This window comes from Capnocytophaga sp. HP1101 (assembly GCF_054772415.1).
In genome coordinates this window covers 115344-173014 of record NZ_BPUU01000003.1, presented here as the reverse complement: position 1 = coordinate 173014, position 57671 = coordinate 115344, and the positions used below count along the sequence as shown (strand labels likewise).

Here is a 57671-nt window from a genome sequence, read left to right as displayed (position 1 = left end):
CATAACATAATACAACAAGGCTAAAAATGGTAAAAATGGGGTTTCGAGGCGAAAGAAAGAGGAAGAGGCGCTAGGCCTTAGTCCATAGGCACTAGGAGATAACCTCCCCCTTTACACATACCCAGCTGTCGCTGGCTACCTCCAAAGGGGGAATGTGGTGACGGGGAAGCGAAAGAAACCTCCCCCTTTTACACATACTCCGCTCTTGCGGACTTCCTCCCCAAGGGGGAGCGTAGTGAAGGAAAAGTGTGACCCACACAGGCAGGTGTCAGTCGTACGGGCAATGAGGAATGAACGACAAATGACGAGGGTGAGACGGTGAAAAAGTTTTATGAGGTAGGTTAAAAAAGAGGGTGCTATCGGAGAGACTTAGGGGAGGGAAAAGAGAGACGTGGTAGAATAGGTGTTTATAAAGAAGCTTTTGAGAGAAATCGTATTTAATATAAGTTCGTTGTAAAGTAGCCAGAGAATAGTTGGAGCTGATATATGACACCTTTTGACTTTTGACTACTGTGTGAAATTAGTAGGGTTTGTACCATTCTTGTCCGGTGAGGTCGTATATCTTTTGGATTTTATGAAGGAAGGCTTCGAAGTCGAGATTAAGGTCTATGAGTTCGCCGGTGTGAATATCGAATACCCAACCGTGAACAGCAGGGTATTGGTGTTTGAGATAACTTTCTTGCACAACTGCCATTTTGGTAACATTGAAACACTGTTCTTCTACATTCAGTTCTACCAAACGGCGGTAACGGTGGTCGGCATCAGTAATGGCATCGAGTTCTGCTTGATGCAAGCGGTATACATCGCGAATAGTACGCAACCAAGGGTTTAACAAACCAAAGTCTTTGGCTTGCATAGCAGCTTTTACACCTCCGCAATCGTAATGACCACATACGACAATATGCTTTACTTGCAGGTGTTCCACGGCGTATTGTATCACGGCGGTAGAACTCATATCGAGGGTGTTTACTACATTGGCAATATTGCGGTGTACAAACACTTTACCAGGACCTACACCCATTAACTCTTCGGCAGCTACACGACTATCGGAGCAACCTATATAAAGATAGTCGGGATTCTGGTCTTCGGCGAGTTTCTCGAAGAAATGAGGGTCGCCCTCTTTGCGGTGTTTTACCCATTGACGATTGTTTTCGAATATTTTATTGTATGTAGACATAAATATAAATGATTAATGGTTGGTGGTTAATGATTAATGAGAAGGCAAAGATAGGAGTTTTTGGGGAAATGACAAGTTTTTAATTAGGGTTAGCTTATTTTATTGAGGGGGGAATTAGTGACCAAAAAAGTGAAAGAAACATCCCCCCTACCCCCCTTCAAAGGGGGAATTAGTGACGGTCATCATAACTTACTATAAAACAAATGTTACCAATTTTAACCCTTGATTCGTATATATAAGCGAAGTGAAAAGTGAAAAAGAGGTCGCTTGTGGTTAAAAACGACCTCTTTTAAATATAATGAAAGAAAATATGAGCTTACCAACCTCCTGGGCGACCGCCTCTGCCACCAAAACCTGAGCTAACGCCTGAGGTGGTTACTTGTGAGCTTACGGTGAATTGAGTGCCAGATGTACCGCCTGAGTAAGTACCCGAAGTGTACAAGCCGTTGAAATCTTCGCCTCCGCTTACACTACCACCTGTATACACGTTGTAAGTACCATTAGCGAGTTTAGAGTTGGATACCATCAAGTGAGTATAGGCTACTGGCGCTTTAAACGTTACCACTTCAGTACCCGAGGTAGAAGTGATGTTCACTATTTGTGAAGCTGCACCTGAGAGACCACCCAATACCACGGTTTTTTGGGTGGAGCTTGTAAGTGGCGTATCAGGAGTGTTGCCTACGCCTATGGCTACCAAATAACCACCTGTGATAGTAAATCCTGTAGACCAAGTGCTATCTTCGGCAGTAGCGTCTAGACTGGTTTCAGGAGCGATTGCGGTGCCTATGGCGATCACGATACCGCCTGTGATGCCTAACTTACCGTTAGTATCAATCGCATCATTACCTGTAGCGTACGCATAGGTTTTACCACCGTTGAAATAAAGAGCTTCGCCTGCGTTGATAGCGTCGTCGGTAGTTTTGAGGTTGATAGTACCACCATTGACAGTAAGAATATTCTTAGCTTCCAACCCTTCGCCAGTGGCTGTTACGTTGATCGTACCACCGTTGATGGTCAAATTAGCTACTCCTGAGGTAGTACTCTCGTAAGCAGCTGTAATACCATCATCTCCAGCGTTGATAGTAATGCTACCATCATTAATAAAAATCTTGCCTTCTTCGCATTGAATACCGTCCTTAGTACAAGTAAGGTTGAGCGTACCACCATCTACATACACAGCTGATGTACCTTGAATAGCGTGAGAAGCAGTGGCTGTTACGGTGATATTACCTTCGGTTACGCGCACATAGCTGGCGGCAATACCGTGTTTGGCTGTACTACTCAAATTCAAACTACCTGAGCCTTCAAAGAGCAAAGCACCTGAGCTAATAAAAGCTGAAGCCGAAGAACTGCTAAGGGTATTGGTAGTACCCGCTACCAATTCAACAAAGCCTTTTGCGGTTGAATTGATGAGAATAGCTGCCCCGCTACTATTGGTGATGTTCGCACCATTTAGCGTAAGTTTGAACTGACTGCTACTACTATTGATGAGTAACTGACTGCTACTTGCCGTACCTGATACTTGATAATTTACGCCTGAAGCGGTAGAATTTACGGTTACCACACCGTTGCTATTGTTTACCGTTACGCCTGATACGTTATTACTTACGGTAGCTGAAGTGCCATTAAAAGCAATGGTTACTGTATTAGCGAAGCTGTTGTTAGCAAGCAAATCGGTATTGTCTTTACCTGTGGTAGTAGTGCCTAAGGCGCTACTTGAGGTAGTATTAGCTGTACCGATGGTCACACTGCCAGAGGAAGAACCTCCGCTATCGTCGTCGTCTTTGGAGCAAGCCGTCGTCATAGCGACAAGTCCTGCCATTAAAAGAATTATTTTTTTCATAGATATATGGGTTTAAGTTATTTTACAGTGCAAAGATATTTTAAACAGTCTTTGAATTGCAACAAATATAGATAAAAAGGAGGATTGTATCGATGAAAAGAGAGATTGTATCGACGAAGTGCAACCTACACTGGCAAAAAAAGGAGTTACAGAGCTACTTTTAGAAGAAGAATGTGGTGATATTAAGGTATAGAAAACTTCCTCTGCAGTAGTTGCAGGAGAAACTATGAAGAAGTAATGAATTAATTGCCAAAATTTCTTAAATAGCTACTTTTTATTCAAAATAATATTGTTATATCTTATTTGTTGCTTAAAAATACAAAACTTTGATAACCAGCAATATCATTTTCTTTTCATCTTATACCTTCGACCTACTTTGACCGAAGGAAAGACGAACCTAAAGCGAACCTAAGGCGAACCTAAGACGAAGGAAAGGTGTTAGTAAACTGAATTTCAACAGCTAAAAAGTGCCTTTTAGTTTATTGAGAAAAAAATGTTAAAAACGCGAAATCACTGAGAAAAATGTATTTGGTTGTGATTTTGACGGAAAGCAATTTTGATTATTGGCACACTTGCTAATTTGCTAATTATTCGTACCTTTGCACTTTGTTAGTAATTAATGGTTAGTGATTAATGATTAACTATAATAACTAACGACTAAAATTAGAAGAGAATAAAGAAGAAATTTAAATTTTATCAAAGTTTGATACAAACCTGTAAGGAAGATAAAAGTGCTAATCATCAGGGAATATTACCTTGATTCAGTGGCTCGGCAATTGCTAAAAAACTCTTCAGAGGGGAGATGTAAAGCAAAAGCGATTGAGAAATAATTGGTTATTAGTATTCTTTACAGCTTTATTTTTAGACCTAAACAAAGAGCATCACCTCTCATTGCCCCTTAATTGTTTATCATTAATCATTGAAAAAAGATGTCAGAAGAATTAAAAGAACAACGCTCTAACAACTTTATAGAAAATATTATTGAGGAAGACCTCGCGGCAGGTTTTCCTGCTAACGCTTTGCGTTTCCGGTTTCCGCCTGAGCCTAACGGCTATTTGCACTTGGGGCACGCGAGCTCTATTTGTCTGAACTTCGGCTTAGGTTTGCGCTACAACGCCCCTGTGAACCTTCGTTTTGACGATACAAACCCTTCTAAAGAAGAACAAGAGTATGTGGATGCGATACGCCGTGATGTGGAATGGTTAGGCTACAAATGGGATAAAGAGTGCTATGCTTCTGATTACTTCCAAGAGCTTTATGACTGGGCGGTAATGCTCATCAAGCAAGGCAAAGCCTATGTTGATAAACAAACTTCCGAAGAGATTGCCGCTCAAAAAGGTACACCTACCGTAGCAGGTACCGAAAGCCCTTATCGCAACACTTCGCCCGAGGAAAACCTCGACCTCTTTGAGCGTATGAAAAACGGCGAGTTCGAGAACGGTACTTACGTATTGCGCGCCAAGATTGATATGGCATCACCCAATATGCTGATGCGCGACCCTATCATCTACCGGATTATGAACGCTTCGCACCACCGCACCGGCGACAAGTGGCACATTTACCCTATGTACGACTGGGCGCACGGCGAAAGCGACTACCTCGAACAAATATCACACTCTCTCTGTACGTTAGAGTTTTTGCCACATAGAGAACTATATGATTGGTTTTTGGATCAAGTTAAAAACCTCCCCCTAACCCCGTCCAAAGGGGGAACAACGCGACCCAAACAGAGAGAGTTTGCGAGAAGAAACTTGAGTCACACCATTGTGAGCAAGCGCAAGCTCTTGCAATTGGTGAACGAGCACTATGTAGCAGGCTGGGACGACCCTCGTATGCCTACCATTTCGGGCTTGCGACGTCGTGGTTATACTCCTGAGGCGATTCGCAAATTCGCCGATACCATCGGGATTGCCAAACGCGAAAACCTTATTGATGTGTCGCTCTTGGAGTTTTGCGTACGCGAAGACCTCAACAAAAAAGCTAACCGCGTAATGGCAGTGCTCGACCCTGTGAAAGTGGTGATTACCAACTATCCCGAAGGAAAAGAGGAGTGGCTCGACGCTGAAAACAATCCTGAGGTTACCCCTATGACATTCCGCCAAGTGCCTTTCAGCAGAGAGCTCTACATAGAGCGCGACGATTTTAGAGAAGAAGCGGATAAGAAGTATTTTAGACTGAAATTAGGAGGTGAAGTGCGCCTGAAAAATGCGTATATCATTAAAGCGGAAAGCGTAGTGAAAGATGCCGAGGGCAATATCACTGAAATACACTGTACGTACGACCCCGAAAGCAAGAGCGGTAGTGGCACTGAAGCGAGTATGCGCAAGGTAAAAGGTACGCTCCACTGGGTGTCTATCCCACACGCTGTGGAAGCGGAAGCACGCCTTTACGACCGCCTTTTCACCGTTCCTGAACCTGACCGCCAAGAGGACAGCTTTTTGAATTACATCAACCCTAATTCGCTAAAAGTAGTAACCGCATACGTAGAGCCCAGCCTCAAAACGGCTAAAGCAGGCGAAACGGTACAGTTCCAACGCCTTGGCTATTTCAGCGTAGACCCCGATACTACCCCTGAGAAATTAGTATTTAACAAAACCGTAGGACTCAAAGATACGTGGGCTAAGATTAGCGAATAAGATAGTATACATTAATAAAATAAAAAGGATTGCCCGAGAAGAGCAATCCTTTTTGCGTATAATGAAAGGAAAAATCTACTTCAGTTCAAAGTCTTTTTCATTGCTATTATCGGCAGAATGCTGGGCAATCCAGAGTTTGAAAGCACCAGGTTCGGCGACTTTTTCTAAGTTGGCATTGTAAAAAGACAATAGCTCTTCAGTAATTTCAAACTGCACTTGCTTGCTCTCACCTGCTTTGAGAGCAATTTTTTGGAAGCCTTTGAGTTCTTTCACCGGACGGGTAACGCTGCCTACCAAATCGCGAATATAGAGTTGTACTACCATTTCACCATCGCGGTTGCCTGTATTGGTTACTTCGGCGGTAGCCGTAAGTTTGCCTCCTTTGCTGAGGGTCGCACTGCTGAGTTGCACCTTATTAATAGTAAAGGTAGTGTAGCTCAAGCCGTAACCGAAAGGATACAAGGGCGTAATGGGTGCATCCTCGTACTTAGAGCGATAATCGCCCATAGGGTTGTTAGGGTCGACAGGGCGACCGGTGCTCTTGTGATTGTAATAGATAGGCACTTGTCCTACATTACGCGGGAAGGTCATCACTAAGCGACCTGAAGGATTGTATTTACCTGCTAACACATCGGCGATACCGTAACCCGATTGCGTACCGGGGAACCACACTTGAAGAATGGTGTCGGCTAATTCACTTTCTTCACTGAGATCGAGCGGACGACCGCTGTACACCAATAACACTATAGGTTTGCCCGTTTGCTTGAGCGCACGGAGGAGTTCACGTTGTGGGGCACGCAAACGTATATCGGTAAGGCAAGCTGCTTCACCCGACCAGTTATAGTCCTCACCCAATGCTACTACCACCACATCAGCAGTGCGTGCTGTAGCTACGGCTTTGGCAATATTGGCAGAGCTTGTAGCAGTGAGGGTAGCCCCTTGTGCGTAGCTAAATTGCACTTTGCTATCCTTATACACCTCTTGTAATCCTTTGAAGAGAGAAGCGCTGAGCTCACGATCACCACGACCTTGCCATTCACCATTCTGGTTTATAGAGTCTTTCACCATAGGACCGATGAGGGCAACGCGTTTGGTGGCGTCAGGAACAATAGGCAATACATTTCCCTCATTCTTAAGCAATACCACCGATTTGGCAACAGCCGTGCGAGCTACTTGCAAGAATTCAGGTTTCATAAGGGTGTTCTTAGCGCGGTCTTCGTCGAGGAACTTATAAGGGTCGTCAAACAAGCCGAGTACGAACTTCATTTCCAAGATACGGCGCACGGCAGTATCGATAGCTTCTTCTTTTACTTTACCCTCTTCCACTAATTTCTTGAGGTGCTTAATAAAAGTAGAGCCTGTCATATCCATATCAATACCCGCATTGATAGCCAACTCAGCAGCGTGCTTCTCATCGGCAGCAATGCCGTGAGGCACGAGTTCATTGATACCCGTATAATCGGTAACTACAAAGCCTTTAAAGCCCCATTGCTTGCGCAATATATCGGTCATTAGATAGCGATTGGCGGTAGCAGGGATGCCGTTTATTTCGTTAAACGAAGCCATTACAGTACCCACGCCTGCATCAATAGCGGCTTTATAAGGAGGAAGATAGAAATTCCAAAGCGTATGCTGAGAGAGCTCAGCTGTGTTATAGTCGCGACCTGCTTCGGCAGCCCCATAAGCTGCAAAGTGTTTCACGCAAGCTAAGAGCGTATTGGTTTGGCTGAGTGAATGCCAATCACTACCGCCTTGAAAGCCCTGTACTCGCGCTTTGGCAATTTCACTCCCCAAGAAAGGGTCTTCGCCAGCACCTTCCATCACGCGTCCCCAGCGAGGGTCGCGGGCAATATCCACCATAGGAGCGAATGTCCATTTAAGACCATCGGCAGAAGCCTCTTCAGCGGCAATGGCAGCGGTTTGGCGCATCAGGTCTAAATCCCAAGAGCAAGCCTCGGCTAGCGACATCGGGAAAATGGTTTTATAACCGTGGATCACGTCGTAGCCAAAGAGGATAGGGATGCCTAAACGACTTTTCTTCACCGCTGTTTCCTGCATTTTGCGCACGCCAGGCACTGTAACGGCGTTGAACACACTGCCCACGAGACCTTTTTCGAGGTAAGGCTGAAAGTCGTCAGGCATTACAGGTCCTGTGATATCCCAATTAGCTGAGAACTGCGAAAGCTGACCTATTTTCTCTTCTAAGGTCATTAAGGCGAGGAGCGAATCGACTTTGCGTTCGATATTCTTGTCGCCACTAAACGACTCCCATTTCACGGGCGTGTTGTCATCGGTTTTAGAAGGGTTGTTACAAGCTACCACAGCGAATAAGGCTATGACAGCACAGATTAATTTCTTCATAATACTTTATTTATTGATAAATTCTCACATAATCGATTTCAAGACTATCTTCAGTGAAGTTAGCAGCGACATTACCTCCTAAAGAACCTCCCATCGCGATGTTGAAGATGAGGAAGAACTTTTGATTGAAAGGTAATTTGGCGTTGTTATCCATCTCAAAATAGTTCTTGTTATCGACTGCAAAGATAATCTTTTTTTCCGTCCACGTCATCGTATAGATATGAAAATCTGCTGAAGCGTTCGAAAATTCGATTGTTTTATCATAATCTCCTTGATGATTATTATCGGTATCGTACCAATGGCAAGCACCAAGTATATGGTTTTTATCTTGTCCTTTTTGTTCTAAAAGATCTATTTCACCACATCTAGGCCAGCCGTCGGTAGCAAAGTTGTTACCCAAGAACCACATTGCAGGCCAAGTGCCTTGAGCGGCAGGCAATTTAGCTTTGATTTCTACCTTACCGTACTTGAACCCATAGAGTCCTTCGGTTTTGAGTCGGGCAGAGGTATAGCCCCCGTTACCATCAGCTTTAGCGGTGATTTTGAGTACTCCATTAGTTACTTTTACATTTTCAGGGTCTTTAGTATAGGTTTGTAACTCACCATTGCCCCAACCGTTATTCTTACCTAAATCGTAAGTCCATTTGGTAGCATCGGGCGTACCTTCTTTGTTAAACTCATCACTCCACACAAGATTGGTAAAGCTACCTTCAGAAGGTTTAGTAGTGGTGAAGATGTGATACCACGCATACTGACTGTTAGGTTGCATCACACGCACAATGAGTTGGCTATCGGTAAGGCTGATAATATCATAGCTACTTGCTCCTACCCACCAACCAAGCATACCGCCGTTGGAAAGTTCGATAGCCGTGCCGCGATAAGCTTTGTTGTCGTACTTGCCTTGAGTAGCCGCTTTAGAAGTAGAAGGTACAAATGACACTTGTTTTACCCCTGTAATAGATGGTATTACGCTCGTTCCTTGACATTGGTCATCAGCTACGCCTAACACACTAGCATAAGCCCCTGGTACAAACACGTGGTCGGCGGTTTGCTGATAGGTAATGCCATTAGCTGTGCGAGTGAAGATAAAAGAGTTTTCGAACATACAGGTACGCGTAGGATCAAAAGGCGCTGCTTGCCACCACGCAGGATAGCCGTATTCGCCATTGTCGCCACTTTCTTGAGGTCCTAAGCCTGCATAGCCCGCCACATTAGCAGCCCAGTACCACGTTTTGCTCTCGCCTACATTCTTGCCAGCGAGCATATTTTCGGCTTCTACATCAGAGAAAGAGCTGTATACTTCCACTTCTAAGGGTACAGAGCTCATATTACCTCCTACGCCCACGGCACTTACTACTACTGTAAACTTATTAGTCCCTACTTTGGTATAACGGTGCTGAATAATACCAGAAGTACTCACTTCTGTCTTACCATCTCCAAAATCAAAACGGAAAGTTATTGCATTATTAGCTGTAACTGAAAAATCTACTAACCCTGTCCCATCGCCATTAGGGTGTTGAGCATCTACCCCTACTATTTTATAGGTGGCTTTTACATCGCTCGGAGCTATTAAATCTCCCAATACATTTTTGTCTTTACAAGAAACAAAGACTGTTAATACTAACAAGCCTAAAAGTTTTAAAGTTCTCATATCGTTTAATTTTATTTATCTGTTAAAGTAATTTCATCGTAATAATAGGTCGTGTCGTCGCCAGTTTCGCCAAAGTCAAAGAATACTACTACTTTGGTGTAGGTTTCGGTGGCATCGATATCGCTAAAGTCAAACGAAAGTTCTTGCCATACGTCTTTTTGGAGTAAACGCACATTTACTTCTTTAGCTACATCACCTGCAGCGTTTTCTAATTTGGCTTTTACGGTAATACCTGCTTTAGGTGAGAGCGCTTTGAGCTTCAACACCTTGTACGTGTTCATATCCAAAGCATCGGAAGCAAAGAACGCTCCTGCCCAAGTTTCGCAGCCTGCGGTGCGCACCATTTTCACCACTTTATTAGTAGTGTTGCCCACTTTATTAGGGTTGGCTACCACTTCCACCTTTGCCATATTGCCAAAGGTAGTAAACTCAGGAGCAGTGCCTTCAAAATCTTCAATCATCACGGTGTTCGTAGCCGATTTTTTGTAGAAATACAAGTTGTCGATAAACACGGTGCCACTACCTACCAATTTGATTTGGTGTACATCGGTAATCACGAAACCTTGCTTGGTGTAATCGGTGAGCGGAATGTCGAGGCTTGTCCACTTATCGGCAGTGAGGGTCTTTTTGACGAATTTTTCACCATCAGCGCCTGTGCTATTGCTAATCAAATAGATTTCTAAGGCAGTAGCATCGGCAGTCCACACGTCTAAATGCAAGTATTCCATCGCACTGAGGTCGATAGGTTGAGCGAACTGAATGCCTTGGTAATTGAGATCAGCGTATTGCAACATTTCGTCAGTGCCGAGTTTAAAGAGGTTGAAAGCCGTTGCTTGTCCCCAATTAGGATTGAAATCGCTGTTTGCTACATTGGTATAGCCACCACTGAAGAGCGACACTACTTCGTTTGCTTTGCGGATAGGCTGTTTAGGGGCTGAAGTGGTAGGCTGTTGCAAGGCGATGACCTGTACTTGTTTTTGCACTTTGGTAGTTTGCTTGCCCGCACCTTTCACTTCCACGGTAATGGTGTAAGTGCCCGTTTGTTTGTAAATGTGCGAAACTTCTTCACCTATATTGCCAGATACTGGTTTTTCATCGGTGCTTTCGCCGAAATACACATCGTAGATAATGGCAAAATCGGCTTTAGCGGTTACGTTCACTTTTTTGGAAACCGCTTGGTCGTTGGCTACTGTGAGGACTACGTTCTCAGGAGCGCGGAACGACACTTCTAAAGGCAAAGTCGCTTCAGCTTCCTTGCCCGCGATATTCACGGCTACTACTTTCACTTGGTAGCTCCCTTCGGCGTAAATGTGCGTTACCGAAGCACCCGCTTTCACCACCGTAGGCGTAGCAGTGCTGTCGCCAAAGTACACTTTGTAAGAAGCCACCCCCGTAGCTATGGGCGTGATAGTTACCGCTCCTGTGTTATCGGTGCTCACCTGAAATTTGGCAGAGACATCGGTAGGAGCTGTCGCATTTTGGACGAAATCAATATCGCCCTCGTCTTTCTCGCAAGCTACCATTCCAATGAGGAACAGTAGTGCTATTAGGGTTTTGAGTGTTTTCATTTCAATTTAGATAAGAGATAAGAGGTAAGAATGTGTGACGCAAAAGCGACTTACTTCGTCATTCGTAACTCGTAATTCGTCATTAGTAATTAGGGTTTTGTTGCCAGTTGCCGTTAGCAAAGCGTATTTCTTCGTAAGGCACGGGGAATACTTCGTTTTTACCCGCGGTAAAGCCTTGTATTTCGGTGCCTTTGCCGGTGCGCACTAAGTCAAAAAAGCGCAAGCCTTCGCCTAAGAACTCTACACGGCGTTCTTTCCATATCGCCTCAGTAAGAGCAGTGCCTGAAGAGGTAATATTGTGATTTTCATCACCAAAAGCGCGTTTGCGCACTTGGTTCAGGTAATCGCGAGCGCGTTCATCGCTGATATTACCGCGGTTGAGCGCTTCGGCAGCCATCAAAAGCACATCGGCATAGCGGATAGCGCGGTAGTTATTAGGGTTAGTAAGGTTCTGGTCGGGGCTGTTGAGGTCGCCTTTGCGGGCGATGTATTTTCTGTTGAAATAGCCCGTATGTTTGTAGCCTTCGGCATAAGTAGCGTTATTAGCCGCTGCCCACGCTACAATGTCTAAGATAGCCACATCCTTACGGAGGTCGCCACTTTCAAAAGCATCAACAGCTTCTTGTACAGGCACGTTAAAACTATAACCAGAGTCGAATACAGGCCCGTTGTAGTTGCGGATACTGTTAAAGCCCACCGCTACATTCCCCTCACTACACTGCAAACACTCAAAGCCCGCGCCTTCAGCATCGGAGTACTGCACTTCAAATACTGATTCAGCGCCGTTTTCGCCTTCTTTTTCAAACATAGAGGCATAGTCGGTTACAAGTGAATAGGTATTACTGCGTATCACGGTTTCCAATACCTCAGCAGCTTCGGCAAACTTGTTTTGGTACAAATACACCTTGCCAAGGAGCGCTTGAGCAGCGCCTTTGGTGGCACGCCCCACTTGTCCGTCGGGGGGTGTAGTAGGCAAGTTAGGTATCGCTGCCAAAAGGTCTTTTTCAATAGAAGCGTATACTTCGCTCACAGGCGAACGCGGTATTTTTTGTTCATCACCACGTTCAAAACGTTTGTTTTCTTTGAGCGGAATAGCTCCAAACCACTTCACCAGTTCAAAATTGTAATAAGCGTGGAGGAAGTGCGCTTCGGCAATAATCACATTTTTGCCCTCAAAGTCGGTTTTGTTCTGGAACTCTAAAATATAAGCCGAACGGTTCACACCCGCGAACATCCAATCCCACAAGTTTTTGAGCTGAGCGTTGATAGGAGTGTGAATCATTTGGTCTACTTGCTGGAAGCCAGGCACATCAGAGGCACTTTCGCCTCCGCAAAGGGTATTGTCGGACGCTATTTCACCCATAAGCACATTTATATACGTAGAATGTAACAAATCGTAGGCTGCAATTAGTGCATTCTGGTAATCGTCTTTTGAGTTGAAATAGGTTTCCGAATTGATTTCGTACTGCTTGGTCTTGTCAAGAAAATCGTCCGAACAAGCAAGAGTAAAGCAGAGGAGGATGCCTGCTATCGCCCATTTCTGTATGTGGTGTATCGTTTTCATCTATTTGTGTTTTTTATATTATTAAAATCAATCAAGAGTTAAAAAAACAATTTTTACTGATATTTAGTATATTGTCGCTTTTATGTCACATCTCCCCCCTTGAGGGAAGTCCGCGAAAGCGGAGTATGTGAGAGGGGGATGTTTATATTCAGCTACTTAATTCAACCCTTGATTCGTATTATGAATTAAAATCTATTCGCCGAAAATCCGTGAAATCTGTGGAATCCGTGCGAGACTTTAACATAGCAAAGCTACATAAACAAGCTCTTAGAATGAGGTATTAAATCCTAAGATAAATTGTCGGGCTTGTGGATAGAAACCGTAGTCTATACCGCCTCCTATCGCATCCCCTGAAGTAGCTGAAGGGTCATAGCCTTTATACTTAGTAAATGTAAAGGCATTGTTCACTGAAAAATACACACGGAAGGTCTTCATCTTCACGCTTTCTAATACCGAGGCAGGAAGCGAATAGCCCAACTGTATGTTCTGCACGCGCAAGAACGATGCGTCTTCTACAAAGAAATCAGAGAATATATTGTTGGCTGTGGCGCCTGTGGTAACGCGTGGCACGCTATTGCTGGTGCCTTCACCGCGCCAACGATCGAGGTACAAACGCTGGCGGTTCACGTTCGGTTGTGAACGCTCATAGTTGCGCACCATCTCCTTGTCGAGCTCGGCATACATATAGGTCGAGAAATCAAAGTTTTTGTACTTCGCGTTAAGGTTCAAGCCCATATAATAAGTGGCGGTAGGTTTGCCCAAATAAGTGCGGTCTTTAAAGTCAATCACCCCGTCGCCATTCACATCTTTATAGCGAATGTCGCCTATATGAGCAGGGGCACCTAAAGCGATTTGTGAAGGGTGTGCATCCACCTCAGCTTGGTTCTGGAAGATCCCATCGGTTTGCAAACCGTAGAAATAGCCAATAGGCTGACCCACCTCCATACGGGCAGGCGCTAATTGCCCAACACTGAAAGCCCCTCCTTCAGGAATTACATCACCGTTGATAGACGTTACTTCGCCATCCAAGCGGGTAATATTGTAGTTAAAGCCCCAAGAAAAAGGTTTGGTCACATCGCTTTTATAGCCCAACGCCACCTCAAAACCTTTGTTGCGCGTGTTACCAGCATTCACCGTAGGGTTTGATGCCCCTGGTGCCGCTGTTCCTACAATTCCTGACACAGGGAAATCGGCAATGAGCAAATCGTTGCGGTTCTCTATAAAGTAATCAAATACTAACGATAGACGGTTGTTCAAGGTGTTGAAGTCAAAACCTACGTCCAACTTTTCGGCTACTTCCCATTTAGCGCTGGGGTTCGGCAATTTGCCCACTGCCGTACCGCGCACTATCTGTCCGTTAAACACGTACACCGCTTCGCCGTTCAAAATGGCTTTATAAAGGTTTTTACCCGCGTTGTTACCCAGCGTACCATAGCTGCCGCGCAATTTGAAGAAATCAATCCATTTGCTGTCTTTCAAGAAGCCTTCATCTGAGATTTTCCAACCTGCCGTTACTGATGAAAAAAGGTCGGCGCGGTTGTCCTTGGGAAAGTCAGACGAAGCATCACGTCGCAACATCGCCGATAGCAGGTATTTGCTCTTATAGTCGTATTGTAATCGTCCAAAGAAAGAAGTAAGGCGCGAATCGTTCACATAAGAGTTGTTGGTTTTACTGTCGTTCGTACCTGTGGTAAGCCCAATATCGGCAAAATCCCAAGAGTTGTTAGGCACGTCGTAACCCGTAGCGCTCAAGCCACTGCCCCAGTTGCGTTGGGCACTGGTTCCCACGGTGAGCGAAGTGTTGTGGTGTTGCCACAAGGTTTTGTTGTAGGTCGCAAAAGTTTCCCACGTATAAGCGTGCGTTTCGTTCTTGTCTTGGGTTACCGTACTGCGACTGCGGTTGAAGATTTTACCCGTACCAAAGAAGCTGAGGGGCTGAAATACTTTATTCTCATCGCTGTAGGTCTTAAACCCGATGCGCGAAGTGAGGTCTAAGCCCTCAATAAGGTTGTAACTCAATTGGAAATTGCCCTCTAAGCCATTACCGTCGTACTGATTATAGGTATTGTCGATTTGCGCCAAAGGATTGATGACCTCGTTGCCCAAAAAGCCCGTTAAATCTTCATCGTGTAAGCCGTAGGTAGGAGCGAAGTTCAAAGCGTTGAACAACACTGCACCCAAGCCGTTTTCCTCAATGGTCTTGCGCTTGTTGTTGTAATAGTTGGCGGTGAAGTTCATTTTGAGTTTGGGGGATATATCGGCTCCCAAGCTCACTTTTACGTTGTTGCGTTTGAAGTTCGACTTTTCGGGCGCTACGATACCATCTTGAGTAAGATGTGAAGCCCCTAAGTAATAACTGAACTTCTCACCACCACCCGATAGACTCGCCGTCATATCCGAAATAATCGTGTTCTTAAACACCTCATCTTGCCAATTGATGCCCCTGCCTAAAGAAGCCAAATTGTCAAAAGGCAACGCCTGACCGTTAGCCGCATAACTCTCGTTGAGCAACGCTGCATACTCGGTAGCGTTCATATAGTCCAACTTCTTAGTAGTTTGCTGAATACCGGTGTACGAGCTGATTTTCACTTCCAAAGGCGTATTCTTGCGTCCACCTTTAGTAGTTACAAGCACTACCCCATTCGCCCCTTTAATACCGTAAATCGCTGCTTGTGCGTCTTTCAATACGGTAAGACTCTCAATGTCCTCAGGGTTGATACTGTTCAGCGACCCTTCGTAACCGTCGATAATCACCAAAGGCTCGTTGCTACCGTTGGAACTCACCCCACGAATGAGAATGTTAATCTTTCCACCAGGGGAGCCCGAAGCCTTGTTTACACTCACCCCTGAGGTAGTACCTTGTAAGGCAGTGGCAGCATCCACAGGTTTCAAATCGTCAATGGTTTTGGCATCTACAATTGATACCGACCCTGTAACGTCCTTTGCCTTTTGAGTACCATACCCAATCACAACCACTTCTCCAAGGGTTTGGGTATCTTCTTTTAAGGTAACGTTCACCGCATTGCCATTGTTTACAGTGATTTCTTGGGTTACGTAACCCACATACGAAAACACTAAAACCTGACCTTTTCTCACGTTGTCTAAGGCAAAATTCCCCTCAAAATCGGTAGACGCTCCGTGGGTAGTGCCTTTAACAACCACCGAAACCCCCATCATTGGCGTGTTAGGAGCTTCCTTCACATTTCCTTTTATGTTATAAGTTTGTGCTATAGCCAAACTCGTACATAAAAACAGCAGTGTTGATAAAATAAATACTTTCATCTGAATTGCTTTTTTTTAATGGTATGTTAATGTATTATATTAGGTTTAACTTGTTTCTATCTTTTTCTTTTCTTCCCTTTATTTTCGCTCAACCTCCTGTTATCAGTATTTTTGGCATTGTTGCATTGTGCTATTAATCAACTATTTATATAGCCTTTGTATAACAATCGTCCAAGATTCGTATAAGCTTCCTATAAGCTTTGTATAAGCTCGGACTATCATTTGTTCAGACAAAAAGCCTCATTTTTTTGGGATAAAGTTAACAATAATTTTTGAGTACTTTCTCTTTTTCTCTTCCTGCAGTAACTTTTGATAAGTTTTATATCAAAATTGATAAATTACAGCGTAATTTTCAAATAACCTATACCCTTTTTTAATCATATTTGCGTCCTAACTTTGACAAAGCTTGAGACTTTGTCAAAGTCTTTAAACTACAATACTTATCCTCTCACACTTAGCCAAAGTTCCCAACTTTAGCTAAGCTAAAAATCTCTCAATTAGTATTGTTGGCATTTCCAGTATTATTGGCATTATTGGCATTTCTAGTATTAATATAGTATTATCTTCTCTTTCTTTTATTTCTCTTTTAATCACGCAACAAAGATAAACGCAATATTTCAATACGCAAAATATTTCACCTATACAAAAAATATACAAGTGCTATTTTTAACGTAAATGTATAGTTGTCATTAATAAGAATTGCAAAACAAAACATTGTAAATCTTATATTTAAACTAATATCTAAAAAACATATGTAAAGGTAATGATAAATAAAAAACACCCCTTGAAAAGAGGTGTTGTATAGGTAATGTATAGGTGAAGATATTAAGATTCTATTTCGTGTTGTTCATTATGTCCTTTATGAGTAACGGATATTTTACCACCCACAGCACATTGGCAAGTACTTTTCTCGGTGAGAATTTTTAGGTCGTTGATAGTATCTTTCTCAGCGGTTTGCTCCCATTTTATAGGGGCAGGCACACAAGGCAAATAACCTCCTGTGGTGGGCTTTAGCTTGCACTGACCAAAAGGCATTATATTTACATTGGCTTGCTTGTCGCCCTCAGTAGCAATAGGCTTGTCTTCAATGGTTACAAAATCCTGACTTGTTACTACAAGTTTACTTTTGGTAGTACCTTGATTGCAACTGAGTTCTGCGGTATTGGTGATGATATCCATAGTGTGGTGTTTTTAAGGTTTGTCAGCCAAAGAGTTTATCCCAAAAGCCTTTCTTATTTCGCTTAGCTTGGTATTTTTCCCATTGTTCTTGCTCAAAGGCTTTCCACTCTTCTTCGGTGTAAGTTTTGCCTTGGAAAGTAGTGGTTTTCTTTTTATAGTTTTTATCCGTCTTATCTGGTACAATTACTTTTATTACTCGCAACGGAAGTGAAGGGTCTCTAAGCATTACTCTATGAGACAGTATCTCTCCTGTTTGAGCATCTAATTTAATCTCATCTCTATGTTCAAAATATTCTGACGAGTAAATAAGCCAATACTTCCAGCCTTTCTCCTTCACTTTTATGATACTCATCTTCTTAAAGGTATCTTCGTCGTACTTGTTTTGTGCAAACCTTACTGCCTGTTCATAACTAAACCCCCACCCCTCATCGTAGTTTTCCTCTTTAACGAGTTGTCCGTTTTCGTTAAAAACATATCTCTTGCCTAAATTAACAGTAGAACCGCCATTAAACTCTGCTCCTACGAATTTACCCCATATTGAAAAATTAGAGTAAAAACGTTTAAATATAAGATAGTTATAAGGAAAAGATTTTATCTTTTTCTCATAAGTAAACCCATTGGTATAATTCCCCTCTACGGTTATAGTATAGTAGGGAGTTTCTTCCTTATATATATATCTTTTATAAGAAGGTCTTGAACTACTGGGGTAATAAATAGTAAAATTCTTTTCATATTGTTTGATGTCGAGGTGTTCAACCTTGTTGTCAATACTGGGGCGTTTGGTTTCTGTTGTCATAGTCTCTGTTTGTGTTTGTGTGTAGCCATTGGCACTCGCCAATAAACTAACGAGAATTACTGCATATTTCATAACTGTTCAGGTTTATAATCATTGGGTTCAGCAAGCGCATTTTTATTAGCAATTATTGCTTGCCAATAATAGATATGATATTTAAGACGGTTATAATCCATAATGTTATGGGTCTTTAAATACTCAAACGAATATTTGCCATTGGGGGCTGTCAGGTCTTTTATATTCGCTTGTATATGGTCTTTGTGTGCCCACGTATGGGGCAGTTTTAAACTGTGGAACACCTCGTGTGCAAGGCTACCCAAAATAGCTCCTTTACTCATAATAATAAGCTGTTTATCTACCATACAATAGCCTGCGGGAGTATCTTCCGTACCGTTGCTACTTATGCTTTTCAAATTCGTTTGAGGTACAAAAAACACAGGTAAGTATTCCCCTTCCAAAGCCTGCCGGTTTAGCGCTTGTAACTTTTTGTGTAAGTAAATAGCGATATTTTCTTTTCCTGTCCTACCGCTATCGTCATAAGCAAATAGTAAATCATTTGAGAGCACATACAAGCGGTTAAACTCATCTCTTGCCTCAATATTTGGGTACTCTCCAGTACCGCTAAGGTCTAACTCATCTTCCTTAAAAATAGGGTCTATCAAGGCTTGGCGTAAAAACATTCGTAGGTTTTCTTTCTCTTCACATAGCTTGGTGGTGTCATAACCGTATTGAGCCTTGTCTCCCCCGTCGGTATTAGTCATTACATTCACCAATAGGAGTTTCACTACTTTGCGGTTGTGTTGGCTATTAGGCATTACCTGTAGCTCTCCTGCACATTTCTTTATGGGGCTATCAGGTCTCTCTCCTTCCGTGAGGGTATAAGCCCTTATCTGTTTACCATGCAAATCGTCAAAAGGCTTTCTGCAGCTTATCTTTATTCTCATTTGCCCCATATTAGGGTCTATCTTAAAAGTGGTATACCTGTGGGGAGGTTCATATTGCACCTTGGGCTTAGTCATTGGTGTTAAGCTCCCTTGCCCTGTAACAACAACTCCTTCGGGCTCTTCCATAGCTTCTTCAGTAATTTCAAAATACTCTTCTTCGTATTCCAATATAAAACCACCTAATGAGTTTCTGTTTCCGTATATTTTATAGAACACATCAAGAATAGCACTTGCCTCTACCTCTTCTCTTTCGTGTTTGTAAATAGTGAGCATAGGCACTAAATATTCATACGGGGTTCCGTCCTCTTTGCCACGGGCTTTTAAGTATTCCCCTTTTAAGCTCTCGGCAATCGAGGCTTCTTTGTGAAATGCTTTACTGTTATCATTTTCCTCATAATACCCTGCTATCTCTTTAAAACTTATATCAGTTTCAAGGTCAGTACGCCCTATTCCTGTACTGTCTTTACCCTCTCTATACCAGTCAAACCCAAAAGTAGGATTTTTAGGCCATTTTTCTGTAGGTCTAAACACTAATAATGCATTGGCGTCTAAAACAATTTCTTCTGCAGGAAACTCTTCAGCCTTGTTATTATATTTATTCCCTTGTTCTCCTTTTACTGATAAAACACCCTTACTGTTTACGGTTGCGCTTCTATCGGAGTGGACTAACAGTTTTTCTGTGCCTGCTACATTCGTTTCTCGTGCTTCTATCCTTATCTCTTGACCAGAGTTTATCAAGGCTTTGCCAGCTTGGGTGTGGAAATAGTCGGCAATGAGTTGTTTCATCAATGGGGTGGTTACCAACATTTGTTGTAATACATTGAAGAAAGCAGTGTTAGCTACGTCCATAGTGAGGTTATTGCCTGCGCTGAGATTGAGGTCTTTACCTGCACATAACGAGATACTCTCAGGCGCAGTAATCTCTATGTTCTTGCCTTGAGTATCAAACCTTAAGGTATTACCATTCTTGTCTGAAAGCAAAATACTTTCGTCTTCGGTAAAGATAAGTTTATGTCCGCTCCTTGTCTGTATCGCCTTGATATCGTTATTCTTGTTGTGGAAAGGGCTGTATTCCTTACCGTTGTAGTTACTTCCTATTACAAACGGACGTTCGGCATTTTGGTCTTCAAAATCTACCCATACTTCTTCGCCTATTTCGGGGATAAAGTAAAAACCTTTGCCGCCTCCTGCGTGAGGTTGTACTACTCGTATCCAAGGGGTTTTAGTTTGGTGTTTCTCTTGCTAAATAAATTGTACTCGCACGCGACCCCAACCTTGAGGGTCGTTGTTGTCTATCACTCGTGCAGGTTGTTGTTCGGCTTTAGGAAGGGCTTGTTCGTCGTAATAGTAAGCTACAAATACATCGGGGATGGCTACAAATTCGTTGTAATAGTCGCCTTCGCCTTGATAATGTTTTACTTCTATCACGCGATAGGTTTCCATCGGTAAATCGTTGATATCCTTTAGTTTGACAAAGCCTCCAATACATACGTGTGGGTTACGACTCTTGCCCCGCACTTGCATCAGTTGTTCGCGTTTTTCTTTTTCCCTTTGTACGGCTTCTTTTAGGTAATCGCCTCTGAACTCATCGGGCAGAGCTCCGTAGGTTTGCTCAGTGGTTTTGGCAAATACTTTTTCTGAGGCTTTGATAGCGGTAAACTGAAAGGGATTTTCTTTGTATTGTGGTTCTGTTTGGTCGCTACCTTTGACCTCTGTTCTGGTCATTTGTGAGTTGTAGGAAAGGTAGTTAAATTTCTGTGGTTTGAGTAGCAGTTCAAATTCCACTTCTGAGAGGTCTCCTCCTTCGTAGAGGGTTACAGTTTTCTGTGCCCTACTGCCAAAGATAAATTGTGTGCCGTTGTAATAGAAGAACTCACCATAACGTTTGGCAAGGCGTTGGATAAACTGATAGTCGGATTCGTTGTATTGTACAGTATAAGGGATTTTTTCTTCGTTATTGATAAGCCCTTCAATATAGATTTGTGATTCTTGTGGGTATTCTGCTGTAGCTTCAGCGATGATTTCAGGGAGGGTTTTGTTCTCGTACGACTGGCAGGTTTTGCCTCCGTCTAATACGATACTTGGGGCATAGCCTGAGATATGCAAAGTACCATAGCCTCCACCTTCGTTTTTCTTGTTGCAGATATTGGCAATAATTCCTTTAAAAGTATAAATGACGCTCCCGAACTGGTGAAAGTTAATGGCGATATTTTGTCCTAAGAGGTTTTGGGAGTTTTTCATCACTTGCCCTTTGAAGTCGTCGATGGCCGTATCGTTTACTACAATGGTAAACTCGTCGTGGGCATTGGTGCGTTGGGTGAGGAATGTTTCAAAAGTAGCATTATCTAAGAAGCCTTTACCGTCAAGGGTAAGGGTAACCATCACTACGGGATTGGTTTTGTCCACTAAAAAGTCTTGGAAACTTCTCACTGAGGCAAAGTGGGCTATATCATCGGGGTGATTGGTGCGATAGCCAGTGAAGTTGTTGTCGTTGTTTTCCATAGCGTAGTTGTTTTATTGTTTGCTGGATACAAATGTACGAAATATTTTTGAATATGCAAGTTTTTTTAAGTTATTTTTTTCACTACAATTTCAAAATATAATCCGTAAGGTTCTGATTGCGCTCTAAGTTCATTTTTTTGCGCAGGCGGTAGCGCTTGATTTCTATACTTTGGGTAGAAATATTTAGCAGAGGGGCTATTTCTTTGCTAGAAAGGTTCAAGCGCAGGTAAATACACAACTTGATGTCGTTAGGAGTAAGGTCAGGGTGGAGAGCTTTGAGGCGGTTAAGAAAATCGCGGTCAGTTTGATTGAAGATGTCTTGAAAATGCTCCCAATCGCCTTCGCTATTGATATTGTCTTCCACGATGTGCAACACCTGCTTGCTATTGCCACTGCTCAAAAGAGCTTCTTTGATGCTCATCAGCAGTTCGTTCTTGCGCACGATGTTCATAGTAGTAGCCGCCAATTCGCGGTTCTTGCTCTCCACTTCGCTCTGTAGCTTGTCGTTGTGGAGTTTCATCACGGTGCGGTCGTTTTCCAATTGCAAGAGGGCGAGTTCTTTCTCTTTCTCCTTATCTACCTTCTCCTTATGGCGTTTGTAATGCTGGCGATATGCGCGATTGATAGCGAGTAACAACAATAACAAAGAAAGCGCGTATAGTGTTATCATCAGGTTAGTAGCATACCAAGGCTTTTCAATCACAAAGCGGAAAGTGGCGGTATTGGGCGACACCGCATTGCCTACTTTGGCTCTTACCAAAAAGGTATACTCGCCCGCAGGCAGGTTGTCAAACTGCACCTCAGCCTCTTTGCTCCACTCGCTCCAATGCTCATAGAGTCCTTCTAATTTATACTGATACACGCTGGGATACATTGCACTATAAGCGGGCACACTGTAGCTAAAGCGCAGGTTGTTCAGGTTGTAAGCAAATTTCTGAACTTCACTTCCCAAAGCGATGGGTAGCCACTCCCCTTCCACTTTGCTGTTGCTTATGCGTTCCATACGCACCTCATAGGCATTGTGGTGTGAGGGATTGAAGGCAAAGTCCATAAAGCCCGTGCTCGTGCCCAACAGACAATGTACTTCGCCGTATTCGCGAAGATTCTCATAGCCTACTATATCCTTGCGGAAAGCCGCCGATAAGGGCATCTTCTTGATTTGTAGTGCCTTGTCCAACTTCCCCTGACTCACTTTCACTATATTGTACTGGGTAAAAAGCCACAGCGCATCGTCTTTGCCCTGCAACATCGTACCCGAGAGGTAAGCATCTTGATCGAACAATTCGCGGGTAAGAGGTTCGTCTTGCACGAATTGGCGTTTATTCGCATCGTATTTAAAAAGTCCTTTTTCAGTAAAATACCAAATCTCATCGCGGTACTTAGCTATCCCCGATTTGCGTCCCATTGGGGCAGTGGGGTCTTTGCGCACTTCGGTTACTCGGGTCAAATCATCGCTGAGTTTCAGGTGAAACACGCCTTTGTATTCGTGGCTCACCAAGAGCTCTTTCGCATTCACCCATTCAAAAAACCGACTTGACACGTTAAAACCTGCTATCTTGTGTCGGTATTGCCAGTGCCCGTCTTTCCGCTCTAAAATATGTAATCCCTCATAATTACCCTGCAAAAGCCAATCGGGGTGAGCTTCCACTGGCTTGATGTCCCACGTGCCTAAGAGGTTGCACACCAAATCGGCGCGGTGGTTCTCAATCACAAACGTACCCGAATTGTGCCCACAAAACAAAGTGCCTTGCAGTTCCTTCAGTTGCCATACCTGCCCTTTAGTACCTGCCACCAACTGAAATTGCTGTCCTGCGCGCAAGGGGAAAGGCGCGTAAAAAAGTCCTTGATTGGTACCTAAATACAAGTCGCCTTGATAGATGATAGACGTATAGACCGCCCCCAGCACTCCTTCATAATCCTTATACTGACGGAAGGGTGAAAAGAAATTCACCATACTGATACCGTTGTCCAAGCCCAACCACACATTGCGTTCCTGATCCTCAAAAATAGAAAGTACCGTGTTGTTCTGCAAGCCTTCTTTCTGGTGGAGGTGTTCTAAAAGTTGCCCTTCCCTCGACAATCGGTATAGCCCATTGGCAATAGTACCGAGCAAGATAGAGCCGTCGGAGAGTGGTGCGCTGCTGTAGATGTTCAGAGAAGAAGTAAGTGCTTCAGTAGGTACTTGCCAAGGTTTTACCTCAGCAGGAGTGCCTTCATAAATACCTTTGTCCTGAGTGATAAATAGATAATGCCCTTTGTGAGAGATAATGTCAATCACAATATGCTCGCGGAAAAGCGCTGCATTAGAGCGCAGTTCCTCTTTGCCATTGACGAGTGCAAAAAGCCCCTCGTTCATCTTTTGGAAGAAGAGATGTTCACCTACTTTGAAGATTTTAGGCAGGTTGTTCGGCGAATGCACGATGTGAAAACGCTTGTGCTGGCTGTCGTAAATATAGAGTTTGTGCAACGACTGGAAGAGTACCCAATGATCGACAAATACGATTTTCCATATTTCCTCGTCGGCTATATCGCTGGCGGAAAGTTGCTTGCTGAGAGAAGTGTATTGCAAACGGTTGAAAGCATCGGCTTGCCAATAGCCAAATTCGGCAAAGCCACCAGTGTAAATCGTGTTGCCTTGGGCGTTTACAGCGCGCACTATAGCACCATTGGGCAAGGGGTAGTGTTGCCACATCACCCCGTTGAACTCCAATAGTCCTATATTATTAGCAAAATACAGCTTTTGGTTTGCTGCTTGGCATATTTTCCAATTCTGACTCTCGCCCGCGTATGTCGCAGGGGCATAGTTATAGACAGGTGGCAATAGCTGAGCGTGTATCGCTTGCAGAAACCACCCCATCAAAATACATAAATACACACGCATACGCATAAGGTATTAAAGCTTAGTTGATGGCAAAGATAGCTATTTATTTTGAATAATCAAAAAAACAATTCGCCTTTCTATAAAATATCATTAAATGCATTTTCTTCGATGATTTCGCGTTTTTAACATTTTTTCTTTAATAAATTAATAAGCACTTTTTAGCTGTTGAAATTCAGTTTACTAACCTCTTTCCTTCGCCTTAGCTTCGGTTTAGGTTCGCCTTACCTTCGTCTTACCTTCGGTTGAGATAGGTAAAAGATAAAAGGTAAAAGGTAAATTCTTATACTGATTATTAAGCATTTATAGTTTTTGAAAAAATGTAAGATGCGCCAGTCGTATATTGAAGGAAAAGTAGCTATTTAAGAAAAATTAATAAATAAATCATCACATCTATAATCAATCAAACAAAGGGCGATGTTCACACATCGCCCTTTTGTTAAAGCTCAATAATCAAAACACTGTTAGTAAAAAACATTTTGACAATATTAAATATAAAATAGCTATGAAATTTTTATCTTTTCCCTTTCTCTCTACTGCACCTTAAAATTCAGTTTCTTGAGTCCCTCTTGCACTTCGGGACAACTCATAAACAGTTTCCAGATGAGACCCGTGCGGTGGTTTTCTATCATTGGGGCGATGGTGAGTTGGTCAATAGCCAAATAGCGTTTAGGATACCATACCGCTTGCTCGCTGAAAGCATCGTAAAAGCCGTATTTACCCCAAATCACATCACCCAAATCGTAATAAAAATGCTTGAGCGCTGCCATTGATTCAATAGGAGTATAGGGGAAGCTGGAAAGTGCTGCCGTAGGAACAATCACTCCCAAATCATTACTCGGTTGATGAGCCGAATAGCCTTTAGGCGAATAGCTGGCGGTGAGACCCCAGCAGTTAGCACCATAACCCTTATATTTTTTCGGGTTCTCCAAGCAATACTTATAGTCAATCAGCACCTGATTGCGATTCAAATCCCAGTAATTAGCATAATCATCGCTAAGTCCTTTGGGGTTCAACCCTATATACGAATAGTGCGCCCAAAACAGCGGACCTCCGTACTGTTCAGCGCCGTTGTGTTTCAAGATGAGTGGTAAGCCATAAGTTACCTGTGAGCTCCTAATGTCACCCCCACGCGCCCAACCGTTGTGATAAGCCGAAGCGGGAATGGTGTGGGTAGGCGAAGATGCTGCCAAGATATACGTAATCAGGCACTCGTTATAACCTTTGAGCGGAAAGTTCATCTGCCAAGCGTAATCCGGACTCCAATGCCAATACAGCACATCTTGTCCGTTGAGATACCAATCCCATTCCATTTCGCGCCATAGTTTGTCAATACGCTGAGCTAAAGCTTTTTCAGCCTCGTTGCCGTCTTTAAAATACTGACGCACACAGAGGAGCCCCTGCATCAAGAAAGCGCTCTCCACAAGGTCGCCACCGTTGTCTTTCTGCCCGAAAGGTTTGGTCTTACCCGTACGTCCGTCAATCCAGTGCGACCACACACCGTGATAACGGTCGGCTTTTTCAAGGAAAGTAACCATTTTCGTAAAACGTCCTACTGCCTCGGCGCGAGGGATAAAACCGCGCTCTACGCCCACCAACAATCCAGCTATCCCAAAGCCCGAACCTCCCGTAGTGATGATATGAGCATCATCGGAAGGGACATCTATATGAATGCGCTCAGGGGCTAAACCCGAATTAGGTTCTGCACCCTCCCACATATAGTTGAGATGCGCACGCTGGATATAATCTAAGAAAGCATCGTCGGAAGCAAATTCCATTGGGCGGTTCTTTTCGGTAGGCGGCTGAGGAGTAGGTTTTTCTACCACCTTTTTATTGTCCTTACTACAACCGCAAGAAACGAAGAGCAGAAGGAAAGCTAAAAGTGAAAAGTGAATCGTGAAAAGTTTGTTTTTGTTCATAAGTATATTATTTCTTTTTAAAAGTCCATTGCAAGAAGTCTGGGGTGTTGAAAGCGGGATGCCAAGCGTTGTGATTTGCCCCATAAAACTCTATATATTCAGCTTTTTTGCCGGTAGTTTTCAGGGCTTTATAGGCTTCACGCGAGTAGGTTACAGGAATTACATCATCTATATCACCGTGATAGAAACGGAATTGAGTTTTCCCTTTGAACTCACGCATACGCTCTATATTGGTCGCCCCACATATCGAGACAGCTTTAGCAAAGGTATCGGGGAAGCGATACACCATATCCAAAGTAGCAATCGCACCCATCGAAATACCCATAATATACACCCGTTTAGGGTCGATAGGGTATTTAGTCATTGTCTCGTCAAGCAAGTCTTTCACCAATTGTAGGTGCTTAGTAATCGGTACCTCTTTAGGCAAAGGATTACCGTTCTTGTATCCTTGTGCAGGACGCTTTTCAAGCGACCAGTACGCGTCGTCAGGACACTGAGGGAAGAGCACAAAGCAAGGATACTTCTCGCGGTGCACAGGGTTAGTAAACACCGTACCCCCATTGCGCAACTGACTCTCATTATCGTTCCCTCTTTCACCTGCTCCGTGCAAGAAGAGCACCAAAGGGTATTTCTTGCCTTTCTCCATTTTTTTAGGCTCAAGAAAACGATAAAGCATACTGTTCTTTTGTTTATCTACGTATACACCTTTCGTATAAGCCTCATTCTGAGCAAAAATAGGAAATGAAAGAAAAAATGCTATAAAGTAAACATAACAACGGCTACTCATTATACAAGGCTTTTATCTGTTCATCAGTAAGGGCTTTGTTATAGAAACCGAAGTTGTCTAACTTGCCAGGGAAGGACTGTGCCCACTCTTGGGCTTTCATAGGTGAAAGTCGGGGAGTTACATCTACTTGAAATGCAAAAGTACCGAGTACTAAGTCGCTCATATCATCAAAAGTAATACGCCCCCAACCTGTAAGGGTGGCAGTATAGACTTCTTCTCCGTTTCTCAATATATCTAACTTTTCAGTTTTACTATCATAACGGAAAGTCATATGTACCCACTCATCTATGGTTCCTGGAAATTTCTTTTCCACCCAACGGTCTTTATTACCATTACGCAAGTACACTTTAAAGCGTCCTTCGCCTGCCGTATTATTTCCATCTAAAAAAATAGAAAGGTTCCCCCAGTCTTTTTTAGTATTAGAAACAGCAAAGATACCTGTACCTTTGTTCACTTGAGGGCAGTTCATCCAGAAAGCTACAGTAAAGCTACCGAGATTGGCAATCGTATCTTTAAGGGAAATATCACCTGCAAATCGCGCAGTACGAGGAGAGATGAGCACATAGGTACCTTCACCTCCTTGGTAGGCTTTCCCTTTTTTGCCTTCAGTATAAGTAATTTCTCCTTTAGAAAGGGTAGGCACCCTGTAATTACTCACATTCTTTACATTATCTTCAAAAGTAAATGAGAGCTTTTGAGGGTTGTACTGAGGGATTACCTCTTCAGGGTAATCAAAAGGAGGGTCTTGGTCTAAGTCTTGATAACAGCTTGTAAAAGCTACGAGACTCACCATAAAACTGATATATAATATATATTTTTTCATTGTTTTAAATTTTAAGATTCTCAACTTTGCCAAAGTTTGTTATCTGCTATCTTATTGATAATTTGGGTTTTGAATAAGCACGCCATTAGAGTCATCTATTTGCTGTTGAGGTAAAGGCAATAAACGGTGCTTGATTTGATAAGCGGTTTTCCCTGCATTATGAAGGGTTTCTACATCTATACCCCAGCGAACCAAATCATAAAAACGGTCATACTCCATCGCGAGTTCTACACGGCGCTCGTGGCGAATAGCTTCGCGCAAATCAGCTTGATTGGTGGTGGTAACCGCAGGTAAGATATTATTATTGCCTGCACGAGCTCGCACACGCACTTGCTCTAAATACACCAATGCTTGGGCACTATTACCAAGTTCGTTAGCCGCTTCGGCTGCCATTAAAAGCACATCAGAATAGCGTATAAGGCGAATGTTAAACCAAAAGCCTGCTCTGCTATAGCGGTTGCGTAAATCGGGATTAGTATAGGCTTTCTTATTGTAATACTTGTTTACCACTCCTGCTTGTGCAATAGGTTTTTCACCATAAGGAGTATTGGGTTGCATTGTAGCAGCTTCGGCTTCACTCTTAGCAAAATAGAGCAGAGTTTCATCTTTACGAGGATCACCTGTTTCAAAAGCATCAGCTAAGAGCTGAGTAGGGCAATTCCAGCCCCAACCTAAGTTCCATTGACCAGCCCCACGTACGCCTTGTACTTCGGCAAACTGACTGCCTACCTTATTAGAAGCTGGAAATTGGTTATTAGCTGTACATTGGAGCTCTAAGATAGACTCTGGGCAGTTTTCTCCTTCTTCTCTAAAAACCTTATTGAAAGGCGTACTGAGGTTATACAAACCGCTATTAATCACATCGGTACTGGCGGTGTACATCTCTTGCCAATTAGAGCGCATCATATAGGTTTTAGCGTGCAACGAGCGCGCTGCGCCCCAAGTAAGACGACCTATGTATACGGCACTCCACGTACGAGGCAAAGCTGTCTCAGCAGCAGTAAGATCAGCATCAATAAGCTCATAGATTTTATCTACACTCACTTTTGGCTTATAAGCTTCCTCTTTTTTATAGATACGGAAGTCTATGAGAGGGACTTCACCAAAGGCTCGTACTAAATTAAAATATGCAAAGGCACGGAAGAAATGGGCTTCTCCCCTATTGATTTTATCGGCATCAGTAAGCGTACTTTGGTCTGCTTTAGCTATTTTATCTAAAACTGTATTAGCAAGATGTACTACATCTAAATTATCGTTATAATAACTGTTGATATTACCATTAGAAGCTATATAGTTAAAATCGTCAAACATCTGAGCTATCGCTGAACCATCGCTGGCAGTAGAACCTTTTTCGGCATCTTCACTGCGAAAGCTGTGTATAGCCATTGCGGTATTGCCTGAGCTGATAGAGAAACCGCGTAATTTAGCGTAAAGCGAGAAGATATCAGCTTCATAAGAGCCCGATACACTCCCTTGGTCACCGTCCACCCATTCGCCTTGTGGCTCTTGGTCGAACTTGTTGCAATGAGTAAAGAGGGCAATGCTTGCCATCATTACACCTATTGCTATGATATAATATATTTTCTTTTTCATAATGAATTTCTGTTAGAAACCTCCCCTTATTCTCCCCAAAAGAGGAAATAAGCGATGGTCATTATTGTTTTAATTAAAAAGTGAGATTAATTCCATAGGTAATAATCATCGGCATAGGGTAAGTACCGGTATCAATACCGAAAGCCAAAGCACTGCCTCCTATTTCGGGCACATAACCAGAGTTCTTATGCCAAGTTTTAAGATTTTGTAGATTAGCATAAAGACGCAACTTCTGTACTTTTAGCCGTTGTAATACCTCTTGTGGCAAACTGTAACCTAACTGCACGTTGCGCAAGCGGAAGAAACTACCGTCCTCAATATAGTAAGAAGAATTTTCGCGATTGATAGCACGACTGCTGTCTGAGATAGGTTCCCAGTTGGAAGTACCTTTACCGTGCCAACGATTCAAACGATGTGCTTGATAGTTGAGGGTTGCATAGCCACTTTCTCCCCAACCTCTATAAATTTCATTACCATAAGCCCCCATAAATTCAGCGTTAAGGTCGAAGCCTTTGTAACCGAGATTCACACTAAAACCATAAGTAAAATCAGGAGTAGGGTTACCTATCATCGTGCGGTCTTTATCGCTGATAACACCATCTCCGTTTACATCTTCAAACTTGAGGTCACCAGGTTTTACAGAAGCAATGTTATTCGCAGGTGAAGTATCAATATCTTCAAAGGTTTGATACACACCTTTCACTTTGTAACCAAAAAAATGCCCTATAGGATAACCTGCTAAAGTACGTGCTACATTGCTATGCTCGTATAAAGCATCTTTTTCACTTCTACCGAGCGAAAGCACCTTATTATCGATAGTAGTAAGGTTGGCACTTACACCATAGCTAAACCCACTTTCTTTGAGTTGGTCTTGCCAAGATAAAGAGAACTCCCAACCTTTGTTTTCTATTTCCCCAAGATTTTCTAATGAGTTTTGTGCTCCTGAACTACCACTGAGCAACACGATAAGATCTTTGGTCTTCTTGTGATAGTACACTGGTTCTGCACTAAGGCGATTGTTCAAGAAGCGAAACTCACCTCCTACTTCCCAAGCGTAGGTTTTTTCCCAACCTAAGTCTTGCACTAAATAGGCAGGTGCATAGCCCGTAATCACACGATCACCAAAGACGGCACTACCCGAATTAGTAAGCAATGGATAAGTAGGATAGTTCCTGCCTCCGGTATTTTGGTTACCTAAGACTCCCCAAGAACCTTTGATTTTGATGTAATCAAAGATTTTTTGGTTTTTCATAAAGGCTTCTTCACTGAGTACCCAACCAGCACCAAAGGAATAGAAATTATCCCAAGTATTACCTATACGATGAAATACTGAAGCTCCATCACGACGGAAGGAAGCATTGAGTAAATAACGGTTGCCATAGTTGTACAAACCACGTACTAAATAGGACATCGTAAAGCGACGATACTGACCGGAACCATTACTCATATTACTACCTCCAATAGATGACAACCACCATTTATCATCGTTTTCAGGAATACCAAATACGATATCATTGATATTTTGATAACGACTTCCTGAGAGCGAACTGTGTTCGATGTAATTGGTAGTAAGTCCTCCCATTAAGGTAAGATTATGATTATTTACTTGTTTTTTATAGGTAAGGATATAATCTTGCTGAGTAGCCATAGTGGTAGACTTCGATTGATTGATAGTCTCGCGTTCATTGAGGTTTTCTCTCTTTTGTGTATCGGGGTTATAGACCCAGATGATAGGGGAATATTCGCGGTTTTCGCCTATGCGATAATCCATAGAAAGGGTGGCTTTAAAAGTGAAATTCTTTAAGAAATCAACTTCACCATATACATTACCCGCTAAACGGTGATTCACCCCTTTGTTGTGATTGGCACGTGTTTCGACATCGATAAGCGGATTCCAGACCTGAGCGCGCTGGAAGTCGGGCATAATGTTGAGCGATCCAGTGCTGTTATCATAAGGTGCTGCGATAGGAGCGGCTCGTAAAGAAGCTGTTACCCCTTTGGCATCAATAGGCAAGGTGCGTGAACCGTTGGCTTGGAAGCCAAAGCGCAGATAGTCGGTTACGTTGTAATCGCTGCTGAGGTTGAGGGTGAGTTTGGAGAGCTTTTCGTGCTTGATAGAGCCTTCTTCATCGGTATAACCCGCTCCTAAGTAGAAACGACCTTTCTCACCTGAGGTAGCAATACTCACGTTATGATTCGAGACCCACGCACGACGGAAGATTTCGTCTTGCCAATCGGTATTAGCTTGCCAATGGGTATAATCAAACGGATTGGCGCCTTTATTGGCTAACTCTTCGTCATAAAGAGTTTTAAAGCCCTCGGCATCAGTCATTGAAACACGGTCGTTGATGACTTTTAATCCTACGGAAGAATTGATATTTACAACTGTTTGTCCTTTTTTGGCTTTCTTGGTGGTAATGATAATCACCCCATTGGCACCACGAACCCCGAAGATTGCGAGAGACGAGGGGTCTTTGAGGATTTCCATAGACTCGATATCCTGCGGGTTGAGGTAGTTGATATTATCGGTAAAGAGCCCATCGACTACGTACAGAGGTGTATAGCCGTTGATAGAGTTTGTACCGCGAATACGGATTTCGGGGTCTTGCCCTGCACGCCCTGTATTGACGATTTGCACCCCAGCTACCTTCCCTTGGATAGAGGCTAAGGGGTTGGTAGATGGACGGTCAGCAAATTCATCGGTTTTAAGACTGACAATAGAGCCTGTAAGGTCTCGTTTCTGAGCGGCTCCATACCCAATCACTACTACTTCTTTGAGTTCTTGGGTATTTTCTCTTAAAGTAACATTAATGCGGGAGCGTCCTGCTACTTTTACATTTTGGGTCTGCATACCTACGAAGCTGACTTCTAAGACGGCATTGGAGGGCACATTGGGAAGTGTATAGTGCCCTTCGAAGTCGGTAGAAGTACCCTGGGTAGTACCCTTTACAATTACGTTTGCTCCTGGAATGGGGTTTTTAGTCCCTTCTTCATAAACGGTACCTTGTACGGTAATTTGCTGAGCGTGCAGGGTAACGGTTAGAGAAAACATCAGGAAGAAAAACAATATTTTCTTTATTTCCATATGTTGTTAATTTTTTTCACCGCAAAATTGCTAAAAGTTTCTTTTATCTCCAAAAAAAGGACTACGTCAAAACTACTACAACGAAAATTCACAAAATGACGTACTACGTCAAAAGTACTACAAAAAAATATAATATTTTGATTGTTAAATATTTCTGAAAGCAAAAAAATAAATAAAAAGTGACGATTGGCAAATAATATTTTTTAGAGGAGAAAGAATAAAAAAGTAAATTAAGAACAGTGAGAGCAACATAGGAAATTAGAAAATTAGAAATTTTGCAAATGAAAGAAAGGTGATTCACTTTGCCAAAGTTTGAAACTTTGGCAAAGTGTGTAATGGAGTACACCTAAAGGTGCAGAAATTTGGGAAAAAATTAGTTGGAAAATTGAAAGAAAATTGGCAGCTTCGCTGCCTTGAAAATAAGTTGGATAATTTTGGGGTGTGAGCTGTATAGTTGAGGGGAGCGGAAGATAGAGAAAGGGAACGGAAGGGGATTTTTAGGTAAAAGGTAAAAGATAAGAGGTAAAATAGGTATGCTTAGCTTATACAAAGCTTATAGGAAGCTTATACGAATCTTGGACGATTGTTATACAACGGCTATGTAAGTAATTGATTCATACTGTAATACAATAATGCCAAAAAGGTTAAAAATAGGGTTTCGAGGCGAAAGAAAAAAGAACTAATGACGAATTACGAATTACAAATTACGAGAGGTGAATGACGAAGAAAACATCCCCCCTATTCACATACTCTGCTCTCGCAGTGCACATACCCAGCTGTGAGCCCTCGCTGGCTACCTTCAAAGGGGGAGATGCGACGGCAAAGATGGTGCGAGTCGTACAGGTAGATAAAGAATAAAAGAAAATAACCTCCCCCTAATACACATACTCAGCTACGCCAGCTCGCTGACTACCCTCGGAGAGGGGGAGTGTAGCGACGGAAAAAAGAGAGAAAAACATCCCCCCCTCTCACATACTCCGCTCTCGCGGACTTCCTTCAAAGGGGAGTGTGGTGATGGGAAAGAGAAAGAAACATCCCCCCTATTCACATACTCCGCTATCGCGGACTTCCTTCAAAGGGGGAGTGTAGGAACGGAAAAGGGAATAAATGACGAACAAATAATGAATGTAAAGTGATGATAAGATGATGTGAAAATCTTGTTTGGTGCTTTTTGCGATTAAGAAAAATAGTAGGGTTCTTTGTTAATTGAAAATTATGTCGTACTTTTGTACTTTGAATATCATTAAACCTAAGTATGAATCTGAAAAATATATCGTTTAAGAAGCTACTTGCGCAAGGAGGTCTTGCGCTTGCGACCCTACTATCGCGATTGTTAGAGGGGTGTATTGCTTTGGCTTCGATGGTATATAAATTACTACGTTATGCCTTGAAAGTGCTTTGGGCAGTGTGTATCTTTGCTTTGCTCATAATACCTTATGGTATCTTTAGGCTTTACCAAGGATATAAGAATAGAAAAAACGCTCCGAAAAAGGAACGGGAACAGATTGTGTATACGGGCAATATCTTCAACCGGAGTTGGCAATGGTTGAGGGCTAAGCCTTATCAGTTTTATCTGAAATGGATAGGTATCCCGATTGGATTAGGCGTAGCGGGCATATTGTTACTCATCTTGTTAGTTTACTTTGGGGCTTTTGGCAAGTTGCCTACGGAGGAGGATTTGAAAGAGTTGAGCCAATCGGAAGCGAGTCTTGTTTACGATTACGAGAACCAATTGATAGGGAAATTCTATATCTTCGACCGTACTAAAATTGAATACAAAGACTTCCCTCCTTATCTTATCAATGCGCTTATTGCTACTGAAGATGAGCGTTTTTACTCGCACAGTGGGATAGATACCAAGAGTTTGTTTAGGGTTTTCTTTAAATCACTACTCTTGCAAGACGACTCATCAGGGGGTGGAAGTACGGTTACTATGCAGTTGGCTAAAAACATCTACGGACGTGGACAGCGCTACGGGAAGCTTTCAATGCCTATACACAAGGTTAAAGAGATGATTATTGCCAAACGTATTGAAAAGGTGTATAGCAAGGAGGAAATCTTGACGCTCTACCTGAATACTGTGCCTTTTAGCGATAATACTTATGGGATAGAGAGTGCGGCACAACGATTTTTTGACAAATCAGCCAGAGACCTTACGCTTAACGAGGCGGCAACGCTTATCGGTACGCTCAAAGCGACGAATAGTTACAACCCTCGTACTTCGCCCAAGCGCAGTGAAGAGCGCCGTAATGTGGTGTTGGCACAGATGAAGAAGAACAATTTGCTGACTGAAGACGACTTTAAGGTTCATACTCGAGACACGCTTAAAACGACGGCAACTACGGCTGAAAAAGAGGGGGTTGCGCCTTATCTTGTAGAGCAAATACGCTTGTTGTTGCCTGAACTGCTAAAAGACGTGAAGAAGCCGGACGGTTCGGCTTATAACATCTACAAAGATGGCTTGCGCATCTATACGACGATTGACAAGACAATGCAGGAATATGCTGAGCAAGCGGTGGAAAAGCACTTGCCTACATTGCAAAAAGACTTTGAACAGACTTATGGCAAGCGTGCGCCTTGGAACTTGGACAGCGACTGGTTTAAGGAAGAGGTGAAGAAGTTACCTGCCTATAAGGAGCTGGAAGAGCAAAAACTTTCGGAAGCGCAGATATGGGCGAAGCTGAGTGAGAAGAAGCCGATGGATTTATCTCTCTATACTGAAGACAGTATTAAAAGCCACAGTACATTGGACAGTTTATCGCGTTTTATACGCATACTCAATACGGGATTTGTGAGTGTAGAGCCACAAACGGGGGCGATAAAGACCTATGTGGGCGGAGCAGACTTCCGTTACTTTAAATACGATCATATCCTACAGAGCCGACGCCAAGTGGGGTCAGTTTTTAAACCGATAGTGTACGCAACTGCCTTAGAGATGGGAATGCCAGTGTGCACGCATTTTTCGCCGTTGCCACTGACCTATGCTGATTACGAATATTGGTCGCCACGGAACGCTTCGAAGACTGATGATGACCCCAATATATACTATTCAGTAGGCAAGGGATTGCGGGAATCATTAAACACTGTAGCGGTACAAACGCTTTTTTACGCAGGGCTTAAAAACGTGTTAAAGAAATCGCGACAGTTAGGTATTACATCTCCGCTACCGAATGTACCTTCGATAGCATTGGGTTCGGCGGAACTACCGGTGATAGAAATGGCTAAGGTTTATACGGCTTTTGCCAACAAAGGAGTGCCGGTAGAGCCTTATTTTATCACTCGAATAGAGAACAAGAAAGGAGAAGTGATATGGGAGCACAAGCCTAAAAAGTTAGCTCCGGCATTGAGTGAACGCACTGCCCAAATAATGATACAGTTGATGCGTTCGACCGTAAACGAAGGTACGGCAGCGCGTATGCGTGGACAATACGGACTTACAAACGACCTTGCGGGTAAGACTGGTACGACCCAAGACAATAAAGACGGTTGGTTTGCGGGAATGCTACCGAACCTTGTGATGATTACGTGGGTGGGTAACGACCAACAGATAGGGTTCAAGAGTACGCGTTTGGGACAGGGAGCCAATTCGGCACTGCCTATCGCAGCTTTGTTTGTGTCGCAACTGAACCGCAACAGCAAATACAAAAACTTAACGCGTGCTACCTTTGGGGTGAGTGAAGAAGTACGCACGGAGGTAACGGAATGCGAGCCTGTTGTGCGTGAAGGTTTTATTGACCGCTTGTTGAGTAGTACGCCCAAAGACACGATAAGAGCAGGAGATGTGCATTACCGGATTTACGAGCGCAAAGGTAAGCTAAACGATGTGGAAGATGAGGAAGAGATATCGGTAGACGATGTGGTAAACCCAGCAAATACACCTGCCACAGCGCCAAGCACACAAACTGCCACACAGGAGGAAAAAGACAAGAAAAAAGGGCTTTTAAATAGGATTTTTAGTCGTAGCACGACAGGCGATTAGGGTAGCACGACAGAATAACTAAATGAGAGAATACAAATTAAGGGTTGGATTAATTTATTAATTATAAACCTCCTCCCTTCACATACTCCGCTCTGGCAGTGCACATACCCAGCTGTGAGCCCTCGCTGGCTACCTCCAAAAGGGGGAATTGTAGAGACGGGAAATGTGACAAACATCCCCCCTATTCACATACTCTGCTCTCGCAGACTACCTTCAAAGGGGGAGTGTGTGACGCAAAAGCAACAATATACTGTTGTAAAATCAAATATTACTATTTTTTAACTTTTGATTCATATTGTGAAATTAGGGAGGATAAGATGTTTAAGGGAGTTTGATAAGAGATTGTAACAACTAAAGACTAACGAATAAAAACTAATATAAATGAAAAGAATTGTATTTTTAATGGTGTCATTCATCTTGATGACGCCTTACATAAACGCACAAGAGAAAAAGAAGTTTGCTGTGAGAACCATTGCTTTTTACAATGTAGAGAACCTTTTCGACACGATTAACGACCCTCATAAGTTTGACGATGACCGTACTCCTGAGGGGGCAGACCGGTGGACGAGCAAGGTGTATAACGACCACGTGCACAAGATTGCGAAGGTAATTTCGGAGATAGGGAGTGATGTTACCAAACACGCCCCTGACATAGTAGGTCTTGTGGAAGTAGAAAACGAAGCGGTAGTGAGAGAACTTATCAATACTGGGTATTTGAAGAAATATAATTATGGCATTGTACACTATGAATCGCCTGACGCTCGTGGGGTGGACGTTGCTCTGATCTACAAAAAGAGCGTCTTTAAACCCACATCGTCTTTCCCTCACCCTTTATACCTGACTAAAGAGGACGGGAAGCCTCTTTACACACGTGACCAGCTGTTAGTGAGTGGTGAGATGGATGGTGAAGAAATACATTTTATTGTAAACCACTGGCCTTCACGTTTGGGAGGAGAAGCAAAAAGCAGACCCAGTCGCGAGAAAGCTGCTGCTTTGAACAAGAAGATTATAGATTCACTCCTGAGTAAAGACCCTAATGCTAAGGTCATAGCAATGGGCGACTTTAACGATGACCCTATTAACTCGGGTTTTAAGAATGTGCTAAAGACTAAGGATAAGAAAGAAGATGTAAAACAAGGAGAACTGTTTAACCCTATGGAAGCAATGCTGAAGAAAGGATTGGGCTCGTTAGCCTATCAGGACGGTTGGAACTTGTTCGACCAGTTTTACTTTACTTATGATTTGCTAAAAGAGGACAAGAGCAGTTACCGTTATTGGAAGGCGGGAATATTCAATCGCCCGTATTTAGCAAACCCCAAGGGGCGCTATAAGGGTTATCCTTTCCGGAGTATGAGCAATGGCAATTACACTTGGGGATATTCAGACCACTTTCCTGTGTATATGTATCTTATCAGAGAGCTAAAATAAAGGCATAATGTTGGAAATGTTAATAAATGAGACTGTCGGGAATGTTTTAGACATTTTCGACAGTCTCTGTTTATAAGGGATATTTGTTATCTAAAAGAGAAAAATTATTCTTCTCTAACCTCTGTTGCTTCCTCAGTAGGGGCTTCTACAGGGGTGGTAGTCTCAGGTTGTGGAGCTACTACAGGGGGCTCTTGCTCTTGTAAAGGTTTTCTTTTAGAGAGTTTTAAGCCTGCACCTGCTGAAATAGCAAAATAATAACTCTTAGCGTCTTTGAAATAGAGGTGAGGTGTAAAATCTATATTCGTAAGAGGAGTAAGGTTTGTAGAAAAGCGACCGTCAATGGTAAGTATCCATTTTGGGAAATCAAACAACGCCCCGCCACCTACGTGCAAACTGAGCATAGCTTTATTAAAATAGTCGGTCATTTTATACTTCTCACTAAATTGTTTTTGAGAATAAGACGCCAAAAGTAAGATTTTGGGCGCAATACCTATCAGTAGGTATGGCAGGTACTACTTCTTCAGTAGGAGGATTTAGCCTATCTTTCTTTTTAAAAGGTTTATAGCCTGCCCCTAATGACATTGCAAAATAATAGTTTCGTACCTTGCTAAAATCAATATCGGGAGTGTTTTTTTCAGAAGTAAGAGGTGTAAGATTAGTAGAGAGTCTTCCATCAAGGGTAAAGACCCAATCTCTTCTATTCCATAGAACACCTCCGCCTATATTAAAATTTAGAACAACTGTATTGAAAGAGCTGATTACATTATGGTAACCTCTTTCTAAAACGGCAGAATACTTTGCTGATGTTAAGAATTTAGGAGACACTCCTAATTGAGCAAATCCTCTTACGGTGCGTTTTCCCTCCCATTGTAACAGGATAGGAACCTCAGCATACCAAAAATCGTAGGTTCCGTGATCTATAAAAAGAGCAGTTTCTTCTTCTACCGTTTCCTCTTGATGAAAAAACCAAACACCTTCACGTTTATATAGAACTTCTGTTTGCAGTGCCCAATGCGTTTTTAGAGGCACTCGCATAAAAGCTCCTACATTAATAGCCCCCATATAGAACTCACCCAAAATACCCCCTCCGTTTCTAATTCTCTTAGGAGTATTTGCTGTTTGGTTCTTCATTACATTAACTGCTGTAAGCGGGTTAGCAACTTTCACCCCTATGGCTACTTGGCTATAGCTAAGAGCTGAAATGCTTAAAAATGCGATAATTGTTAATAGCCGTTTCATAGTATCTGTTATTTATCTCTTTCTTAGCTCAAATGTCCAAATATCTTTCAAAATAGTCAGAAATATCCTTGAGTTCTTGTCGGTAATGGTCGTCATCTTTCTCGGTGAGAATAACATAACCGTACCTACGGAAGTCTTGCAGTATATCCGAAAGGTGTTCTGTTAGTAGTTTGAGTGTGATATGTACATAGCCTTCTGTTCGATTGGAGAGATAAAGCCCTAAGAGTATACCCGCGTTTTCTTCTACTATCCTACTGATTTCAGTAAAAGAATAGCTATGAGCATCTTTCTGCAATACAACTACGCGACCCGTCTCTTGTATAAATGGCGTTTTAGAGAGTTGTTTTAAAAAGTCATTTAAGCTATAATAGCCAATAAATTGTTGGTTCTCGTCAATTACCGGTAGCATATCGGTTTGGTAGAGTGCAAAAGATTCTATCACAGTATCCCACATAGCCGTCAGCGGAACAGAATAGTATTCTAAGGCATAGCGATAATCGCCTACCAAATCTTCTTTAGGGGCTTGTTCTACCGTTTCTTTATTTAGCACCCCTATAAAAGAACTGCTCTCGCATACAGGCAAAGCAGAAACAGAATGCGCCTCAAAAAGCAAAAGTGCTTCTTCGATAGAAGTATCAAAAGTGATATGTAAAATATGTGGTTTCATTTTTCAATCAACAATTAGTAGCAGTCGCTTCTAATTTGCCCTTTGTTTTGATAGTAACTCAGTGGTTTGTTCAAATGCTCTCGGCAAATCGCTTCTAATACTTCCATTACGGCTTTCTGCATTGCAATAGAACCGCAAATCATCACCACGCCTTTGTTTTTTAGCAAATTGGCAAAGAAAAGCGCCTCGCGTTTCAAGATGTCCTGCACGTAGAACTTTTCTCCTTCTTGTGAAAGGGCTTGCCAATAGGTTTTGAGTTTCCCTTCTTTGGTAAACCGCTCAATATACGGACGATAAATCTCTAAAGCTGCCTCGCGACGGCAACCCCAAATGAGGGTAATGGGTCTCTTCTTAGTGTTTTGGGCAATCATTCCGAGGAAAGGCGCCATCCCCGAACCATTGGCGATACACACCACTTGAGGTGCTTTTTTAGGGAAATGAAAATGCTTGTTCTCAACCAGGTTACCTTGTATCTCTTCGCCTATAGGCAAATCGTTGAGCATATTAGAAACCACCCCTTGCAGGTGTAGCTTCACGCTTAACAATATATCATTATCCAATCTCACTACCGAATAGAGCCGTTCTCGCTGGTCGGTTGGGGTGATGCCTAAGAGGTCTCCTGAGGTGAAACGCACTTTTTTGAGCGGACGTAACCGCACTAAGAAAATTGCATCGTCCATCACAGGGGTTTTAGCTACTATACTGAATGTTACAGCTTTCCGTTGGGGCTGTGCTGAGAAATTAGCGGGAAGCTGCAAGTGTAGGTTCTGTGTTGTTGCCCACGCTTTTGCCCATTCTTTAAAAGACTCAAAATCTTGCTGATCAATAGTGTGTAGGGGAGTGCTCACCTCTGCTTGTGGTGTTTGTGCAAGCAAAGTATCTACTTCTTTAGCATATTTGCAGAAATCAGGATAGAGCGTAGAACCAAAACCTACCACAGCATACTGAAACGTTTGTGTTGGGAGTGTTTTCTGATAAAGTTCCACAAAGCGCACCGCACTGATAGGGGCTTCCCCATCGCCATATGTACAAGTGAAAATTACCAATTGTTGCATCTGGGCAAATGAGGTGTAAGCGTTCATATCGGTGAGATAAGAGCGTTTACCCACGCGCAACAGTTCGTTGTGCAACAAGCACGCAAATTTACGAGTAGTACCTCCTTCAGAGCCTACTAAGAGTATGTACTCACATTCGTCTTTGTCAAATGGATTATTAGTGTGCTTACGGCATTTGCGTAGGGTAATCACAAATCCGGAATAGATGAAGAATAATATTGCCAAGCAGGTAAGCAACAAAACGCTTGACCACAATACATTCCCTTTGCCTACGTGTAATGTGCGCACTAAATACATTAAACTTTTATAAGGCGAAGTAGACGTGCTTATCACCTCTCCTGTAAACTGATTGACCACTACATTCTTATCAATGAAATCTACCTTATAAACCTCTTCTACATCTTCAAAAGCGGGGAAATCTACTCGGCGCACTTCAGAAAGTGGTACTTGAAAGGCGATAAAGTCTTTTAAGGGTTTTATAGGTGTCTCTTTTAGGGTACTTACATCATACTTGTGTTTGGGTTTGAATCTCGGAAATACGCCTATGGTCTCTAAGCCCATATACACTCCTGTAAGGCACACAATAGCAATAGGCAACAATGCCCAACGACCTAAGGACGTATGATAGTGGTTATAGAAATTCTCTTTGGGGAGTTTATGGAAAAAGCGGTGCCAAAACTTCTGTTTGCGCACTATGAGCCAGAGTCCAGAAAGGGCTACTACGAAGAAACACAGTGCTGTAATGCCCATAATCACGCGTCCTGTTTTACCCATATAAAGCGACCTGTGCAGAGTTTTTACTACCTGAAAGAACTTAGGTGTCTTGTATTTGCCTTGCATTACTTCCCCTGATTTAGGATGAATGAAGATCGTTTTGCCTTCAGCGGTCTCCACTTTCACAAAACCATTGCGGTCTACTGTGAGTTTGAGAGCATCTATCTTTTTCTCTTTCAATGCTACTACCGTTTGGGCAAGGGTAGTGCTTTCAAACTCGGCACTCTTGTAAGGCAAAGTTTTATTATAAAATGTCTCTCCCGCCAAGATAGCTCCCGTAAGAGCTCCCAGCAGTATAAATACCCCTGCAATCAGGGAAAATATGAGGTGAAGTTTGCGCGCCATTTGTTAATCTGCTAATTTCCTAATTTGCTCATTAACTCAAACCTTATTTTCTTCGCGTTTTTCAACTGTTCGTGGGTGATAAAGTACGATTTGTAAGGTTTGTCATCAATGTATATATTTTTGATGTAAATGTTCTCAGGCGAAGCATTGCTTTCAATTACGAGGTCGCCGGCAGGGTAGTACTGCGGGTTGCGTTTGAGGGTGATTTTCTCAAACTTAGGCGAGGTGAAAGTGTATACAGGGTCACCTGGGGTGATAGGGTAAAAGCCTGTCATTCCGTAAATAAGCCAAGCCGACATCACGCCTGTGTCCTCATTACCTGGGAGTCCAGCGGGTTTGTTTTGGAAGTATTCCTTAATGAGCTCATCTACCTTTTGTTGGGTCTTCCATTCGCGCCCTTTGAGGTAGTTGTAGAGGTATGGATAGGCAATATCGGGTTCGTTGGCCATATCGTACTGTTTGCTGTCGAATATATGGTCTAACTGTTTTTCAAAAGGCTTTTCACCGCCCATTAGTTTGATCATTCCCTTTATATCGTGGGTCACCATATACACGTACTGCCACGCATTGCCCTCAATATAGCCTACGTTTTCTTCAAAATTAGCACCACTTTCGGGGTTGAAAGGCGCATACCACTTGCCATTGGCGTGACGTGGACGCAATAAGTGGGTTCCTTTGTCGAAAAGTTTGCGATAAGAGAGCGATTGCTTGCTAAATTTTTCAAAATCGGACTTTTTACCGAGCTTTTTGGCGATTTGTGCAATGGCAAAGTCGGCGATATTGTACTCTTGAGTGGTGGAAACAGGTCCTTTTACGCCCCCATCTACACTGAGGTAACCGAGTTTCCAATACTCTTTTACTCCTGGACGTATAGGATTGCCTTCCAAAGTATTCGCCCCTTTGAGCATCGCCTCGTAGGCGGTATTGATGTCAAAATCAGTAAGGCCGTGCAAATAAGTATCTGCCAACACAATGCTGGCAGGGTCGCCTACCATCGTGAAGGTTTCGGTAGAGTTGAGCTCCCATTTGGGCAACCAACCGCTTTCTTTGTAGATGTCGAGCATTGTGCGCACCATCTGCAATTGTTGTTCGGGGTAGAGCAGGGTGAGCAATTGGTGATAGTTGCGGTAAGTGTCCCATAGGGAGAACACGGTGTAACGCTGGTTGTTTTTGCCTATTTTGTTAGTGGTACTTTCAGGGTAATCGCCATTCACATCGTTGAGGAGATTAGGGTGAATAAGCGCGTGATACAGACCCGTATAGAAGATTGTTTTTTGTTCGTCGGTACCGCCTTCCACTTGAGCGCGGAGTTGTTCGTTCCAGTTTTGGCGAGTAGCGGCGTACACTTCGTCGAAAGTGCGGTTGCCTATTTCTTTTTCGAGGTTTTCGCGGGCATTGGCAATGCTCACGTACGAGATGCCCACTTTGAGTTCTACTACCTCATCTTTGTCGAATTTGTAGCGGAAATACGCACCTATGCTGTCGCCCACCACTTCGCGGGCAAATTTTTCTTTGAGGCGAGTCTCGCCGTTGTACCACATCCATTGGGCTTCCACGCCTTTATGCACTTCAGGTTGATGCCAAATGCCGTACGATGGGGCTACTTTGTTCACTTTGGCAACGAAATATACAGGGTAAGCCAATTCCGGACTGTTGTAGCAGAAAGTCCCAACCATTCGCATTCCCTCTACCTCGGTAGGTGATACGAATTTGAGCATTGCACCTTTCTCGTTAGTAAGTCCAAGTCCTAAATTGATGAGCAAATTGGCTTCTCCTTTAGGAAAATGGTAACGCGTAATCCCTGCGCGAGTGGTGGCCGTGGCTTCGGTTTTGATGTTGTATTTGGTGAGGAAGTTGCTGTAGTAAGCCGCTTTGGCCACCTCTTGAGTGTAAGTAGAACCGTAATTCAGGTGGTTTACCTGCAGTTTACCCGTAGTAGGCATTGCGATGATCACCCCCAATTCAGGGCAACCTACCCCGCTGAGGTTCACGTGCGTAAGTCCCGTAAAGAACTTGTTCTCATTCACATAAGGGTTGGAGAGCCAACGGCTGTCTTTTTCGAGCGGTGCTTTTACGCCCGTAGTGTCAAACGCCACGTTAAAAGGCGAAATACTGAGCATCCCGCGAGGTGCAATCGCCCCAGGGTGCGTCGCCCCAAAGTTAGACGTTCCTATCAGCGGATTGATATAATCCACCGGTTGTTTTTGAGCTTGCACAGAGCCCATAGCGGAAGCAGCTAAAAGGATAAGATATTTTTTCATTATTTGAGTTTTGTCATAACTTGTCAGCGGGCAAAGGTATGAAATAGCAATAAAAAAAGCAATAAAAAGGCGTTTAAAACGCTCTACCAAAAGTATTTTACCACTAAATTTTGTTTTTTTATTTTTCTATAGATAATAGTTCCTATTACTAATGCAACTGCAGGTAGTGCTTTAAAAAGTAAAGCTATATAGTTATTAAGACCTCCACCAAAGGCAAATATCTCATAAGCTCTTATAAGTATATGCACTAATAATATTAGCCAAAAATTGCACTTCCATTCAGCGTAAAGCCAAAAGTAAAAGCCTGCCATGAACCAAGTAAAAACAAAATTGATAAAGTAGCCAAGGTAAAAATAAAACACTAAGTCAGCTGGAGGAGAGAGCAAGTATTTGAACGAACCTATAAGATCGATACCTATAGTGATAACTGCATATAATAAGGCGATACGCAGTACCCCCCATTGCATATAGTCCCTAAGTCTGCAAAAAAAAACACTCTTGTACAGACTTCAATAAAGAAAATAGCTATAAACAACCTACTGCTCTCTTGGTACAAAAACTGCAAGAAAGCAGGATAGTAGAAAGTAAAAAGTATTGATAGTGATAAACAGAGCAATACTCCCACAATCAAGGCTTCTATGATATTTCCTTTTATTGAAAGTCTTTGCCAATAGTTTTTCCCATCGGTTAGTAAGGTATTCCCTACGATTATAGGAAATGCTACTATCACATTGGCAATCAGAGATGAAAAGTAATATAGTCCTATTATATTATTGATATTTTCTGTAAAAACAGAGATGTATCGACTTAAATATTCATAAAGCACAAAACAAATAATTGTAATAATAAGATTTTGAGAGAAGAGTTTCATTATAATTGAATAGATTATTTAAAAAGACATAAGGCTTAGCAACCGAGTATATTCACTTAAAAGAGCTTCCCAAACTTGCTGCTGCTCATATCTACTAGTGATAAATGTTCGAGCATTCGATTTTAATTGATCGTATAACAAAGGGTTATTTAGTATTTCTTCCATTGCCTCTTCAAAAACTTCAGCATTTTTAGCGGGGACAATGAGTCCGTTTTTACCATTTATAATAATCTCATTACTGCCATTGATATTAGTAACTATACAAGGCAATTCCATTGCTCCTGCTTCTAAAACTACGTTAGGGAATCCTTCGCGATAACTCGGGAAAACAAAGCAATTGGCGATAGCTAAATATGGACGTACATCCGTTTGCTCGCCTGTTTCTATAATATCGGGAGAGGTTTCTATCTGAGTAAGGGTTTGGGGCAACAATGGATCTAAATGGGGCTCTTTTCTTCCTATCAACAGTAATTTGACAGAAGAAGATGTTTTTTGTTTCAGTTTTTGAAAAGCGTTAACTAACTCATTAATGCCTTTATCGCCTACTAATCTACCCACAAAGATAAACACAAAATCAGTTGGAGTAATACCTAATTTTTTCTGTAATTCTTTTCTTTGTGTTTCAGAGAGGTGATGAGGCGAAAAAAACTCAGTATTTACGCCATTAATATTGCCATTGGCTAAAACTTTTAGAGGTTTTTGAGTAATATGAAATCGTTGTAAATCTTTTTTAACACCTTCTCCTTCAGGGTATATATCAGTTGCCGACCAGCATAATAGTTTGTCCATTGCTATAAGAAGTTTCTGTATTAAACCTTTGCGAGAAGGAAATATAAGTCCTGTAAAGGTATGTATACGAATAGGTACTCCTGCCATTTTAGCAGCTAGCATACTCAATAGCCCTGCTTTTGGGGTGATAGAATGTACTATGGTAGGTTTTTCTCTCTTAAATAAGCGATAGAGTTTGAACAAAGAAACAATATCTTTCACAGGAGAAATAGGACGTGACATTGTAATAGCAAAGGTTTTAACACCTTCCCGCTTACTAACTTCATCTAAATTCTTTCCTGCACCTGAAATAGCGGTTACCTGAAAATGGTTATTGAGAAATTGTAATTGTCCTTTTAGTAAAGTATTCAGAGAAGAGGACACTGTGGTTACTCTAAAGAGTTTTGTTTTCATCAGCAATAAGAGGTATAAGGTTTAATAGAAGAGATTTTGATATTGCGCTTGTTTACCAACCATTGTTCTAAAGCAAAGATATGAGCAATTTTATATACAATTCCTTTGAAGAGATTTGCTCTAAAATAGTGTTTCCAGTAACTTTTGTTAGGATATTTACCAAGTATATATCCTTTACTCTGCTGAGCTAAAAAGTATTTTTTGTAATAATTATTACCTACTTCTCTATAGAAAAGCAAGGGCTCATTCAAACACGAGAAATTGTATTTTGAACAAGTGCGAAACCACAGCTCAGTATCTTCCATACGAAGGGCATTTGTATCGTATGGATTTTCTAAAAACCACTGCGTTTTAGCCATTATTGTGGGGTGTATAAACCCTTTTACTTGCTGTAGTTTAGGCTTAGAATCAACGGAGTATCGTGTGCCTATTACTTCGTTATCATCGTTGATGATATAAGCATTGGTTCCTAAAACATCTATTTTAGAGTGTGTTTCTAAGATTTCTATCTGTTTAGTAATACGATTAGGATGCATTATATCATCGGCATCCATACGAGCTAGATACTCACTTTTTACTAAGTGAGGAATCTCGTTAAGTCGTGTAGCTAAATTCTTATTTTTGCTATCTGACAACACTCTTATACGGCTATCTTTCTGGGCATAACTTTGAGCAATAGATAAAGAAGCATCAGTACTTCCATCATCTAATAGCAGTAGTTCCCAAGCGGTATAGGTTTGAGAGAGTACCGATTCTATCGCTAAGGCTAAGTACTTTTCAGCGTTGTAAAAAGGGATAGCTACGGTTACCATTTATGAATGTTTAAGAGTGTTATACAGTTCAAATAAAATATATATCAGAGTAAAAGAAGCTATTAGAGCTGTTTTAGGTCTAAAATCTTTGGAGAGATAAGGTAGCGCCAATAGCGGAATAATTATCCAAGCGAAGAGCCCCCAACGGTCAGAATAAGGGATTTGAAACGCCATAAAAAAGAAAAAGCTCACACTTGCATAGTATTTCAAAAGCATATCATAATGGCTTTTCCAGTGTTCTAATAGCATAAAGGATTGGTTTCTGATATAAAGTCCTGTGACTAAGAAAAGAGTTGTAAAGGCTACGAACTGAGGTTTGAAGCCTACGTGATATAAGTCATCGTCATTTATAAAATAAGTAGTAAATCGTCCTGAGTCTTTTTGCAAGACAACTTCCATTATACTGGCTATATTCACAAATCCTATATTCAGATAAGCTAAAACAATTCCAAGCAGGTATAAAGCTAAAAAATAATACAATGGTATTTTTTTAGCTACTATTTGCAAGACCAAAAATACAACAATTGGAATAATAGAAGTAGTGTGAGTGATAAAGGCTAACAATAAAAATAAATAACAACTATAATGTTTTCTTTGCCATAAACTATAAGCAAAAACTAAAAACGCTAAAGATAAACCTTGTCTGATAATATTAGTAGCCAAACTATAGGAAAAAAACATTGACAAGAATACAAAAAAAGCAAAAAAGGTGTTAGCTTGGTATTGAGCACTCAAATTCTTCAAAGCATAGGCTATAAGTCCATAAAAAAGAACTGCTACCACTAATAAAAAAACTGTAAAAGGAGCTCCTATACTGTTTAATATTGTCATCAACCAATTAAACATTACCTCCGCTTTTACTAAATAAGGAACATCTCCCGCCATCCAGTAGTAATAATTAATAGTGTCTGTTCCTACTGTTACATCTCTAAACCCTACTATAAACACAAAATAGGTTACAAAGAAAGGTAAAGCATACAGCACAAAACAAGGCAAAACATATTTCGTGATAAGTGCAGGAACTTTATCTTCTCTATGTCTATCTATTTGATATGCCCAAACAAGTGCTATAATAGCCATCATTGTATAACCAATGTTGTACAATAGCTTGAAATAGGCTTCTGAAATTCCTAATGGTGTAATCATATTTCTTTACTTTTACAGATAATTTGTTTCACATCTCTTGCATACAAGCTTGCAAAAAATAAACCTATCACTAAACTTTTTAAAATAAAAGAGAGGTATAAATTAGATAGTTCAATATCTTTTGTAAGGTATGTTATCAACAGTAAGCACACAAATATAACAGCTACTTTCAGCACACTAAATAACTGATGTTTAAAAACCCCTTTAAGCACTTTATTAAGAGAAACACTCACCCAAAGGAACATTACTACACTATGGATTACAATTCCATAGAGTAGCCACTGAAAACTTTCACAATAGGCGACTAAAAGAACGGGAATAATAAGTAGTTTCCCGATCAGTTCTATGCGTAAATATTGGTCAGTATTTCCTAAAACAGCAAAATAGTCAATATCTAAGTTATAAAGCACTATAAAGATTCCTGAAAGGGAAAGAATTTGTAATATTGAGATACTTTCAGACCATTTGCTTGAAAGAATGATAAGGATTATTTCTTTGGAGGCAAAAAATAGTATACAAGTAATAAAACTTACTAATAAGAATGTAAGCTTCTCAAAAGAGAAGAACTTATCAGCTTTAGCTTTTAGGTTCTCTTCTTTAGAAAGTGTTGAAAAGCTCACTTTTTTAACAATAGTAGAAATATTGGAAGAGAACAAATCACGAAAGGTAACAGCCCGAGTGTAATAGCCCAAAGCACTTGTACTGAAAAATTTACCTATAAACACATAGTAAATATTTGTTTGCAAAATATTTAACAGATTTGAAAATAGTAAATTTCCACCATACAAAAACAACTGTTTAAACGATTGCCACGAAAACAGCCAACTGGGTCGCCATTTGTTTAAAATCCAAAAAAGGAACACTGTAATAGCTTCTCCAATAAGGACTCTATACAACAAACTATATACTCCCCAACCTCTTTGTGCCATTACAATAGCACAAACAGCACTAATAGCTACTGAAATGAGAGAAACAATAGCTATTTTCTTAAATGCTAACTCTCTGATGAGTATGGTACGATGTATAAGTTCAAAAGAAACTAACACAATATTAAGCCCCAGTAACTGTAATAAAGGCTTAACAGTAGGATTAGTAAAAAATAAAGCTATTTCTCCTGATGAAATATACAAAAGTAGATATAAGAAGATAGAAAAGCCTATGTTTATAAAGAATATAGTGCTATAATCAGTTTGAGTAGTATTTTTTTTATTGATAAGTGCTGCCCCAAAGCCTCCCTCTATGAAAACATTTGTTACAGTAATAAAGAAAGTAGCAATACCAATAAGTCCAAAATCTTCAGGTAAGAGGATACGAGCCAAAACAATTCCTACTACAAAATTCAATATTTGTTGCAGGAAGTTATCTACTGAGCTCCAAAAAAGATGCTTAAAAGAATTGCTGTGTAACATTTAAAAAAATGATTCTCTACATTAAGTAGTTAAACCGCAAAAGTAGTAAGTCTCGTTCAAAAAAGCAACAAAAAGTGTATTTTATTTTTTGAGTGTCGATAAAAAGCGGGCTGGATATTCGAAGAACATCATAAGATGTCGAAAGAGTTTTTTAGGTAAAAGAGAAAAGAGAAAATAGATATGCTCAGCTTATACAAAGCTTATACAAACCTTGGACGATTGATATATAAAACGTATATAAACAATTGAATATGAATAGTTAAGAATCAATAATTTTTTACAATAAAAAGCGTTTTTATGCAGAAATTTAAAAAGTAATCGTAAGTTGATTAGCTATTTTAGTGATTAGTAGTATGATGATAAGAGATTGATGAAAACAAAAAACTTTGCCAAAAATCTAATAGCCTATCGTGCTACGATTTTTAGCAAAGTTTTATTCAATCTTTATAATTGCCTATGAGGCTCCCACTACCCTGAGTAAGTGTGAACACTCATTTGTGCCGTTGGGAGGTAATTGACTCCAAACCAACAGATGAGCAAGAGTATGAATGCTACTCCTACGATAATAAAACTCTGGAAGGGTTTCTTTTCTTTGTGGTTGTACTTGTGGTGCAAATATACCAAATAGCCGAGCCAAGTGATAAATGCCCACGTTTCTTTAGGATCCCACGTCCAATAGTGTCCCCAAGCTTCTTTTGCCCACAAGGCGCCGAAGAGCAAACCAAAAGTAAGGAATACATAACCAATTTTGATGAGCTGGTCGGTGACTAAGAACACTGAATGGACTTCTTGTCCTTTTTTATAGCGATAGATGCCGTAAAAAGCTGTGAGTGAAGCCATACCGAGCATCGCATACGCAAAAATATACACGATTACGTGCGGAATGAACCACACACTTTGCAAGGCAGGCATCAGGGCTTTGTTCATCGTATCGGGGTGGGTGTAAGTGAGTACTACAAACACAATCCCCATCACAGCCGAGTAGCTGAGCATCCATTTTTGGCGATAGAGCAAATAAATAGCATAGCCAATGAGTCCCATAAAGAGAGAATACCAAATACGGGTTTCGGCCAAAGTGCGCAAAGGTGGGCGCTCTAAGTTTTGCCACAAGGCAATGATAAAGCCACCAATGGTGAGGGTTGCCACCAAATGACTGGCGATGCTCACCATCCTAAGCGATTTGTTCTTACTGTAAATCAGCGTGCCTGAGAGTAGCCATAAAGCTACTGTAATATAAGTGATTAGATTAAAATAATGCCACATATTTCAATTGACAATTGACAATTAACAAATTAGGGTTTAGGGGTTAGGAGATAGGGTTGTACCTTTTTTGCTTTTTACTTCAAAGAGGAGAGCGATACCACCGGCGAGGAGTAAGAAAATACCTACATACACCACGGGTAACCAAGGGTCGGAGATGAGTTCTACTACACTGAGTTCCGACCAGCGCCCCATACGTTCGTCATAACTCACTTGATAGATACGCCAACCGCCAACGCTGATAGGGTGATTGACTTCTATTTTTTCTTCGAGTATTTCGTCGCTACCTTTTTGGTACACCAATACTTGCGATTGGAATTTGCGCGCTTCGGCAGGAGCCATTACCAAAGTATGTTCTTGGTCTAACGCAATAGCACGAGGTGAAAGTTGGAAATTACCCGCAGCTATCCAATCGGTTTTTTTAGAATGAGTGCGGAGGTCTTCCACGGTTACTTTAGCCGCATTGGTAGCGCCCCACATCGCGTGGTTGATATAAGTGCTATCAGTATCAGGGATTGCCTTTTCAAGGTATTGATGGAGGGTGATTTTCCAATTGAGCAGGGTCATACTCTCACCTTCTTTTTCGAGCATAAAGCCCATAGGTTTTTCTTTAGGTAAAGCCGAACCACTTGTGTCAATCACAAACAGTTTGTTAGGATAAATATCAATGCTGAACTCTTTGAGTTCCATAGCCAAAGGCAGTTCCACCATTTGTTGGTCTTCCGTAAAGGCACGCCACTCAAGTTTATCCTTATAGAGGTTCATTTTGAGGCGCACCACATCGCCTTGGCCTAATACCCCTGCAAACATCGTAAGCCACAAGCCAAAGTGGTTCAAGAGGAAAGGAATATTTTTGCGCTGGTAGACCATTGAGCGTTTGAGGATGGAGAACCAAAGGTTCATCAGCGCCAGTACGAAGATAATGCCAAAATACCAAGTTTTGGTAAGGTCGTCCAAGCCTAATTTGCCTACAAAGCTATTGGTGACCTCGTGAGGATTCACATTAATACTTCCCAAGCCAATGGTAAGCACCCCAAGGGTTACGACCGTAACAATGGCAAAAGGCGCTGAAGAGCAGCGGACGATGAAGTTCGTTTTTCTAAAAATAAAATATACAGCGGTAGTGAGTACTACAAAGGCAAAGCCCCCAATAACATTGTCGGGGAAGCTAAACCAAGCTTTGCTCATACTCCCCAAGGAGAGTTGCAAGCCAAGACCTACGAGGAGGGAAATACACGCTACCAAAATAGCGAAAGGATATTGTTTCATTAGTTAGGTAAAAAGTAGGGGCGAATTACTATCCGCCCCATCATTATAGTTATTCTTTATTACAGCTCGTGTCGCTGACAATGCTCGTGTCGCTGACACCACTACTTTTGGGTTACTAATCTGCCTTGTTCTTTAGCTTCTTTGATCCATTTAGGAACAATAGTTTCCAAGAAGCGTTTTTTAGCGGCTTCTTCTTTAGGAATATCTAAGCCTATTTCTTTTTGGGCTTTAGCCTTAGTGCTGATATCAGGCATTACGAAAGCTGTTTTGACACCTAATTTTTCTTTAAGCACATCTAAGTTGTTTTCAGCTTGCATTGCATAAATCATACCATCGCTAAGTAAACGTTCAGATTCAAGAGGAGCGTGGAAAGCAGCGCCGTGAGAAGAGTGTACCATATCCCAACGCCATTGTGATTTACGGATAAGCGCTAAAGTAGGTTTCATTTGTTCTTCAGTAGCACCATTATCCCACAAGAATTTAGCTTTGAAGTGAACTTTAGCTAATTGTTTCTCAAGTTTCATACGCAATCCATACACAGCATCTTGGCGATCATATACATTCTTTCTAAGTTCTTCTTCACTTTGACGGTGACAGGTTTGGCAACTTGCTGAGATATTGCGCAATGGGCTGCTAATGTGGTGATCAGTAAATTTCACAGCACCATCAGTTTTATAAGGCATATGGCAATCGGCGCAAGAAACCCCACGCTGACCGTGGATGCCCAATTGTGAAAGTTCATAGTCAGGGTGTTGTGCTTTCAGGATAGGGGCACGGCTCACTTTGTGAACATAGTCTGTCCAACCTTCGTTATCGTAGTACTCTTCCATTTTCTCAACAGTCATACCTTTATCCCAAGGGAATGTGAGGTATTTTTTATCTCCTTTAAAGTAATATTCCACGTGGCATTGCGCACAAACGAGAGAGCGCATTTCTTGGTGAGAAGCTTTGTTGATATCTTTACCTTGACGCTGAAAAGCCTCAATGAGTGCCAATTGGCTCACTTGGAGTTTCATTGTTTTAGTTTCGTGGCAAGTAGCACAACCGATAGGGTTCACAATTTGGCTACCCCATTGATCCCAAGGCGCGCTGTAATAAGTTTCAGCACCTACTTCTTTGATGAGGCGAGGCACATCGGGACTTTTACAAGTCCAGCAAGTACCAGGTTGAGGAGAGTGGGTAGAATCGGTAGGGGCACCAGTACGGAGGATTTTAGTAACGTCTTCAATAGCGTGCATATGTCCACGAGGGGCGTTGTACTCTTTAGAGAAAGCGTAACCTGCCCAAAGGATTACCATTTCAGGGCGCAATTCGAGCAAATCATCATCGTGACTGCTCATATACTTTGAACGGAAAGTAGTGTCGGCAGTAGCTGCCCAAGAGGCGTACTGGCGAGGATAAAACTGCTCATAGAGTTCGTTACGGCATTCTCCTTCTTTGAGGTTATTACCGCCACGAGCTATCAATTGAGCCTCCGTTGATCTGTTCATTATAGAGTTAGCCAATAGTCCTAATAAGAAGGTAACTACTGCTAACAAACCTGCAATTAACCAATGTTTCTTTTTCATCGCTGTATAAATTATATTTCGTTTTTTTTAATTTGTTGATTTTTCTCTGTTTTTCACCATATTATCGAGCCAATCAGGAGTGTTAGTTGGCATATTGTCAATAATAGGCACGGGGGAGTGAGGTGCAGCATTGAGGCCACGCACGCGGCTGTGAGGTACATCGCGGTGGCAGTCCCAGCATAGGCGCCCGTTGTCAGCGTGTGCCATTTCGGCAGTTACCTTGCCCGCTTGCACTTCGCTTACCAAATCGCTGTGGCAACGGATACAGTTCTCTTGCACTACCTTTTGACCAGGAGCGTGCATCTTGATGACTTGAGGCTCAAGCCGAAAGGTGAACATAGTAGCGTGGCGAAGCCCATCGTTCGCTTTAAAATAGTACTTGCGAAATATGTTGTCGTGAGGCACGTGGCAATCGTTACACACAGTATTCCGTCCGTGCGACGAGTGAAACCACGTAGCGTACTCAGGCTCCATAATATGGCAGTTCACACACGCCTTGGGGTCGTCAGACAGATAGGAATGCGCTTTCGAGATATAAAATATATATCCACCAAGCCCTATCAAAATCCCTACTAAGGACGGGATGATAAATCGAAACCATCGTCCTTTTTTAGTAGTTTTGGTGTCGTTTTTTATTGTCGCCATTATATAAAAAAATAATTTTTCGTGTCTTTTCGTTGCAAATGTAAAATGGTTTCCTTACATTTGCAAATGAAAATAAGGACACAACCCTATTTTATTGTTGTTCTAAATAAGAAGAACTATTCTTTTTACTTATTATCAACAACTTAACTCATTTTAACCGTAAAATATTTAAAAAACACTATACCAATGAAAAAACATTTATTATCATTTTTTGCTTTGGGCACCGCTTTCGCTTTATGCCCCTCTTTAGCAACAGCGCAGGTAGAAAATCCGCCTGCCCCTAATGAAGGTGTTCCTCCTCCACCACATCCTATGGAAGAGATGATGACACCCCCTCCGCCACCTCCTGCCGATAACGAGTTTACCCTATCGGCACAAATTCGTCCGCGTTTTGAGTACCGAAACGGGGCTTACAAACCTTTAGTAGAAGGTGAATCGCCTGCTATCCTTACTAACAACCGCTTGCGATTGAACTTCGACTATAAGCACTCCGACCGCCTACACCTATATGTATCACTACAAAACGTGAACGTCTGGGGACAAGCTCCACAAATCCAAGCCGTTGATAGAACAGGCGGGATGTCTGTTTTCGAGGCTTACGCCGAATTCCCTCTTGTGAATACCCTTAGCGCAAAAATAGGTCGCCAAGTCATTGCTTTAGACGACGATCGCATTTTTGGTTCGCTTGATTGGCATCCTGCAGGACGTAGTCACGATGCCGTGAACCTCAATTGGACACCTTCCGAAAAATGGACGCTCCGCGGTTTCTTTGCCTATAACCAATCGGGAAGCACCACTACCCCTACACTAAATGTCAATACCCCCAGCGGACAGCATTTTACCCCAGGTCTTGGACAGGATTACCAACACTTGCAAGCCCTTCACGCTCACTACAGCATCAGCGAAGCTCACCAGTTGTCGCTCTTGTTCGCTAATTTAGGTTACCGCACTGACGATAGTGCCGACCAAAATATGCAAACTTTTGGTGCGCACTACACCGGCAAAAGTAACCAATTGAGTTATGGCGCTTCTGCCTATATGCAAACTGGTAAAAACGCCTCTGGTGCCGACAAAAGCGCTTATATGTTTGCCGTGAACGCAGGCTACAAGTTCTCTCCTATCTTCGGTCTTACTGCTGGGGTTGATTATCTCAGTGGCAACGCTTCCGATGATACTTCTGGTAAAGACAAAAAATTTAACCCATTCAGCGGTACCAATCACAAGTTCTACGGCTTTATGGATTATTACTACGTAGGTTTCACTCCTGAGTATGGTTTGTTGAACCCTTACCTCACTGCCAACGTGCGCACTGGCGAAAAGAGCAACCTCAGCGCTACTTATCACTTCTTTGCGCCTGCTGCTAAGTTCAAAACTGACAAAACGTATGGTAACTACGGTAGTGAAATCGATTTGGTCTACAACCTAAAAGTACAACCTTACATCGGGTTACAAGTAGGTTACTCCACTTATTTTGCTAACGAGGGTACCAAAGCCCTCAAAGGTACTGCTAACCAACGCGGTTACCAAGATTGGTTCTGGTGTAGCCTAAACATCAATCCTAAATTGTTCTCAGCGATATTTTAATTTTGTTGAACTATAATAAAAGAGGTAAGAATTGCGTCAGCATTCTTACCTCTTATTTTTTTTACCATTTTTGCCTATAAAATAATCTCTAAAAACCCCTTTGCAACACTACACCCCCTCCTTATCTCCGCTTTTCTTTCATCTTACCTTTGTCCTAAAAAACACTCTGTTTCTCCCACATCGCTTTGTAAGTCGTCTCTCGTGCCAAAAGCTCTTGATGGGTACCTTGCTCTATAAGCCGTCCGTTTTTTAGCACCAAGATAGTATCGGAATGAGCGATAGTGCTCAAACGGTGAGCAATCACTATCAGGGTTTTACCTGTTCTTTTCAGCTCGTTAAGAGTTGCTTGTATCACCTGTTCCGAATCTGTGTCTAATGAGGAAGTTGCCTCGTCTAAAATTAGTATTTCAGGATTTTTGTAAAGGGCGCGAGCAATGGCAATACGTTGTCGTTGCCCCCCGGAAAGTTGTGAACCATTCTCACCCAAATGCGTTTGAAATCCATTAGGTAACTGCTCAATAAACGAAAGAATTCCAAGTTGTTTTGTGAGGTCTATCACTCGTTGCATATCAGGAAAATCTTCTCCAAAAGCTATATTTTCAATTACATTCCCCGAAAAGAGGTCTATTTGTTGAGGTACTACCCCTATAAGTGTCCGCAAAGAGTAATGCGATAAGTATTGTACCTCATAGTCTCCTATAGTTATTTTTCCACTGTTTACAGGGTATAAATTCTGTATAAGGGTAGCAAGTGTTGTCTTTCCACTACCGCTTTCTCCTACAATTGCCGTTGTTTTCCCTTTTTGAATAACACACGAAAAATCTTTAAACACTTCCCTACGTGAGCCATAACTAAAAGTTACGTTCTCAAAATTGATATTACCTATTTGTTCAGCAGTAAGTTCTATCTTATCTGTTACTTCCTCTTGTTCTAAATCCATTATCTCAAACAAGCGGTCAGACGCAATTAAGGCGTTTTGTATAGATTTATTCATACCTATAAGCTGTGAAACAGGACTCGTAAAGTACCCTATTAAAGCGTAAAACGATAACAATTCACCAGGAGTTATCTCTCGGTCTATCACGTAGCCAGCTCCTACCCACAAAAGTACAATGGTAAAAATTCGAGAAACAAACTCCGACGCATTCCCCGAAAACAAACTATTTAAGACCGATTTATAAATTGTTTTAAGCAAAGTGGAGAAATGTATATCCGTTTTGTTATTCGCGTAAATTTCAGCTCCGAATTGCTTTATTGTCTTTACAGCATTAAGCGATTCTACCAAATGCGATTCGAGCTCAGCACTCTCTTCCATCATCCGGCGTTCCACTTTTTTGTTAAGCCAATTCGTAATGATGTAAATACCCAAGTAAAACGGAATCACCAAAGCTACAATAAGCGCTAACTTCCAATAGTATGTAAACATCAGTGCAAACGAGAAAAGCACTATAAACACATTTACTACAATCTGAATAGACACATCGTTGATAAAAGTTCGTATTTTCACAGCGTCGTTCACTCGCGAAATAATCTCCCCCACTCGCATAGTGTCAAAAAAACGTTGTGGCAATTTCAGCAAGTGTTTATAGTAA

Annotated in this window: 33 protein-coding genes and 2 pseudogenes (1 of these 35 only partly in view); 4 read left to right on the top strand and 31 right to left on the bottom strand. The window is 41.9% G+C overall.

All coding sequences use genetic code 11. The annotated features are described in order from the left end of the window. Nucleotides 1-520 precede the first annotated feature (520 nt). Nucleotides 521-1177 (bottom strand): carbonic anhydrase, encoded by a 657-nt coding sequence (locus RCZ04_RS01680; RefSeq protein WP_460484199.1) that lies wholly within the window; start codon nt 1175-1177, stop codon nt 521-523. A 316-nt stretch (nt 1178-1493) separates the two neighbouring features. Continuing rightward, nucleotides 1494-3020 carry a carbohydrate-binding domain-containing protein gene (locus RCZ04_RS01675; protein ID WP_460484198.1) on the bottom strand — a complete coding sequence of 509 codons (1527 nt, stop codon included), beginning with the start codon at nt 3018-3020 and terminating at the stop codon, nt 1494-1496. Nucleotides 3021-3949: 929 nt separating this feature from the next. Between RCZ04_RS01675 and RCZ04_RS01670 the strand changes: the two genes are divergently transcribed. Further along, nucleotides 3950-5656 carry a glutamine--tRNA ligase gene (locus RCZ04_RS01670; RefSeq protein WP_460484197.1) on the top strand — a complete coding sequence of 569 codons (1707 nt, stop codon included), beginning with the start codon at nt 3950-3952 and terminating at the stop codon, nt 5654-5656. 75 nt (nt 5657-5731) lie between these two features. On the opposite strand, the gene bglX is transcribed toward RCZ04_RS01670, so the two are convergent. From bglX to RCZ04_RS01600, 14 genes and pseudogenes are all read right to left on the bottom strand, one after another. Next, complete coding sequence (gene bglX / locus RCZ04_RS01665) at nt 5732-8017, bottom strand: glycoside hydrolase family 3 protein (RefSeq protein WP_460484196.1); 2286 nt, start codon at nt 8015-8017, stop codon at nt 5732-5734. 10 nt (nt 8018-8027) lie between these two features. After that, nucleotides 8028-9668 carry a family 16 glycosylhydrolase gene (locus tag RCZ04_RS01660; protein ID WP_460484195.1) on the bottom strand — a complete coding sequence of 547 codons (1641 nt, stop codon included), beginning with the start codon at nt 9666-9668 and terminating at the stop codon, nt 8028-8030. Nucleotides 9669-9679: 11 nt separating this feature from the next. Further along, nucleotides 9680-11236: a PKD domain-containing protein gene (locus RCZ04_RS01655; protein ID WP_460484194.1), complete on the bottom strand. Its 1557-nt coding sequence runs from the start codon at nt 11234-11236 to the stop codon at nt 9680-9682. Nucleotides 11237-11318: 82 nt separating this feature from the next. Beyond that, entirely contained in the window at nt 11319-12800 is a 1482-nt protein-coding gene (locus RCZ04_RS01650; RefSeq protein ID WP_460484193.1) for a RagB/SusD family nutrient uptake outer membrane protein, read from the bottom strand. A 267-nt stretch (nt 12801-13067) separates the two neighbouring features. Further along, a complete protein-coding gene (locus RCZ04_RS01645; protein ID WP_460484192.1) occupies nt 13068-16082 on the bottom strand; it encodes a SusC/RagA family TonB-linked outer membrane protein in 3015 nt (1004 codons plus the stop codon). 825 nt (nt 16083-16907) lie between these two features. Next, nucleotides 16908-17261 carry a DUF4280 domain-containing protein gene (locus RCZ04_RS01640; RefSeq protein ID WP_460484191.1) on the bottom strand — a complete coding sequence of 118 codons (354 nt, stop codon included), beginning with the start codon at nt 17259-17261 and terminating at the stop codon, nt 16908-16910. Between the two features lie 22 nt (nt 17262-17283). Further along, nucleotides 17284-18129: a hypothetical protein gene (locus RCZ04_RS01635; RefSeq protein WP_460484190.1), complete on the bottom strand. Its 846-nt coding sequence runs from the start codon at nt 18127-18129 to the stop codon at nt 17284-17286. Beyond that, a pseudogene (locus RCZ04_RS01630) lies at nt 18126-21500 on the bottom strand (type VI secretion system Vgr family protein). Before RCZ04_RS01630 ends, RCZ04_RS01635 begins: the two are co-directional and overlap by 4 nt. 82 nt (nt 21501-21582) lie before the next feature. After that, entirely contained in the window at nt 21583-24387 is a 2805-nt protein-coding gene (locus RCZ04_RS01625; protein WP_460484189.1) for a ligand-binding sensor domain-containing protein, read from the bottom strand. A 524-nt stretch (nt 24388-24911) separates the two neighbouring features. After that, nucleotides 24912-26297: a glucoamylase family protein gene (locus RCZ04_RS01620; protein WP_460484188.1), complete on the bottom strand. Its 1386-nt coding sequence runs from the start codon at nt 26295-26297 to the stop codon at nt 24912-24914. Between the two features lie 7 nt (nt 26298-26304). Further along, nucleotides 26305-27084 (bottom strand): carboxylesterase family protein, encoded by a 780-nt coding sequence (locus tag RCZ04_RS01615; protein WP_460484187.1) that lies wholly within the window; start codon nt 27082-27084, stop codon nt 26305-26307. Next, complete coding sequence (locus RCZ04_RS01610; RefSeq protein ID WP_460484186.1) at nt 27077-27907, bottom strand: LamG domain-containing protein; 831 nt, start codon at nt 27905-27907, stop codon at nt 27077-27079. Before RCZ04_RS01610 ends, RCZ04_RS01615 begins: the two co-directional genes overlap by 8 nt. A 51-nt stretch (nt 27908-27958) precedes the next feature. Continuing rightward, complete coding sequence (locus tag RCZ04_RS01605) at nt 27959-29500, bottom strand: RagB/SusD family nutrient uptake outer membrane protein (protein ID WP_460484185.1); 1542 nt, start codon at nt 29498-29500, stop codon at nt 27959-27961. 73 nt (nt 29501-29573) lie between these two features. Then, entirely contained in the window at nt 29574-32585 is a 3012-nt protein-coding gene (locus RCZ04_RS01600) for a SusC/RagA family TonB-linked outer membrane protein (protein WP_460484184.1), read from the bottom strand. A gap of 1255 nt (nt 32586-33840) precedes the next feature. Here RCZ04_RS01600 and RCZ04_RS01595 point away from each other — a divergent pair. Together RCZ04_RS01595 and RCZ04_RS01590 are read left to right on the top strand one after the other, a co-directional pair. Then, nucleotides 33841-36564: a penicillin-binding protein 1A gene (locus RCZ04_RS01595; protein ID WP_460484183.1), complete on the top strand. Its 2724-nt coding sequence runs from the start codon at nt 33841-33843 to the stop codon at nt 36562-36564. Nucleotides 36565-36945: 381 nt separating this feature from the next. Further along, nucleotides 36946-37992: an endonuclease/exonuclease/phosphatase family protein gene (locus tag RCZ04_RS01590; RefSeq protein ID WP_460484182.1), complete on the top strand. Its 1047-nt coding sequence runs from the start codon at nt 36946-36948 to the stop codon at nt 37990-37992. A gap of 104 nt (nt 37993-38096) precedes the next feature. Here the strand turns inward: RCZ04_RS01590 and RCZ04_RS01585 are convergent. The 14 genes and pseudogenes from RCZ04_RS01585 to nrfH all read right to left on the bottom strand — a co-directional run. After that, a pseudogene (locus tag RCZ04_RS01585) lies at nt 38097-38486 on the bottom strand (porin family protein); the annotation flags it as partial. Then, on the bottom strand, nt 38431-39231 hold the full coding sequence (locus RCZ04_RS01580) for a porin family protein (protein ID WP_460484181.1): 801 nt from the start codon (nt 39229-39231) through the stop codon (nt 38431-38433). The pseudogene RCZ04_RS01585 and the gene RCZ04_RS01580, both read right to left, overlap by 56 nt. Before the next feature lie 28 nt (nt 39232-39259). Then, the gene (locus RCZ04_RS01575) at nt 39260-39898 is read right to left on the bottom strand and encodes a CBS domain-containing protein (RefSeq protein WP_460484180.1); all 639 of its coding nucleotides are present in this window, start codon (nt 39896-39898) and stop codon (nt 39260-39262) included. A 14-nt stretch (nt 39899-39912) separates the two neighbouring features. Next, a complete protein-coding gene (locus RCZ04_RS01570; RefSeq protein WP_460484179.1) occupies nt 39913-42072 on the bottom strand; it encodes a PepSY domain-containing protein in 2160 nt (719 codons plus the stop codon). Nucleotides 42073-42083: 11 nt separating this feature from the next. Continuing rightward, nucleotides 42084-44333 carry a GH92 family glycosyl hydrolase gene (locus RCZ04_RS01565; RefSeq protein ID WP_460484178.1) on the bottom strand — a complete coding sequence of 750 codons (2250 nt, stop codon included), beginning with the start codon at nt 44331-44333 and terminating at the stop codon, nt 42084-42086. 415 nt (nt 44334-44748) lie between these two features. Further along, nucleotides 44749-45204, bottom strand: a complete 456-nt coding sequence (locus tag RCZ04_RS01560; RefSeq protein WP_460484177.1) for a hypothetical protein — start codon at nt 45202-45204, stop codon at nt 44749-44751. A gap of 18 nt (nt 45205-45222) precedes the next feature. Further along, nucleotides 45223-46386 (bottom strand): glycosyltransferase family 4 protein, encoded by a 1164-nt coding sequence (locus tag RCZ04_RS01555; protein ID WP_460484176.1) that lies wholly within the window; start codon nt 46384-46386, stop codon nt 45223-45225. Beyond that, nucleotides 46386-47198, bottom strand: a complete 813-nt coding sequence (locus RCZ04_RS01550; RefSeq protein WP_460484175.1) for a glycosyltransferase family 2 protein — start codon at nt 47196-47198, stop codon at nt 46386-46388. The genes RCZ04_RS01555 and RCZ04_RS01550 overlap by 1 nt, the downstream gene beginning before the upstream one ends. Then, a complete protein-coding gene (locus RCZ04_RS01545; RefSeq protein ID WP_460484174.1) occupies nt 47199-48344 on the bottom strand; it encodes an EpsG family protein in 1146 nt (381 codons plus the stop codon). It abuts the gene before it with no gap. Further along, nucleotides 48341-49753, bottom strand: coding sequence for a lipopolysaccharide biosynthesis protein (locus tag RCZ04_RS01540; protein ID WP_460484173.1), 1413 nt, complete (start codon nt 49751-49753; stop codon nt 48341-48343). The genes RCZ04_RS01545 and RCZ04_RS01540 overlap by 4 nt, the downstream gene beginning before the upstream one ends. A 468-nt stretch (nt 49754-50221) precedes the next feature. Beyond that, entirely contained in the window at nt 50222-51016 is a 795-nt protein-coding gene (gene ccsA / locus RCZ04_RS01535) for a cytochrome C assembly family protein (RefSeq protein WP_460484172.1), read from the bottom strand. Nucleotides 51017-51052: 36 nt separating this feature from the next. Next, nucleotides 51053-52282: a cytochrome c biogenesis protein ResB gene (locus tag RCZ04_RS01530; protein WP_460484171.1), complete on the bottom strand. Its 1230-nt coding sequence runs from the start codon at nt 52280-52282 to the stop codon at nt 51053-51055. Nucleotides 52283-52383: 101 nt separating this feature from the next. Further along, nucleotides 52384-53850 carry an ammonia-forming cytochrome c nitrite reductase gene (nrfA, locus tag RCZ04_RS01525; RefSeq protein ID WP_460484170.1) on the bottom strand — a complete coding sequence of 489 codons (1467 nt, stop codon included), beginning with the start codon at nt 53848-53850 and terminating at the stop codon, nt 52384-52386. Between the two features lie 27 nt (nt 53851-53877). Further along, on the bottom strand, nt 53878-54495 hold the full coding sequence (nrfH, locus tag RCZ04_RS01520) for a cytochrome c nitrite reductase small subunit (protein WP_460484169.1): 618 nt from the start codon (nt 54493-54495) through the stop codon (nt 53878-53880). Nucleotides 54496-54681: 186 nt separating this feature from the next. Between nrfH and RCZ04_RS01515 the strand changes: the two genes are divergently transcribed. After that, the gene (locus tag RCZ04_RS01515; RefSeq protein WP_460484168.1) at nt 54682-56079 is read left to right on the top strand and encodes an alginate export family protein; all 1398 of its coding nucleotides are present in this window, start codon (nt 54682-54684) and stop codon (nt 56077-56079) included. A 154-nt stretch (nt 56080-56233) separates the two neighbouring features. Here RCZ04_RS01515 and RCZ04_RS01510 read toward each other — a convergent pair whose 3' ends face one another. Beyond that, nucleotides 56234-57671, bottom strand: partial view of a peptidase domain-containing ABC transporter gene (locus RCZ04_RS01510; RefSeq protein ID WP_460484167.1) — the 3' portion only. It continues 716 nt past the right edge of the window; only the last 1438 of its 2154 coding nucleotides appear in the window; its start codon lies off the right edge, out of view; the stop codon is at nt 56234-56236.

What these genes read in the sequence shown, in the direction of transcription:
- RCZ04_RS01570 (WP_460484179.1), bottom strand. Translation starts at nt 42,072, where the DNA reads ATGGCGCGCAAACTTCACCTCATATTTTCCCTGATTGCAGGGGTATTT.
- RCZ04_RS01660 (WP_460484195.1), bottom strand. Translation starts at nt 9,668, where the DNA reads ATGAGAACTTTAAAACTTTTAGGCTTGTTAGTATTAACAGTCTTTGTT.
- nrfH (WP_460484169.1), bottom strand. Translation starts at nt 54,495, where the DNA reads ATGGCGACAATAAAAAACGACACCAAAACTACTAAAAAAGGACGATGG.
- RCZ04_RS01620 (WP_460484188.1), bottom strand. Translation starts at nt 26,297, where the DNA reads ATGAACAAAAACAAACTTTTCACGATTCACTTTTCACTTTTAGCTTTC.
- RCZ04_RS01515 (WP_460484168.1), top strand. Translation starts at nt 54,682, where the DNA reads ATGAAAAAACATTTATTATCATTTTTTGCTTTGGGCACCGCTTTCGCT.
- RCZ04_RS01540 (WP_460484173.1), bottom strand. Translation starts at nt 49,753, where the DNA reads ATGTTACACAGCAATTCTTTTAAGCATCTTTTTTGGAGCTCAGTAGAT.
- bglX (WP_460484196.1), bottom strand. Translation starts at nt 8,017, where the DNA reads ATGAAGAAATTAATCTGTGCTGTCATAGCCTTATTCGCTGTGGTAGCT.
- RCZ04_RS01545 (WP_460484174.1), bottom strand. Translation starts at nt 48,344, where the DNA reads ATGATTACACCATTAGGAATTTCAGAAGCCTATTTCAAGCTATTGTAC.
- RCZ04_RS01610 (WP_460484186.1), bottom strand. Translation starts at nt 27,907, where the DNA reads ATGAAAAAATATATATTATATATCAGTTTTATGGTGAGTCTCGTAGCT.
- RCZ04_RS01670 (WP_460484197.1), top strand. Translation starts at nt 3,950, where the DNA reads ATGTCAGAAGAATTAAAAGAACAACGCTCTAACAACTTTATAGAAAAT.
- RCZ04_RS01625 (WP_460484189.1), bottom strand. Translation starts at nt 24,387, where the DNA reads ATGCGTATGCGTGTGTATTTATGTATTTTGATGGGGTGGTTTCTGCAA.
- RCZ04_RS01565 (WP_460484178.1), bottom strand. Translation starts at nt 44,333, where the DNA reads ATGAAAAAATATCTTATCCTTTTAGCTGCTTCCGCTATGGGCTCTGTG.
- RCZ04_RS01675 (WP_460484198.1), bottom strand. Translation starts at nt 3,020, where the DNA reads ATGAAAAAAATAATTCTTTTAATGGCAGGACTTGTCGCTATGACGACG.
- nrfA (WP_460484170.1), bottom strand. Translation starts at nt 53,850, where the DNA reads ATGAAAAAGAAACATTGGTTAATTGCAGGTTTGTTAGCAGTAGTTACC.
- RCZ04_RS01615 (WP_460484187.1), bottom strand. Translation starts at nt 27,084, where the DNA reads ATGAGTAGCCGTTGTTATGTTTACTTTATAGCATTTTTTCTTTCATTT.
- RCZ04_RS01595 (WP_460484183.1), top strand. Translation starts at nt 33,841, where the DNA reads ATGAATCTGAAAAATATATCGTTTAAGAAGCTACTTGCGCAAGGAGGT.
- RCZ04_RS01555 (WP_460484176.1), bottom strand. Translation starts at nt 46,386, where the DNA reads ATGAAAACAAAACTCTTTAGAGTAACCACAGTGTCCTCTTCTCTGAAT.
- RCZ04_RS01635 (WP_460484190.1), bottom strand. Translation starts at nt 18,129, where the DNA reads ATGAAATATGCAGTAATTCTCGTTAGTTTATTGGCGAGTGCCAATGGC.
- RCZ04_RS01575 (WP_460484180.1), bottom strand. Translation starts at nt 39,898, where the DNA reads ATGAAACCACATATTTTACATATCACTTTTGATACTTCTATCGAAGAA.
- RCZ04_RS01680 (WP_460484199.1), bottom strand. Translation starts at nt 1,177, where the DNA reads ATGTCTACATACAATAAAATATTCGAAAACAATCGTCAATGGGTAAAA.
- RCZ04_RS01645 (WP_460484192.1), bottom strand. Translation starts at nt 16,082, where the DNA reads ATGAAAGTATTTATTTTATCAACACTGCTGTTTTTATGTACGAGTTTG.
- RCZ04_RS01580 (WP_460484181.1), bottom strand. Translation starts at nt 39,231, where the DNA reads ATGAAACGGCTATTAACAATTATCGCATTTTTAAGCATTTCAGCTCTT.
- RCZ04_RS01605 (WP_460484185.1), bottom strand. Translation starts at nt 29,500, where the DNA reads ATGAAAAAGAAAATATATTATATCATAGCAATAGGTGTAATGATGGCA.
- RCZ04_RS01590 (WP_460484182.1), top strand. Translation starts at nt 36,946, where the DNA reads ATGAAAAGAATTGTATTTTTAATGGTGTCATTCATCTTGATGACGCCT.
- ccsA (WP_460484172.1), bottom strand. Translation starts at nt 51,016, where the DNA reads ATGTGGCATTATTTTAATCTAATCACTTATATTACAGTAGCTTTATGG.
- RCZ04_RS01655 (WP_460484194.1), bottom strand. Translation starts at nt 11,236, where the DNA reads ATGAAAACACTCAAAACCCTAATAGCACTACTGTTCCTCATTGGAATG.
- RCZ04_RS01560 (WP_460484177.1), bottom strand. Translation starts at nt 45,204, where the DNA reads ATGAAACTCTTCTCTCAAAATCTTATTATTACAATTATTTGTTTTGTG.
- RCZ04_RS01550 (WP_460484175.1), bottom strand. Translation starts at nt 47,198, where the DNA reads ATGGTAACCGTAGCTATCCCTTTTTACAACGCTGAAAAGTACTTAGCC.
- RCZ04_RS01600 (WP_460484184.1), bottom strand. Translation starts at nt 32,585, where the DNA reads ATGGAAATAAAGAAAATATTGTTTTTCTTCCTGATGTTTTCTCTAACC.
- RCZ04_RS01640 (WP_460484191.1), bottom strand. Translation starts at nt 17,261, where the DNA reads ATGGATATCATCACCAATACCGCAGAACTCAGTTGCAATCAAGGTACT.
- RCZ04_RS01650 (WP_460484193.1), bottom strand. Translation starts at nt 12,800, where the DNA reads ATGAAAACGATACACCACATACAGAAATGGGCGATAGCAGGCATCCTC.
- RCZ04_RS01530 (WP_460484171.1), bottom strand. Translation starts at nt 52,282, where the DNA reads ATGAAACAATATCCTTTCGCTATTTTGGTAGCGTGTATTTCCCTCCTC.